Origin of the sequence: Streptomyces sp. NPDC006551, assembly GCF_040611675.1 — a bacterium.
Classification (GTDB): Bacteria; Actinomycetota; Actinomycetes; order Streptomycetales; family Streptomycetaceae; genus Streptomyces.
This window is the reverse complement of the sequence record NZ_JBEXOT010000041.1, coordinates 1-57,065: the sequence shown is the minus strand read 5'-3', so window position 1 is coordinate 57,065 and position 57,065 is coordinate 1. Positions and strand designations below refer to the sequence as shown.

Annotated in this window: 51 protein-coding genes and 1 pseudogene (1 of these 52 running past the window's edge); 27 read left to right on the top strand and 25 right to left on the bottom strand. The window is 70.5% G+C overall.

Annotated elements, in window-relative coordinates; all coding sequences use genetic code 11:
• On the top strand, positions 1-389 hold the end of the coding sequence (locus tag ABZY12_RS27880) for a PQQ-binding-like beta-propeller repeat protein (RefSeq protein ID WP_356895017.1). 2,032 nt of this gene lie to the left of the window's left edge; the window shows 389 of its 2,421 coding nt (coding positions 2,033-2,421); its start codon lies beyond the left edge, outside the window; the stop codon is at positions 387-389.
• A 40-nt stretch (positions 390-429) separates the two neighbouring features.
• Here the strand turns inward: ABZY12_RS27880 and ABZY12_RS27875 are convergent, their stop codons facing one another.
• Positions 430-1,074 carry a hypothetical protein gene (locus ABZY12_RS27875; protein ID WP_356895015.1) on the bottom strand — a complete coding sequence of 215 codons (645 nt, stop codon included), beginning with the start codon at positions 1,072-1,074 and terminating at the stop codon, positions 430-432.
• A gap of 112 nt (positions 1,075-1,186) precedes the next feature.
• On the opposite strand from ABZY12_RS27875, the gene ABZY12_RS27870 reads away from it, so the two are divergent.
• Entirely contained in the window at positions 1,187-1,732 is a 546-nt protein-coding gene (locus ABZY12_RS27870; protein ID WP_356895013.1) for a hypothetical protein, read from the top strand.
• A gap of 3 nt (positions 1,733-1,735) precedes the next feature.
• Here the strand turns inward: ABZY12_RS27870 and ABZY12_RS27865 are convergent, their stop codons facing one another.
• The 3 genes from ABZY12_RS27865 to ABZY12_RS27855 are packed head-to-tail and all read right to left on the bottom strand — an operon-like array spanning position 1,736 to position 4,083.
• Positions 1,736-2,512: an enoyl-CoA hydratase/isomerase family protein gene (locus tag ABZY12_RS27865; RefSeq protein ID WP_356895011.1), complete on the bottom strand. Its 777-nt coding sequence runs from the start codon at positions 2,510-2,512 to the stop codon at positions 1,736-1,738.
• Positions 2,509-2,934 carry an OB-fold domain-containing protein gene (locus ABZY12_RS27860; protein ID WP_356895009.1) on the bottom strand — a complete coding sequence of 142 codons (426 nt, stop codon included), beginning with the start codon at positions 2,932-2,934 and terminating at the stop codon, positions 2,509-2,511. The genes ABZY12_RS27865 and ABZY12_RS27860 overlap by 4 nt, the downstream gene beginning before the upstream one ends.
• 6 nt (positions 2,935-2,940) lie before the next feature.
• A complete protein-coding gene (locus ABZY12_RS27855) occupies positions 2,941-4,083 on the bottom strand; it encodes a lipid-transfer protein (RefSeq protein WP_356895007.1) in 1,143 nt (380 codons plus the stop codon).
• Between the two features lie 94 nt (positions 4,084-4,177).
• Between ABZY12_RS27855 and ABZY12_RS27850 the strand changes: the two genes are divergently transcribed.
• Positions 4,178-5,734: a FadD3 family acyl-CoA ligase gene (locus ABZY12_RS27850; RefSeq protein ID WP_356895005.1), complete on the top strand. Its 1,557-nt coding sequence runs from the start codon at positions 4,178-4,180 to the stop codon at positions 5,732-5,734.
• A gap of 84 nt (positions 5,735-5,818) precedes the next feature.
• On the opposite strand, the gene ABZY12_RS27845 is transcribed toward ABZY12_RS27850, so the two are convergent.
• From ABZY12_RS27845 to ABZY12_RS27835, 3 genes are all read right to left on the bottom strand, one after another.
• A complete protein-coding gene (locus ABZY12_RS27845) occupies positions 5,819-6,109 on the bottom strand; it encodes a hypothetical protein (protein WP_356895003.1) in 291 nt (96 codons plus the stop codon).
• Entirely contained in the window at positions 6,106-6,333 is a 228-nt protein-coding gene (locus tag ABZY12_RS27840) for a hypothetical protein (RefSeq protein ID WP_356895001.1), read from the bottom strand. The genes ABZY12_RS27845 and ABZY12_RS27840 overlap by 4 nt, the downstream gene beginning before the upstream one ends.
• A gap of 85 nt (positions 6,334-6,418) precedes the next feature.
• On the bottom strand, positions 6,419-6,667 hold the full coding sequence (locus tag ABZY12_RS27835) for a hypothetical protein (RefSeq protein WP_356894999.1): 249 nt from the start codon (positions 6,665-6,667) through the stop codon (positions 6,419-6,421).
• A gap of 247 nt (positions 6,668-6,914) precedes the next feature.
• On the opposite strand from ABZY12_RS27835, the gene ABZY12_RS27830 reads away from it, so the two are divergent.
• Positions 6,915-7,673, top strand: coding sequence for a GntR family transcriptional regulator (locus ABZY12_RS27830; protein WP_356894997.1), 759 nt, complete (start codon positions 6,915-6,917; stop codon positions 7,671-7,673).
• Positions 7,674-7,887: 214 nt separating this feature from the next.
• Here ABZY12_RS27830 and ABZY12_RS27825 read toward each other — a convergent pair whose 3' ends face one another.
• Positions 7,888-8,106 carry a hypothetical protein gene (locus ABZY12_RS27825; RefSeq protein WP_356894995.1) on the bottom strand — a complete coding sequence of 73 codons (219 nt, stop codon included), beginning with the start codon at positions 8,104-8,106 and terminating at the stop codon, positions 7,888-7,890.
• A gap of 241 nt (positions 8,107-8,347) precedes the next feature.
• Positions 8,348-11,308, bottom strand: a complete 2,961-nt coding sequence (locus ABZY12_RS27820; RefSeq protein WP_356894993.1) for a BTAD domain-containing putative transcriptional regulator — start codon at positions 11,306-11,308, stop codon at positions 8,348-8,350.
• Positions 11,309-11,482: 174 nt separating this feature from the next.
• On the opposite strand from ABZY12_RS27820, the gene ABZY12_RS27815 reads away from it, so the two are divergent.
• Positions 11,483-12,700, top strand: a complete 1,218-nt coding sequence (locus ABZY12_RS27815) for an amidohydrolase family protein (protein WP_356894991.1) — start codon at positions 11,483-11,485, stop codon at positions 12,698-12,700.
• A gap of 4 nt (positions 12,701-12,704) precedes the next feature.
• On the opposite strand, the gene ABZY12_RS27810 is transcribed toward ABZY12_RS27815, so the two are convergent.
• Positions 12,705-13,115 (bottom strand): PIN domain-containing protein, encoded by a 411-nt coding sequence (locus ABZY12_RS27810; protein WP_356894989.1) that lies wholly within the window; start codon positions 13,113-13,115, stop codon positions 12,705-12,707.
• Positions 13,112-13,333, bottom strand: a complete 222-nt coding sequence (locus ABZY12_RS27805; protein ID WP_356894987.1) for a type II toxin-antitoxin system VapB family antitoxin — start codon at positions 13,331-13,333, stop codon at positions 13,112-13,114. The genes ABZY12_RS27810 and ABZY12_RS27805 overlap by 4 nt, the downstream gene beginning before the upstream one ends.
• Before the next feature lie 179 nt (positions 13,334-13,512).
• Here ABZY12_RS27805 and ABZY12_RS27800 point away from each other — a divergent pair, with 179 nt between their 5' ends.
• From ABZY12_RS27800 to ABZY12_RS27775, 6 genes are all read left to right on the top strand, one after another.
• Positions 13,513-14,430: an LLM class F420-dependent oxidoreductase gene (locus ABZY12_RS27800; RefSeq protein ID WP_356894985.1), complete on the top strand. Its 918-nt coding sequence runs from the start codon at positions 13,513-13,515 to the stop codon at positions 14,428-14,430.
• A gap of 17 nt (positions 14,431-14,447) precedes the next feature.
• Positions 14,448-15,209, top strand: a complete 762-nt coding sequence (locus tag ABZY12_RS27795) for a glucose 1-dehydrogenase (RefSeq protein WP_356894983.1) — start codon at positions 14,448-14,450, stop codon at positions 15,207-15,209.
• 97 nt (positions 15,210-15,306) lie between these two features.
• Positions 15,307-16,431: an LLM class flavin-dependent oxidoreductase gene (locus ABZY12_RS27790; RefSeq protein ID WP_356894981.1), complete on the top strand. Its 1,125-nt coding sequence runs from the start codon at positions 15,307-15,309 to the stop codon at positions 16,429-16,431.
• A gap of 164 nt (positions 16,432-16,595) precedes the next feature.
• Positions 16,596-18,323 carry a D-aminoacylase gene (locus ABZY12_RS27785; protein ID WP_356894979.1) on the top strand — a complete coding sequence of 576 codons (1,728 nt, stop codon included), beginning with the start codon at positions 16,596-16,598 and terminating at the stop codon, positions 18,321-18,323.
• A complete protein-coding gene (locus ABZY12_RS27780) occupies positions 18,320-19,774 on the top strand; it encodes an aldehyde dehydrogenase family protein (RefSeq protein WP_356894977.1) in 1,455 nt (484 codons plus the stop codon). The genes ABZY12_RS27785 and ABZY12_RS27780 overlap by 4 nt, the downstream gene beginning before the upstream one ends.
• 269 nt (positions 19,775-20,043) lie before the next feature.
• Positions 20,044-21,609 carry an APC family permease gene (locus ABZY12_RS27775; RefSeq protein ID WP_356894975.1) on the top strand — a complete coding sequence of 522 codons (1,566 nt, stop codon included), beginning with the start codon at positions 20,044-20,046 and terminating at the stop codon, positions 21,607-21,609.
• A gap of 89 nt (positions 21,610-21,698) precedes the next feature.
• Here the strand turns inward: ABZY12_RS27775 and ABZY12_RS27770 are convergent, their stop codons facing one another.
• Both ABZY12_RS27770 and ABZY12_RS27765 read right to left on the bottom strand, forming a co-directional pair.
• Positions 21,699-22,169, bottom strand: coding sequence for a carboxymuconolactone decarboxylase family protein (locus ABZY12_RS27770; RefSeq protein WP_356894973.1), 471 nt, complete (start codon positions 22,167-22,169; stop codon positions 21,699-21,701).
• Between the two features lie 142 nt (positions 22,170-22,311).
• A complete protein-coding gene (locus ABZY12_RS27765) occupies positions 22,312-23,067 on the bottom strand; it encodes a GNAT family N-acetyltransferase (protein ID WP_356894971.1) in 756 nt (251 codons plus the stop codon).
• A gap of 207 nt (positions 23,068-23,274) precedes the next feature.
• On the opposite strand from ABZY12_RS27765, the gene ABZY12_RS27760 reads away from it, so the two are divergent.
• Entirely contained in the window at positions 23,275-23,808 is a 534-nt protein-coding gene (locus ABZY12_RS27760) for a GNAT family N-acetyltransferase (RefSeq protein WP_356894969.1), read from the top strand.
• Here ABZY12_RS27760 and ABZY12_RS27755 read toward each other — a convergent pair.
• Complete coding sequence (locus ABZY12_RS27755; protein ID WP_356894967.1) at positions 23,789-25,315, bottom strand: CehA/McbA family metallohydrolase; 1,527 nt, start codon at positions 25,313-25,315, stop codon at positions 23,789-23,791. The two genes, ABZY12_RS27760 and ABZY12_RS27755, sit on opposite strands and share 20 nt — an antisense overlap.
• 89 nt (positions 25,316-25,404) lie before the next feature.
• Here ABZY12_RS27755 and ABZY12_RS27750 point away from each other — a divergent pair, with 89 nt between their 5' ends.
• Positions 25,405-26,235, top strand: a complete 831-nt coding sequence (locus ABZY12_RS27750) for an LLM class F420-dependent oxidoreductase (RefSeq protein ID WP_356894965.1) — start codon at positions 25,405-25,407, stop codon at positions 26,233-26,235.
• A gap of 47 nt (positions 26,236-26,282) precedes the next feature.
• On the opposite strand, the gene ABZY12_RS27745 is transcribed toward ABZY12_RS27750, so the two are convergent.
• Genes ABZY12_RS27745 through ABZY12_RS27735 form a run of 3 tightly spaced genes read right to left on the bottom strand, consistent with a single transcriptional unit; the run spans position 26,283 to position 28,986 of the window.
• Positions 26,283-26,792: a hypothetical protein gene (locus tag ABZY12_RS27745; protein WP_356894963.1), complete on the bottom strand. Its 510-nt coding sequence runs from the start codon at positions 26,790-26,792 to the stop codon at positions 26,283-26,285.
• Positions 26,785-28,593 (bottom strand): alpha/beta hydrolase, encoded by a 1,809-nt coding sequence (locus tag ABZY12_RS27740; protein WP_356894961.1) that lies wholly within the window; start codon positions 28,591-28,593, stop codon positions 26,785-26,787. The genes ABZY12_RS27745 and ABZY12_RS27740 overlap by 8 nt, the downstream gene beginning before the upstream one ends.
• 6 nt (positions 28,594-28,599) lie before the next feature.
• Entirely contained in the window at positions 28,600-28,986 is a 387-nt protein-coding gene (locus ABZY12_RS27735; RefSeq protein WP_356894959.1) for a hypothetical protein, read from the bottom strand.
• A 168-nt stretch (positions 28,987-29,154) separates the two neighbouring features.
• Between ABZY12_RS27735 and ABZY12_RS27730 the strand changes: the two genes are divergently transcribed.
• Both ABZY12_RS27730 and ABZY12_RS27725 read left to right on the top strand, forming a co-directional pair.
• Complete coding sequence (locus ABZY12_RS27730; protein WP_356894957.1) at positions 29,155-31,755, top strand: bifunctional FO biosynthesis protein CofGH; 2,601 nt, start codon at positions 29,155-29,157, stop codon at positions 31,753-31,755.
• A gap of 139 nt (positions 31,756-31,894) precedes the next feature.
• On the top strand, positions 31,895-33,013 hold the full coding sequence (locus tag ABZY12_RS27725) for an ADP-ribosylglycohydrolase family protein (protein ID WP_356894955.1): 1,119 nt from the start codon (positions 31,895-31,897) through the stop codon (positions 33,011-33,013).
• Here ABZY12_RS27725 and ABZY12_RS27720 read toward each other — a convergent pair.
• Together ABZY12_RS27720 and ABZY12_RS27715 are read right to left on the bottom strand one after the other, a co-directional pair.
• Entirely contained in the window at positions 32,998-34,563 is a 1,566-nt protein-coding gene (locus ABZY12_RS27720; RefSeq protein WP_356894953.1) for a sodium:solute symporter family protein, read from the bottom strand. The genes ABZY12_RS27725 and ABZY12_RS27720 overlap by 16 nt on opposite strands.
• Before the next feature lie 209 nt (positions 34,564-34,772).
• Positions 34,773-35,555, bottom strand: coding sequence for an SDR family oxidoreductase (locus tag ABZY12_RS27715; protein ID WP_356894951.1), 783 nt, complete (start codon positions 35,553-35,555; stop codon positions 34,773-34,775).
• An 80-nt stretch (positions 35,556-35,635) separates the two neighbouring features.
• Between ABZY12_RS27715 and ABZY12_RS27710 the strand changes: the two genes are divergently transcribed.
• A complete protein-coding gene (locus ABZY12_RS27710) occupies positions 35,636-36,469 on the top strand; it encodes a hypothetical protein (RefSeq protein WP_356894949.1) in 834 nt (277 codons plus the stop codon).
• An 85-nt stretch (positions 36,470-36,554) separates the two neighbouring features.
• Here the strand turns inward: ABZY12_RS27710 and ABZY12_RS27705 are convergent, their stop codons facing one another.
• The 3 genes from ABZY12_RS27705 to ABZY12_RS27695 form a co-directional block, all read right to left on the bottom strand.
• Positions 36,555-36,755, bottom strand: a complete 201-nt coding sequence (locus ABZY12_RS27705; protein ID WP_356894947.1) for a DUF397 domain-containing protein — start codon at positions 36,753-36,755, stop codon at positions 36,555-36,557.
• 202 nt (positions 36,756-36,957) lie between these two features.
• Positions 36,958-37,821, bottom strand: a complete 864-nt coding sequence (locus ABZY12_RS27700) for a helix-turn-helix transcriptional regulator (protein ID WP_356894945.1) — start codon at positions 37,819-37,821, stop codon at positions 36,958-36,960.
• 210 nt (positions 37,822-38,031) lie between these two features.
• Complete coding sequence (locus ABZY12_RS27695; protein ID WP_356894943.1) at positions 38,032-38,754, bottom strand: GPP34 family phosphoprotein; 723 nt, start codon at positions 38,752-38,754, stop codon at positions 38,032-38,034.
• Positions 38,755-38,937: 183 nt separating this feature from the next.
• On the opposite strand from ABZY12_RS27695, the gene ABZY12_RS27690 reads away from it, so the two are divergent.
• The gene (locus ABZY12_RS27690) at positions 38,938-41,256 is read left to right on the top strand and encodes a D-alanyl-D-alanine carboxypeptidase (protein WP_356895031.1); all 2,319 of its coding nucleotides are present in this window, start codon (positions 38,938-38,940) and stop codon (positions 41,254-41,256) included.
• A gap of 92 nt (positions 41,257-41,348) precedes the next feature.
• A complete protein-coding gene (locus ABZY12_RS27685; RefSeq protein ID WP_356894941.1) occupies positions 41,349-43,280 on the top strand; it encodes an MFS transporter in 1,932 nt (643 codons plus the stop codon).
• A gap of 96 nt (positions 43,281-43,376) precedes the next feature.
• Here ABZY12_RS27685 and ABZY12_RS27680 read toward each other — a convergent pair whose 3' ends face one another.
• Complete coding sequence (locus ABZY12_RS27680; protein ID WP_356894939.1) at positions 43,377-45,455, bottom strand: restriction endonuclease; 2,079 nt, start codon at positions 45,453-45,455, stop codon at positions 43,377-43,379.
• 343 nt (positions 45,456-45,798) lie between these two features.
• Between ABZY12_RS27680 and ABZY12_RS27675 the strand changes: the two are divergent.
• The 3 genes and pseudogenes from ABZY12_RS27675 to ABZY12_RS27665 all read left to right on the top strand — a co-directional run.
• A pseudogene (locus ABZY12_RS27675) lies at positions 45,799-45,975 on the top strand (LuxR C-terminal-related transcriptional regulator); the annotation flags it as partial.
• Between the two features lie 46 nt (positions 45,976-46,021).
• Entirely contained in the window at positions 46,022-46,747 is a 726-nt protein-coding gene (locus tag ABZY12_RS27670) for a DUF6333 family protein (RefSeq protein WP_356894937.1), read from the top strand.
• A gap of 173 nt (positions 46,748-46,920) precedes the next feature.
• Positions 46,921-49,371, top strand: a complete 2,451-nt coding sequence (locus ABZY12_RS27665) for a hypothetical protein (protein WP_356894935.1) — start codon at positions 46,921-46,923, stop codon at positions 49,369-49,371.
• Between the two features lie 187 nt (positions 49,372-49,558).
• Here ABZY12_RS27665 and ABZY12_RS27660 read toward each other — a convergent pair whose 3' ends face one another.
• Positions 49,559-49,834, bottom strand: a complete 276-nt coding sequence (locus tag ABZY12_RS27660; RefSeq protein WP_356894933.1) for a hypothetical protein — start codon at positions 49,832-49,834, stop codon at positions 49,559-49,561.
• Positions 49,835-50,757: 923 nt separating this feature from the next.
• The gene (locus ABZY12_RS27655) at positions 50,758-51,729 is read right to left on the bottom strand and encodes a YihY/virulence factor BrkB family protein (RefSeq protein ID WP_356895029.1); all 972 of its coding nucleotides are present in this window, start codon (positions 51,727-51,729) and stop codon (positions 50,758-50,760) included.
• Positions 51,730-52,381: 652 nt separating this feature from the next.
• Here ABZY12_RS27655 and ABZY12_RS27650 point away from each other — a divergent pair.
• From ABZY12_RS27650 to ABZY12_RS27625, 6 genes are all read left to right on the top strand, one after another.
• Positions 52,382-52,555 carry a CsbD family protein gene (locus tag ABZY12_RS27650; protein WP_356894931.1) on the top strand — a complete coding sequence of 58 codons (174 nt, stop codon included), beginning with the start codon at positions 52,382-52,384 and terminating at the stop codon, positions 52,553-52,555.
• A 395-nt stretch (positions 52,556-52,950) separates the two neighbouring features.
• Positions 52,951-53,814, top strand: a complete 864-nt coding sequence (locus ABZY12_RS27645; RefSeq protein ID WP_356894929.1) for a YihY/virulence factor BrkB family protein — start codon at positions 52,951-52,953, stop codon at positions 53,812-53,814.
• Between the two features lie 405 nt (positions 53,815-54,219).
• Entirely contained in the window at positions 54,220-54,438 is a 219-nt protein-coding gene (locus tag ABZY12_RS27640) for a hypothetical protein (RefSeq protein ID WP_356894927.1), read from the top strand.
• A gap of 12 nt (positions 54,439-54,450) precedes the next feature.
• On the top strand, positions 54,451-54,807 hold the full coding sequence (locus ABZY12_RS27635) for a PRC-barrel domain-containing protein (protein ID WP_214981204.1): 357 nt from the start codon (positions 54,451-54,453) through the stop codon (positions 54,805-54,807).
• A 36-nt stretch (positions 54,808-54,843) separates the two neighbouring features.
• Positions 54,844-55,014 (top strand): hypothetical protein, encoded by a 171-nt coding sequence (locus ABZY12_RS27630; protein ID WP_356894925.1) that lies wholly within the window; start codon positions 54,844-54,846, stop codon positions 55,012-55,014.
• Between the two features lie 902 nt (positions 55,015-55,916).
• Positions 55,917-56,771, top strand: a complete 855-nt coding sequence (locus ABZY12_RS27625; protein ID WP_356894924.1) for a helix-turn-helix transcriptional regulator — start codon at positions 55,917-55,919, stop codon at positions 56,769-56,771.
• The last annotated feature ends 294 nt before the right edge of the window (positions 56,772-57,065 follow it).

Genomic DNA, 57,065 nt, shown 5'->3' with positions numbered 1-57,065 from the left:
GGCGGATCGCCACCGAGTCGCGCCAGTCGGTCGAGCCGGTCCTGGTCGTCGACGGCAACGTGCACGTGGGCAGTGGCAGCGCGCTGTACACGCTCGACGCGGTGACGGGTACACCGAAGTGGCGGTTCGCGGCGGGCGGCGAGCTGATCGGGACCCCGGTCGTCGCCGACGGCCGGGTGCACTTCGGCTCGGCGGACCACGTCCTGTACACGCTGGACGCGACGGGCGGCCAGCTGCGCTGGAAGCTCGCCACCGGCGGCGAGATCACCGGTTCGCCGGTGGCGCGGGGCGGGGTCGTGTACGCGTGCAGCAAGGACCGCTGCGTCTACGCGCTGGACGCGGTCAAGGGCACGGCGACGGGACGGGGAGCGGCGGCGCCGCGAGTGTGACCGACCGGGCCGTGGGGCTCCCCATGGGCTCGCTGTGGGCTCAGGGGCGCTGATGCGGCGGTGGTTCGCCGGACTGGTCCGGGTGGTCCGGGTAGTAGGGCCGGTGGCCGGCCCCGCCCTGGTCCCACTGGCCTTCGCCCTGGCCCTGCCGGTCCCAGCCGGGCTGGTCCATCGTCCGTGTCGGTGCGCCCGCGTCAGGGGGGTACACGGGCGCGTCACCCGCGCCGGTCTCGCGCGGCGGCGCGTGATCGTCGACCCGGATCGCGTGCTCGCGGTGGCGGCCCGACATGACCGCCGCGGCGAGCAGGAGCAGCACCCCGCCTCCCAGGGCGTAGAACACCCCGTGGTCGAGCCCCCTGGCGTCGCCGCCGACCGTCAGGCCGTTCTCGGCCTGACCGACCCGCACCATCCACAGGATGGTGAAGCCGAGCACGATCACCCCGGCGAGCGCGACCAGCAGGCGGGACCGGAGCAGCAGGCCGATCAGGGTCACGAGGGCGGCGAAGGCCAACGGCAGCAGGATCGACCCGATGACCTCGGCCCTGGCGTTGGTGATCCCGCCGAACAGGTCGTCGATGCGGTAGTGGCTGCCGTGACGGCCGTCGTACCAGGCACGGAAGGGGCTCCAGACGGCGGCCGTCGCTCCGGCGAGCGCCAGGACGGAGCCGATGACGTTGCGGACCATCGCTCGGCCTCCTTCGGTCCGGCTCTCGGTCTCGACGCTACGCCGGGTGCGGGGGCCCCGCCACGCGGCGCTAGGGTGGCGCGAACACGACAGAAATGACGGGGGAGAAAAGATGGTGCGGCGACGGCTCAGGCTCGCGGCGACGCTCACGGTCGTGGTGCTCGCGCTGACGGGGTTCCAGACGAGCAGCAGCGGCGGCAAGAGCAGCGGCAAGAGCCGGGGCGGCTCGAGCGGGGACAGTGGCGGCGGCTGCTCCAGCTCCAAGAAGAAGAACGACGACTACGACTACGACGACACCGGCTCTGGCTCCGGCGGCGAGTACACCTCGGAGCCGACGGTGACGGCGACCTCCAGCCCCACGTCGGACTTCGAGGTCGTGGTCGTCGACTGCGTGAAGCCCGCCCAGAAGAAGCGCAAGGGCAAGCCCGCCCGCAAGGCGGACACCACGGCGACGCTGGAGATCACCTCGCGCGCGACCGCCACGGAGACCGTGAAGGTCACCTTGCGGTTCAGGGCCCCGGACCAGGTGGTCGACACGGTGGACAAGGTGGTCACCGTCGAGCCCGGCGCGACCACGACCTTCGACGTCGCCATGGCGAAGCCGAAGACCGTGGACAGGGTGGAGGAGTGCGAGGTCTGGCGCGTGGGCAGGCCCTGACCCTCACCGCAGCCGGAAACCGTCCCCCCTCCGGGTGAACAGCTCCACCTGCCGCTCGGCGGGCAGGTTCCCGAGCGCGACGAGGTGCGGCGCGTGGGCGAGGGCCTGGGCGCGGGCGGCCTCCTTGACCGACCACAGAGCCCGGACCGTGCCCTGCACCGCCTCCGTCGGGTACGAGGCGATGACCGTGGCGGCCCGACGGGCGGCGTCCAGCGCGCCGCCGGGCTCCGTCACCTCGGACACCAGCCCCGTCTCGTACGCCCGCCGGGCCGAGATTCGTTCGGCGCTTCCCGTCAACGCCATGCGCGCGACCTCGCCGTACGGCATCCTCTGTGCCATGTGGACGGTCTCGAAGGCGCTGACCATGCCGTAGGTGGTGTGCGGGTCGAAGAAGGTCGCCCCTTCGCCGGCGACGAGGAACTCCGCCTCGCCGAGGAGATAGAACGCCCCGCCGCAGGCCATGCCCTCGACGGCGGCGATCACCGGTTTCCACAGGTCGTTCGCCTTAGGACCGATGGCGAGCAGCGGGTCGTCGATCGTGTACGGGGAGGAGGGCTGCGGGATCCCGGTGGCGGCCGTGCGGTCGATGCCGGTGCAGAAGGCCGTGCCGCCCGCGCCGGTGACGACGATCGCCCGCACCTCGTCCGCGTACCGGAACTCCCGCCACACGGCGCCGAGCCGGCCCGCCATCTCCACGGTGAGCGCGTTGTGCTTCGCGGGCCGGTCGAGGGTGACGACCGCGACCCCGGACTCCTTGTCCGTCTCGACCCGGACGCTCATCCGCGCTCCAGCAGCCAGCGCGGGACGGCCATGCCGTCGATCTCGGTGAAGGCGACCCGGACCGGGGCCCCGATCCGCAGCCGCGCCGGGTCGACCGAGTCGAGCGGGTCGTCCGGGGCGGCGACCACATTGCCGACGAGCCGGATGCGGGGCGCTTCGGCGAGCTCGACGACGACGGCGTTGTACGGGGCCTGGGCGGCGTAGTCGGGCAGGAGTGGCGGGTGGGGCAGGACGTACGACCAAATCTGTCCGCGGCCAGACATCCGGCGCCACTCGCTGTCGAACGACTGGCAGTGCGGGCAGCAGGGCCGGGGCGGGAAGCGCGGTTCGCCGCAGTCGGCACAGCTCTGGATCCGCAGTTCGCCCCGGGCGGCGTACTCCCAGAAGGGGGCGCCGTCCTCGTCGACGACGGGTGTGAGCATGGGGGATCAACTCCTCAGCAGGAGAGCCGATGTGGGGACGCCTTCGCCGGCGGTGACCAGACAGGTGGCGGCGCCGGGGACCTGGGCGGTGGAGGTGCCGCGGAGCTGCTTCACCCCTTCGTTGATGAGGTTGAAGCCGTGGACGTACGCCTCGGAGAGGCCGCCGCCCCCGGTGTTGAGGGGCAGCCGTCCGCCGGTCTCCAGGGCGCCGCCCTCCGTGAACGCGGCCCCCTCGCCCCTCCCGCAGAAGCCGTAGCCCTCCAGGGAGAGGGGGATGAGGGGAGTGAAGGCGTCATAGATCTGCGCGACGTCGACGTCCTCGGGCCCGAAGTCGGCCCGCTTCCACAGGTGTCGGGCGGCCGTCCAGGCGGGGCCGGACAGCGGGTCGTCGTTCCAGTAGTTGACCATGCCGTGGTGCTGGGCGGGCAGGCCCTGGGCCGTGGAGTGGACGTAGACAGGCTTCTGCCGGCAGTCACGCGCCCGCTCGGCGGAGACGATGACGCAGGCCAGCGCCCCGTCGGTCTCCAGGCAGTTGTCGAAGAGGCAGAGGGGTTTGCTGATCCAGCGGGCGGTCATGTACATCTCGCGGGTGAGGGGCCGCTCGTACATGATCGCGGCGGGGTTCTGGTTGGCGCGGTTGCGGCAGGCGAGGGCGACGTTGAAGAGGTGGTCGCGGGTGGCGCCGTACTCGTGCATGTAGCGGCGGGCGAGCATGCCGATCTCGTCGGCGGGGCGCAGGAGTCCGAAGGGCCGGGTCCACTGCCCGGGGGTGGGGAGCTGCGCCCGGGTGTTCTTCCACGGCCGCGGCCCGCTGCCCCGCTTGCGCGACCGCCAGGCGACGCCGACGCCGGCCTGACCGGTGGCTATGGCGGCGGCCAGGTGGCCGACGGTGGCGCACGAGCCGCCGCCGCCGAAGCCCACCTTGCTGAAGAAGGTGACGTCTCCGGCCCCGATGGACTTGGCGATCTCGACCTCGTCGGTCTCCTCCATGGTGTACGAGGCGAAGGCGTCCACCTCGGCCGGTGCGATGCCGGCGTCGTCGAGGGCGGCGAGGATCGCCCGGCAGGCGAGGGCCTTCTCGGACTCGGGGAGTTGTCTGGCGAACGCTGTCTGCCCTATTCCGACGATGGCGGTGGCGTCCTTGAGCACTGCAACCTCCCCGATCGCAAGCGACTGTCGAGCTGCTGACAGCGCGTCAGGCTACAGCTAATCTGACGGATAGTCAGCTCATGGGAGGTGGGAGATGCGCGGCGACCTGGAGTGGGGCTCGATCCCGAGGCTGGTGCGCTCGGCGGCCGAACGGTACGGCGCGGCGGAGGCGGTCGTCGAGGGCCGTACCCGCGTCTCGTACGAGGAGTTGGGCGCACGCGTCGAACGCGCGGCGGCGGCCTGCATGGCGTCCGGCGTCGAGCCGGGCGACCGGGTCGCGATCTGGGCGCCGAACACCCTGGACTGGATCGTCTCGGCGCTCGGCGCGGTGACGGCGGGCGCGGTCCTGGTCCCGTTGAACACCCGCTTCAAGGGCACGGAGGCGGCGTACGTCCTCGCCCGCTCGCGGGCGAGGCTGCTCTTCGTCACCGGCACCTTCCTGGGCACGTCCTACGTCGCGTCGCTGCGGCGGGCCGAGGTGGAACTCCCGTACCTGGAACGGGTGGTGGTGCTGGGTGACACCGCTCCCGACGACTATCTGACCTGGAAGTCCTTCCTGGCGGCGGGCGACGGCGTACCGTCGTCCCAGGTGCGGCGGCGGGCGGACGCGATCGACTCCTCGGCCGCCTCGGACATCATCTACACCTCGGGGACGACGGGCGCCCCGAAGGGAGCGGTGATCACCCACGCGCAGACGCTGCGCTGCTACGGCGTCTGGGCGGACCTCGCCGGCCTGCGGGAGGGCGACCGCTATCTGATCGTGAACCCGTTCTTCCACACCTTCGGATACAAGGCCGGGATCATCGCCTGCCTGATGCGGGGCGCGGTCATGATTCCGCAGCCGGTCTTCAACGTGGACACGGTCCTCGCGAACATCGCGGCCGAACGGATCTCGGTGCTCCCCGGCCCGCCGACCCTGCACCAGTCGCTCCTGGACCACCCGTCCCGCTCCGCGTACGACCTCTCGGCGCTCCGTCTCGTGGTGACGGGCGCCGCGGTGGTCCCGCTCCGGCTGGTCGAGCGCCTGCGCGGCGAGCTGGGCGTCGGCACGGTACTGACGGCGTACGGCCTCTCCGAGGCGAGCGGCATCGTCACCATGTGCCGCCGCGGCGACCCGGCCCAGACGATCGCGACCACCTCGGGCCGTCCGATCCCGGACACGGAGGTCCGTCTGTCGGAGTCGGGCGAGGTCCTGGTCCGCGGCCACCACGTGATGCGCGGCTACTTCGAGGACGAGGAGGAGACGTCCCGGGCCATCGATGCGGACGGCTGGCTCCACACGGGTGACGTGGGTGTCCTGGACGAGGCGGGCAACCTGCGGATCACCGACCGGATCAAGGACATGTTCATCGTCGGCGGCTTCAACGCCTACCCGGCGGAGATCGAGCAACTCCTCGGCCTCCACCCCGACATCGCCGATGTGGCGGTCGTCGGCATCCCGGACCCCCGGCTCGGCGAGGTGGGCAAGGCGTTCGCGGTCCGGCGGGCGGGAGCGCGGGTGACGGGGGACGACCTGATCGCCTGGGCGCGGCGGGAGATGGCGAACTACAAGGTGCCGAGGGAGGTCGAGTTCGTGGGGGAGCTGCCGCGGAACGCGAGCGGGAAGGTGGTGAAGGGGGTGCTGCGGGCTCAGACGAGGGGGGACGGGTAGGGGCGGAGCTCCGGCCGGTGGGGGGCAGGAGGACGACGGCTTGGGTGGCGGCCCGGGCGCAGCCCTGTACACCGATGCATGCCTTCATGGCGTCTCGCCGACGCCGGAGGTGTCGCGACACTCGGCGATGAGAAGGGCGTCCCGCAGGGCGGCGACGAGGTGACCGGCCAGGACGTGCAGTTCCTCGGGTGACGGGCGCTCGCCGGTCAGGGTGTCGTGGGCCCGCTCCAGGATCTGGCGGGCGAGGCCGAGCTGAACGGTCTCGATCTGATCGGCGAGACGGGACAGACGCCCCGTGCCGTCACCGATCAGGTAGCAGGGCTTGCCGTCCGCACCGCTCCAGGGGAGCGGACGCGGGGAGCGGATCGGATTCATGCCGTCTCCAAGGGGTGGATGACACGGGTGTCGAGATCGATGCCGTACGTGGCGGCGAGGAGGGTGATCCGGCGCTGCTGCCGGACAGCCTCCTCCCGCTCGTACGCGGGGAGATAGGGGCGTACGAGGGCGGTGGCGGCGCCGTCGATGGGGGCGTGCCAGGCGCGGACGGCGAGGGCGGGGCGCGTCGGGGGAGGCGGTGGCGGTGGCGGCTCAGGGCGCACGGGAGTGAGGCCGGCACGGTGGCGACCGGTGGGCGTCACCAGTGAGCGGACTCGGGACGCGAGTCGGACGAGCGTGGGAAGCATTTCAACGGGCCTCTTCCAGAGCCGAATTGCCAATGACGAGTTCAGCCCAGACCGCGCAGCCGTCACTGGTCGTGCCGTTGGTGGTGCTGAAGGCCCGGATGATGGCGAGCCCTGGGCCGTGGCTGCAACGGACGGGAAGCTCGACGGGGCCTCGGGCGGTGATGCGGATGCGGTGGTCTGCCGTGGACAGCGTCATCTCGACGAAGACCGGTCGCGTGCCTAGACATGCCACGAACAGCTCGTGCGCCACCAGCGGGGCGTCGCCCTCCGGTATGTGGCTCCTCGTCCAGCACCGAACGCTTCGTGCCTCCTGTGGCACGGCCCCGAAGCATCTGGACCACGAACAGCCCGAAGCGGGCATGGCACCTCCCAGCCGTTATCTGATTACAGATAGCGGTTATCTGTAATCAGAATGCCGATGCGGTTGGCGTCGGTCAAGCCGGGCGGGACATTATGTGTATGCAGATTGGGATGCTCGTTCGGAACGGTGGTGTGGCGTGGCACAGCCCGAGTACCAGCGGATCGCCGCTGACCTGCGGCGTCGTATCTCTTCTGGGGAGTTCGGGCCTGGTGAACGGCTGCCGATCCTCCCCGCGTTGTGCGAGGAGTACGGCGTCTCGGAGGTCACCGTTCGCAACGCGCTTGGGCTGCTGCGCAACGAGGGTGTGATCGAAAGCCGCGCACGTGCGGGTACCCGGGTGCGCCCGCGCCCGCCTGTGCATCGGATGGCGGCGGATCGCTATCGAGCCGCTCCGGGAGCGAAGTCCACGCCGTTCACACGGGATCAGGGCATCGGATGGTCGGAGTACCGGCTCGACAAGCGCTTCGAGAAGGTCCAGGCGGACACGGAAGTGGCGGCGTTGTTCGAGTGTGAGGCGGGCGAACGGCTCCTCGCGCGGCACTTCGTCTTCTACGACAACGACGTGCCGACGCAGCTGAGCACCAGTTACGTGCGGTGGAGCGACGTCGCCGGAACGCCGGTCGCCGATCCCATCCACGAGCCGTGGCCGGGCGGAACTCGGGCGCAGCTGGCCAGCCTGGGGATTACGGTCGCCCGCATCACCGAGTCGTTCACGTGCGGCATGCCCAGCGAGGACGAGGCGGCGGCGCTGCGTATCGGTTCCGGTGTGCCGGTGTTGCGTTATACACGGCGGCACATCGCGGATTCGGGGCGCGTGGTCGAGGTCGCGCATCCCATCGTGCGGCGGGGTGACACGACCGTCGTCGACTTCGTCATCGACCTCGACGCCTCGTAAGGCGAAACCAAGGCCCCGCGCACGGCGAAGGGGCCGGGCGGATGCCCGGCCCCTCCTTCTTGCGTCCGGTCGCTTTCGCGCCGCGCCCTGCCCGCCGGGTCCCCCCAGACCCGTCGGGCGTCCCCCGAGCGTTCGCGCTCCGGCGTCCCGGACCTCCACAGCACCGGCGACTCCCCCGATGGTGCCGCCGGGGCTGCGCCCCGTGGGGAGTGGTCTACTTGGCCGGCTCCGTCGTCACGTGGATGTTCTCGGTCGACGCGGTGCCGCCGTCCTCGCCGCCGCCCGTCACGTGGATGTTCTTGATGCCGATCTTCTCGGCTATCGCGTCGGTGGCCTCGCCGCCGGTGACGTGGATGTTCTTCGTCTCGATGTCGGCCGCCTCGCCGCCGGTGACGTGGATGTTCGTCGGCTTGATGATCTGCTCGTCGCTCATCGCAACTCCTGTTGATGCTTCGATTCAGATGGGTCGGCGAGACCCGTCCGGCTGTTCCCCCGTGGACTGCCGAACGGGCCTCTGCGCAGGGCCGATCACCCTAGTGCGTCGGGGCCATGGCCTCACCGGCGACCCGTCTGCCCCCCGACGCGACGGATCGATGAGTGAGAGCATGCCGGGTGGCGATAAACGAACGATGAACGCCCAGTCCGGGGGCGGGGGAAGACGGTCAGGCCGGCGGTCAGGCGGCCGCGGCCGGTTGCAGCAGCGACCTGACCTCCGCCGCCTCCGGGGAGCCCAGCTTCTCGTGGATGGCCAACGACTCCCGCCAGCAGACCTCGGCCCGGCCGAGCTGCCCTATGCCGTGCAGGGCGCGGCCCAGGACGGTGAGCACGTTGCCGCGACGCCAGTCGCCGCCGACATCCCGGAGGACGGTCAGGGCCATCTCGGCCTGGGAGGCCGCCTGCGCGAACCGTCGGCCGGCGACCTCGACCTCCGCCAGCCGGAAGAGGGTCATGCCCTCCCAGAGGCGTTGGCGGCTGTCCCGGAAGACCTCCAGCGCGGCGGCCAGGCTCTCGGACGCCTCGCTGAGCTGACCGCTCTGGGTCAGTGCCACGCCCATCGCATAGCGGCCGTTCGCCCCCTTCAGGGCGTGGCCCATCCGGTCGTACATGTCGGCGCCCTGCCGCGCCAGGCTGACGGCGCTCGCGGTGCGTCCGGTGACGAGATGGATGCGGGAGAGATTGCACAGGGCACTCGCCTCGCCGGGGCCGTCCTGGCACTCGCGGAAGGCGTCGATGGCGCGGTTGAGGAACTGCTCGCCCTCGGCGTAGCGGTTGCGGTAGACCGCCATCACTCCCAGGGTGTTCGCCGCCCAGCACTGGGGGAGCCGGTCCTCGACGGTCTCGGCGAGCCGCATCGCCTCCCGCGCCTCCTGGTCGGCCTGGTCGAACCGGCCGGAGACGTGGTGGACGTACGCGAGCGTGATCGCCGCGCGCCCCTCGGCCCGGGTGTCGCCCGCCCTGGCCGCCGCGTCGCGGAGGCCCGCGGCCACCGCCTCGTACTCCTTCGAGTTCGCGCCCGACTCCGCCAGGTCCAGCGCCGCCCACAGCAGGTCGACCGCCCGCCGCAACGTCCCCGCGCCCGCCGACTGGCGTACGCGGGCCAGCAGGCAGTTCGCCTCCGCGTACAGCCAGTCCTGGGCCGCGTGGCGGTCCGTGAAGGTCAGGCCCTCGTACTCGGTGGGCTCCAGGTGGTCGACCAGGCGGTCACCCGGCCGCTCGATCGCGTAGACCCGGGAGGCCGTCGACAGATAGAAGTCGAGGAGGCGCGACAGGGCCCGCTCCCGCTCGACCGGGGGCTGTTCGTCCCGCTCCGCGCACGCACGGGCGTAGAGGCGGACCAGGTCGTGGTAGCGGTAGCGGCCCGGGGCCGCCGACTCCAGGAGAGAGGTGTCCACCAGGGCCTCCAGGAGGTCCTCGGTGTCCTGGGCCGGGAGGTCGAGGACGGCCGCCGCCGCCGGGAGGGAGATGTCGGGGCCGTCGGCGAGGCCCAGGAGGCGGAAGGCGCGGGCCTGGGCCGGTTCCAGCTGGCCGTAGCCGAGTTCGAAGGTGGCCTTGACCGCGAGGTCGCCCGCCTGGAGTTCGTCCAGGCGGCGGCGCTCGTCGGCGAGCTTGGCCGCGAGGACGGCGACCGTCCAGGTGCGGCGGGCCGCCAGGCGGGACGCCGCGATGCGGATCGCGAGGGGCAGGAAGCCGCAGGCCGCGACCACGTCGAGGGCCGCCTCGCGCTCCGCCGAGACCCGCTCCACGCCGACGATGCGGGTGAAGAGCTGGAGCGCCTCCTCCGGGGACATCACGTCCAGGTCCACCAGATGCGCCCCGGCCAGGTCCACCATCCGGATTCGACTGGTCACCAGCGCCGCGCAGCCCGCCGTGCCCGGCAGCAGCGGCCGGATCTGGGCCGCGTCCCGGGCGTTGTCGAGGAGCACCAGGATCCGTCGGCCGTCGAGCGTCGAGCGGTAGAGCGCCGCCCGCTCGTCCAGCGAGTCCGGGATCGCGGAGTCGGGGGTGCCCAGGGCGCGCAGGAACGCCCCGAGGACCGTCTCGGGGGCGGCGGCCCGCGCACCCGCGCCCTGGAGGTCGACGTAGAGCTGGCCGTCCGGGAAGTGCGGACGGGCCTCGTGCGCCACGTGCACGGCCAGGGTCGTCTTGCCGACGCCGCCGATGCCGGCGAGCGCCGAGACCGCCATGACGGAGCCCTCGGCGGTCGCGAGCCGGTCGCCTAGCTCCCGTACGAAGGCGGCGCGGCCGGTGAAGTCGGGGACCGTCGCGGGAAGTTGAGCGGGTCGGGAGACGACGGGTGCCGGTGCCGGTTCCTCGACCGGGCGGGCCAGTTCGGCGTCCGCCTGGAGGATCCGCTGCTGGAGCCGGGACAGTTCGGGGCGCGGGTCGACCCCCAGCTCGTCGGCGAGGAGCCGGCGGGTGTCCGCGTACACGGCCAGCGCCTCCGCCTGCCGCCCGCTGCGGTAGAGGGCGAGCATCAGCAGTTCGCGGAGCCGCTCGCGCAGCGGATGGGCGGCGGTGAGCGCCGTCAGTTCGGAGACGGCCTCCGCGTGCGCGCCGGCCTCCAGATCCATGTCCAGTCGGGTTTCGAGCAGTTGGAGGCGCCACTCCTCCAGACGGACCCGCTGCGTCTCGGCGTACGGTCCCGGTACGGAGGCCAGTGCCTCGCCGTCCCACAGCCCGAGCGACTTGTTGATCCGGGCCCGCGCCTCGCCGCGGTCCCCGGCGGCCCGCAGCTTCTCCGCCTCGGCCGCCAGGTCACCGGCGACGTTCAGGTCGAGCGCCGAGTGGTGGGTGCGGACGGCATAGCCGCCGGACTCGCTGACGAGCACCCCGGGCGGCAGGATCTTGCGCAGGCGCGAGGCGTACGTCCGTACCGCCGCCAGCGCCTGCGAGGGCGGGTCGTCGCCCCAGATGGCGTCGATCAGCTCGGCGGCCGTGGCCGTGCGCCCGTCGCGCAGCAGCAGCGCCGCGAGGAGCGCCCGCTGCTGCGGTGACCCGGAGGGGAGCGCTTCTCCGGCCCGCCAGGCGCGCACCGGGCCGAGCACGCCGAAGCGCAGGTCGTGACCGACGTCGTCGGGACCACCTGTCGACGGAGCTCGCTGCTCCGGAACTCGCGGGCCGTTCTCACGGTCCATAGCTCCCCCTGCCGTACCGCTGGTTTCGCCCAAGACAGTCTGCCTTGTCCGGAGGGGGCGCGTCAGCATCGGGTGACTGTCTGCACAAGTCCTGCCACAGGATCCGACAAGATCCGGCAGGATCCGGAGCCCTGATAGCTGACGGGTCGTCAGATCAGCGCTACCGTGAAACGCATGGAGACCTTCCCGAAGATCATCTCGGTGGACGACCACACCGTGGAGCCCCCGCACGTCTGGCGGGACCGGCTCCCGTCCCGGTATCGCGACACCGGGCCCCGGATCGTCCGAGCCCCTCTGAAGGAAATGACCTTCCTCGGGGGCAGGTTCGCGCCCGTCATGGGCGCCAAGGGTGACGACGGGCCGATCGGCGACTGGTGGGTGTACGAGGATCTGCACCGGCCGCTGACCCGGCTCGACACCGCCGTCGGTTACGACCGCGACGAGATCAGGCTCGAAGTGATCACCTACGAGCAGATGCGCCCGGGCTCCTACTCCGTGCCCGACCGGCTCGCCGACATGGACGTCAACCACGTCCAGTCCGCGCTCTGCTTCCCCACCTTCCCGCGCTTCTGCGGGCAGACCTTCACCGAGGCGAGCGACCGCGAGCTCGGGCTCCTCGGTGTGCGCGCCTACAACGACTGGATGGTGGAGGAGTGGTGCGGCCCGGAGGCGCAGGGCCGGCTCATACCGCTCACCCTGATCCCGCTCTGGGACGCCGAGCTCGCCGCCGCCGAGGTCCGCCGCAACGCCGCCCGGGGCGTGCGCGCCGTCGCCTTCTCCGAGATCCCGCCGCACCTCGGACTGCCGTCGGTCCACACCGACTACTGGGACCCGTTCCTGCGGGCCTGCGACGAGACCGGCACGGTCGTCGCCATGCACATCGGCTCCTCCAGCAGGATGCCGTCCACCTCCGCCGACGCCCCGCCCGCCGTCGGCTCCACCATCACGTTCGCCAACTGCTGCTTCTCGATGGTCGACTGGCTGATGAGCGGCAAGTTCGAGCGCTTCCCGAACCTGAGGGTGATGTACGCGGAGGGCCAAATCGGGTGGATCCCCTACATCCTCGAGCGCGCGGACGTGGTGTGGGAGGAGAACCGCGGCTGGGGTGGAGTGGCGGAGAAGGTGCTCCGGCCGCCGTCGGAGCTGTTCGCCGAGCATGTGTACGGGTGCTTCTTCGACGACGCCTTCGGGCTGCGGAACCTCGACGACATCGGGGTGGGCAACGTCCTGTACGAGACGGACTACCCGCACTCCGACTCCACGTGGCCCAAGTCCCGCGAGGTCGGCCAGGCCCAGATGGGGCACCTGGCGCCGGATGTGGTCGAGCGCATCGTGCGGGGAAACGCGATCGAGTTGCTGGGCCTGACGCCGGAGGGGCTCTGGCGCCCATGACCGGTCACCGGACGTCGTGGATGCTGAGCTCGCTCAGGTCGGCCGCGTGGCGGGCGACGGTGCGGTAGTCGACGTCGTCGTGGAGGACGGTCAGCCCGTGATGGGCCGCGGTGGCCGCGATGATCAGATCGACGGCCGAGGCGCTCCTGTGCTCCCCGGCCCTGGCCATCCGATGCTGCACGGAGCTGACCCAGCGTCCCGCGTTCTTGGGTACCGCCACGTCGGGGTAGAGGTCGGTGAACATCTCCGCGATCTCGTCGTACTCGCGGCTGCTTCGAGCGCTGTACAGGAACTCGGCGCGCTGTGGGTAGCAGGAGGCGATCGCCTCGGCGTCGATGGCGTCGTACCAGGCCGACTGGAGCTTGGGGTCGCTGAGCAGCCGGACGAGGCCGGACGTGTCGAGGAGATAGATCACCGACTGTCCTTCTCGGCCTGATGCCGGCGCTCGGCGTCCTCGATCGCCCCCCACTGGCGTGCGCGCTCGAAGTGGCGGCTGATGCGCGCCGCACGCTCCTGCCGGTCGGCGTAGAACCGGAGGGCCAGATTGACGGCCTCCTTCTTGGTCCTGGCCTTGGACAGGGCCATGGCGCGTTGCAGTGCGTCATCGTCGATGTCGATCTGGGTCACAGCCATGCCGCGCCTCCGTGCATGTGGGTGATGTACAAAGAATCGTATGTCACCAACATGAGGGGCGCGACTCCCGAGCTCTCCGCCGGGTGGTCCGCTGCGGCACGACCCTTGCCTGATGTGCCTTCGGCGACGACGATGGGCCCCTATCGCGCTCTGACGGTCCGTCAGTTAAGGGGTCTCCCATGGTCGTCTACGGGATGCAGCTCCCGGTCCAGTCCCAGAGCACCCTCTACGCCGAGCCCTGGGAGGCCGCCGCCGGCCCCGGTGATCTGGTGGAGATCGCGCGCACCGCCGACCGGACCGGGTTCCACTACATCGCCTGCTGCGACCACGTCGCCATCCCGCGCCGGCTCGCCGGGGCGATGAGCACCGTCTGGTACGACCCGGTCGCCACGCTCTCCTTCCTCGCCGCCGCCACCGAGCGCGTCCGGCTGCTCTCCCACGTCGCCGTCGTCGGGCTGCGCCACCCGCTGGTGACCGCCAAGGCGTACGCGACCCTCGACCATCTCTCCGGCGGGCGGCTGATCCTCGGGGTCGGCGCCGGGCACGTGCGGGAGGAGTTCGAGGCGGTCGGGGCGGACTTCGAGGGTCGCGGGGCGCTCCTCGACGAGACGATCGACGCGCTCGGAGCGGCGCTCGGACCGGAGGAGTATCCCGAGTTCGGCGGCGCGCGGTTCGCGTTCAAGGACCTGGGGCAGCGGCCCCGGCCCGCCCAGGAGCGGGTCCCGGTGTGGGTCGGCGGCTCCTCGCCGGCCGCCGTGCGCCGGGCGGCGCTGCGGGGCGACGGCTGGCTGCCCCAGGGCGACCCCCGGGAGCGGCTGCCCGCGCTGATCACTCGACTGAGGCGGCTGCGCGAGGAGGCCGGGATCGTCCGTCCGCTCACCGTCGGGGCGATCGTCGAGCCGCTGTACATCGGCACCCCTGCCTGGGAGGTCGGCCGGCGGACGCTGACCGGCGCACCGGAGGGCGTCGCCGCCTCGCTGCGCGCCTACGCGGAGATGGGCGTGCACCAGATCCAGGTCCGGTTCCGGTCCCGGAGCCGTACCGAACTCACCGACCAGATGGCGGCGTTCGCCGCCGAGGTGGCTCCGCACCTCTAGCGAAGAGGAGTACGGACATGGGCAAGCTGGACGGGCGGGTCGTCGTCATCACGGGCGCGGCGCGCGGACAGGGCGAGCAGGAGGCGCGGCTCTTCGCCGCCGAAGGGGCCCGGGTCGTGCTCGGGGACGTACTCGACGATTCCGGCGAGGCGCTGGCCAAGGAGCTGGGGGAGGAGCGGGCCGCGTACGTCCGCCTCGACGTGACGAAGGAGGAGGACTGGGCGGGGGCGGTCGCCGTCGCCACGCAGCGGTTCGGGCGGATCGACGGACTGGTGAACAACGCCGGCATCCTCCGCTTCAACGAGCTGGTCTCCACGCCGCTGGACGAGTTCCAGGCGATCGTCTCGGTCAACCAGGTCGGGTGCTTCCTGGGGATACGGACGGTCGCACCGGAGATCGAGGCGGCGGGTGGCGGGACGATCGTCAACACGGCCTCGTACACGGGCCTGACGGGCATGGCGGGGGTCGGCGCCTACGCCGCCACCAAGCACGCGGTCCTCGGGCTCACCCGGGTCGCGGCCCTGGAGCTGGCGGCCAAGGGGATTCGCGTCAACGCGGTCTGCCCGGGGGCGATCGACACCCCCATGAGCAACCCGGAGGGCGTCGACCCGGCGGCCACGGCCGAGCTGTACCGGAATCTCGTGCCGCTGGGCCGGATCGGGCGGCCGGAGGAGGTGGCGGCGCTCGCGCTCTTCCTGACCGGGGACGACTCCGCGTACATCACCGGCCAGCCGTTCGTGATCGACGGCGGCTGGCTGGCCGGGGTCAGCCTCTTCTGACGTGCCGTCAGCTATTGACGCACCCGCGCGGCGGTGCGAAAGTCGGGCACATCGAGAATCTGACGGTACGTCAGAAACAAGAGGACGGTGAACCCCCTTGGAATTCGGGATCTTCGTACAGGGATACGTCGGCAAGCGCGCCGAGACCGATCCCGAGGCCGAGCACAAGGCGCTGATGGAGGAGACCGAGTACGTCATCCAGGCGGACAGGTCCGGGTTCAAGTACGCCTGGGCCTCCGAGCACCACTTCCTGGAGGAGTACTCGCACCTCTCGGCGAACGACGTCTACCTCGGCTACCTCGCCCACGCCACCGACCGCATCCACCTCGGCTCCGGCATCTTCAACCCGCTGGCCCCCGTCAACCACCCGGTGAAGGTCGCCGAGAAGGTCGCCATGCTCGACCACCTCTCCGGCGGGCGCTTCGAGTTCGGCTCGGGGCGAGGGGCCGGCTCCCACGAGATCCTCGGATTCATGCCGGGCATCACCGACATGAACCACACCAAGGAGATCTGGGAGGAGACGATCGCCGAGTTCCCCAAGATGTGGCTCCAGGACGAGTACGTCGGCTTCCAGGGCAAGCACTGGTCGCTGCCGCCGCGCAAGGTCCTGCCCAAGCCGTACGGGAAGTCCCACCCGGCGATGTGGTACGCGGCCGGGTCGCCGTCCTCGTACGCCATGGCCGGCAAGAAGGGGCTCGGCGTCCTCGGCTTCAGCGTGCAGAAGGTCTCCGACATGGAGTGGGTCGTCGAGTCGTACAAGACGGCGATCAAGGAGGCGAAGGCGGTCGGGGACTTCGTCAACGACAACGTGATGGTGACCTCGACGGCGATCTGCGCCGAGACCCACGAGAAGGCGGTCGAGATCGCGGTCGGGGGCGGGCTCAACTACCTGCAGTCGCTGCTCTTCCGCTACCACGACACCTTCCCCCGGCCCGAGGGGATCCCGGAGTGGCCGGAGCTGCTGCCCGAGTACAGCGCCGAGATCATCGAACTGCTCATCGCGGAGGAGCTGATGATCTGCGGCGACCCGGAGGAGGTCACCCGCCAGTGCAAGCGCTGGGAACAGGCGGGGGCGGACCAGCTGTCGTTCGGTCTGCCGATCGGCGTCTCGTACGAGGACACGATGAACACGATCAAGCTGATCGGTGAGCACGTGATCCCGAAGATCGACACGGACCCGGTCCACCGCACGACCCGCTTCCGTCGGGGCGCGGGGGCCTGACGGGGCCGGCGCCGCACGGGGGTGAAGCCCCGGACCCCCGCACAGCTCGGGGTGGCGTCTTCCCGGATCGCCGTCCCGTGTCCGCCCCGGTCCGGGGGCGGGGCAGCCGCGGCCGGCTGTCACGTCCCCGGCCGGGGCACGTCCACGCGCAGAAAGGGACCGTCATGCTCGATCACCTGATCAAGGGCGCCACCGTCGTGGACGGGACGGGCGCCCCCGGCCACGTCGCCGACGTCGGCATACGCGACGGGCGGATCGTCTTCGCCGACCCGGGCGCGACCGCTCGTACCTCCGAGGACGCCACCGGCCTCGTCCTCAGCCCCGGCTTCGTCGACCCCCACACCCACTACGACGCCCAGCTCTTCTGGGACCCCTTCGCCACCCCCTCCATGAACCACGGCGTCACCACCGTCGCCGGCGGCAACTGCGGCTTCACCCTCGCGCCGCTCCACCCCGACCGGCCCGAGGACGCCGACTACACCCGCCGCATGATGTCCAAGGTCGAGGGCATGTCCCTCAAGGCCCTGGAGGAAGGCGTCGACTGGAGCTGGTCGTCCTTCGGCGAGTACCTCGACGCCCTGGAGGGGCGCATCGCCGTCAACGCCGGGTTCATGGTGGGGCACTGCGCCCTGCGCCGTTACGTGATGGGGGCAGAGGCGGTCGGCGGGCAGCCCACCCCCGAGCAACTGGACCGGATGCTCGACCTGCTCCACGGCGCCCTGGACGCCGGCGCCTGGGGCCTGTCCACCACCCAGTCCTCCACCCACTCCGACGGCGACGGCGCTCCCGTCGCCTCCCGGCACGCCACCCCCGCCGAGCTGATCGCCCTCTCCCGGGCCGTCGGCGAGCACGAGGGCACCCAGCTGGAGGCGATCCTCGCCGGCTGCCTCGACCAGTTCTCCGACGCCGAGATCGACCTCTTCGTCGAGATGACGGCCGCCGCCGGCCGGCCCCTGAACTGGAACGTCCTCACCATCGACGCCACCGTCCCCGAACGCGTTCCGCGCCAGCTCGTCGCGTCCGAACGCGCCCGCGAGTCCGGCGGCCGGATCGTCGCCCTCACGATGCCGATCCTGACCCCCATGAACATGTCGCTCGGCACCTTCTGCGCCCTCAACCTCATCCCCGGCTGGGGGGAGATCCTCTCCCTGCCCGTGCCCGATCGGATCGCGAAGCTGCGCGACCCGAACGCACGGGCCGAGATGCTGCGCCGCGCCGACTCCAAGGAGGCCGGCGTCTTCCGCCGCCTGGCGGACTTCGGCCGGTACGTCATCGGCGACACGTACTCCGAGGAGAACCGGGGGCTCACCGGACGGGTCGTCCGCGACATCGCCGCCCAGCGCGGCCAGGACCCCTTCCAGTGCCTGGTCGAGATCTGCGCCAACGACGATCTGCGGACCGTCCTGTGGCCCATGCCCACCGACAACGACCCGGCCTCCTGGGCGCTGCGCCGCGAGACCTGGGAGCACGAGGACGTGCTGCTGGGCGGCTCCGACGCCGGCGCCCATCTGGACCGCATGTGCGGCGCGCCGTACACCACCCGCTTCCTCGGCGACTGTCTGCGCGGCCGGAAGCTCGTCCCCCTCGAACAGGCGGTGCGGATGCTCACCGACGACCCGGCCCGGCTCTTCGGGCTGCGGGAGCGCGGGCGGATAGCGGAGGGCTTCCACGCCGATCTGGTCCTCTTCGACCCCGAGCGGATCGATGCCGGCCCGGCGACCCTGGTGCACGATCTGCCCGGGGACAGCCCGCGGCTCGACTCGCGGGCGATCGGTGTCGTCTCCGTCCGCGTCAACGGCGTGGAGACGATCCGCGACGACGAGGTGACCGGCGCGATCCCGGGCCGGGTGCTGCGTTCGGGGCGCGACACCAGGACGGTGAGCACCCGGTGAGGACCGAGCGGCTGTTCATCGCCGGGGAGTGGGTGGAGCCCGAGGGCGGGCACTACGAGGTGGTCAACCCTGCCACCGAGCAGGTCGTCGGCCTCGCGCCGGAGGCCTCCCGCGCCCAGGTGTACGAGGCGGCCGCCGCGGCCCGTGCGGCCTTCGGCACCTGGTCCCGTACGCGGCCGGAGGAGCGGGCCGCGATCCTCGACCGAGCCGCCGACCTGATGGCCCGGGACGCCGAGGAGAACGTCGCGCTCGCGCAGGCCGAGACCGGCGCCACGACGGGCACCGCGCGGGGCATGCAGGTCGCCGTCGGCGCGGCCCGCTTCCGGCGGTACGCGCGCGGCGCCCTGGAGCCGGTCGAGCAGGCGCTGCCCCCGCAGATCAACGAGGCCGGCCCCATGGGGAGGGCCGGGGTCTTCGGAGCGGTCGCGGTGCGGCGCCCGGTGGGGGTGGTCACCTGTGTCACCTCGTACAACAACCCCTGGGCCAATCCGGCGGGCAAGATCGCTCCGGCGCTCGCCATGGGGAACACGGTCGTGGTGAAGCCCGCGCCGCAGGACCCGCTCTCCGTGTACGCGATGACGCGGGCGCTGGCGGAGGCGGGGGTCCCGGCCGGGGTCGTCAACGTCGTCACCGGCGCGAGCACCGCCGTCGGCGAGGCGGCCGTCGACTCGCCGGACGTCGACATGGTCTCCTTCACCGGCTCGACGGCCGTCGGGCAGGCGATCGGCGCGGTCTGCGGCCGGGAGCTGAAGCGGCAGCTGATGGAGCTGGGCGGGAAGGGCGCGGCGCTGGTCTTCGACGACGCCGACCTCGACTCCGCGGTGACGGGGATCGGCACGACCTTCGCCTTCTACAGCGGGCAGATCTGTACGGCCCCGACGCGGGTGCTCGCCCAGCGCGGGATCTACCGGCGGTTGACCGAGAAGCTCACCGGCTACCTCGCGTACATGAAGGTCGGCGATCCGGCGGCGCCGGGCACGGTGGTCGGCCCGGTGATCTCGGCGGCCCACCGCGACCGGGTGGAGGCGTACATCGAGCTGGGGCGGAAGGAGGGCGCCCGGGTCGTGGCGGGCGGCGAGCGCCCGGACCTCGCGAAGGGGTTCTACGTCGCCCCCACGCTCCTCGCGGACTGCACCAACGACATGCGGGTCGTACGCGAGGAGATCTTCGGCCCGGTCGTCGTGGTCGTCCCCTTCGACGACGAGGAGGAGGGGATCGCGCTGGCGAACGACAGCGACTACGGACTCCTCGACTACGTGTGGTCCGGGGACGTGGCCCGCGCCTTCCGTGTCGCGGCGCGGCTGCGGGCCGGCGGCGTCGGGGTGAACACCGTCGGGCGGAACATGGAGGCGCCGTTCGGCGGGTTCAAGAAGAGCGGTGTGGGACGCGACGTCGGCTCGTACGCTCTGCACGCCTACAGCGAGACGCAGGCGGTGGTCTGGCCCGGTTGATCACCGGACGTGACCTTCGGGAGTCCTCCGGAAGATGGCTGGAAAACAAGCACGGGAAATTTTCGGAACGGACATTTAGGGCTCTGCTGCGGTTCCCGCATATCGGACATCCTCCGGCGTGCCAACCAATCGGTCGGTGCGCCGAATCGTCGATCTTTCAATCATTGGCGACTGTCCGTTTTGTGCCTCACAATGTAAGGTGAAGATCGGTGGGTCGAGTGGATTGCGATCTTCCGGATGTGGAAACCGCAGCACTTAACGTCCTGTTCATGACTCAGGTGAACGCACGGCCCATGGCCGGAGACACGGTAAGGGGCGTCGACGCCCCGGACGACACCCACGGCGTGCGCACGAAGGGACTCGGCGGGAACTCCGTCGGGCTGATGGGCGGCGCCGTCATCGGCATCTCGACCGTCGCCCCCGTCTACTGTCTGACTTCCACCCTCGGCCCCACGGTCGGCGAGGTCGGACTCCAGATGCCCGCGATCTTCCTCGCGGGCTTCCTCCCGATGCTCCTCGTCGCCTTCGCCTACCGCGAGCTGAACCGGGCACTCCCCGACTGCGGTACCTCCTTCACCTGGTCCGTGAAGGCCTTCGGGCCGAAGATCGGCTGGATGTGCGGTTGGGGCCTGCTGGTCGCCACCATCGTCGTCCTGTCCAACCTCGCCGGCGTCGCCACCTCCTTCTTCTGGCTCACCGCGGGCGAGATCACCGGCAGTGAGAGCGTCGCCGCCCTCGACGACAACAAGGCCGCGCACATCCTCACCACGCTGGTCTTCATCGGCATCGCCACGGCGATCAGCTACCGCGGCATCACCGCCACGAAGTGGGTCCAGTACGCCCTCGTCGGCCTGCAGCTCACCGTCATCGTGATCTTCGCCTTCATGGCGATCAGCAAGGCGGACCAGGTCACCGGGTCGCTCGACTTCTCGCTCACCTGGCTGAACCCCTTCGGCGTCGAGTCCTTCTCGGCCTTCACCGCCGGTCTCTCCCTGTCGATCTTCATCTACTGGGGCTGGGACGCCTGCCTGTCCATCAATGAGGAGAGCACCGGCAGCGCCCGCACCCCCGGCCGCTCCGCGTTCCTCGCCATGGTCGTCATCGTCGCCTCCTACCTGCTGGTCGCCATCGCCGTGCAGATGTACGCGGGCATCGGCGAGGAGGGCACCGGCCTCGGCAACCCGGACACCTCCGACAACGTCTTCGCCGTCCTCGCCGGCCCGGTCATGGGCTCGGGCCTCGGTGTCCTGCTCTTCGTCGCCGTCCTCGCCTCGGCCGCCGCCAGCCTCCAGACCACCTTCATCCCGGTCGCCCGCACCGCGCTCGCCATGAGCACGTACGAGGCGCTGCCCGCGGCCTTCGCCCGGGTGAACCCGCGCTTCAAGACGCCGGGCCGCGCCACCGTCTGGGCGGGTGTCGCCACGGGCGTGTTCTACGCGGTGATGAGCCTGGTCAGCGAGAACGTGCTGGTCGACACGATCTACGCGCTCGGTCTGATGATCTGCTTCTACTACTCGATCACGGCCTTCGCCTGCGTCTGGTTCTTCCGCAAGGAGCTGACCGGCTCGTTCGCCAACCTGATGGTCAAGGGCGTCTTCCCCGGCGTCGGCGGCCTCATGCTGACCGCCGTCTTCGGCAAGACGCTGTACGACATGTGGGACCCGGCCTACGGCAGCGGCTCCTCGGTCCTCGGCGTCGGCTCGGTCTTCGTGATCGGCGTCGGACTGCTGCTGCTCGGCGCGGTGATCATGCTGGTGATGCAGCGCAAGAGCCCCGCGTTCTTCCGGGGCGAGGTGCTGACGAAGGAGACGCCTTCGCTGGTCGTCGCCGACTGATCAGCACCGATCACACCTGAGTCGCAGTACGGAAGGTGGCGGGACCGGACGGGGTCCCGCCACCTTCTCGTGCGTCCGACGCGTGCGGGCTACCAGGTGGCGACGCCGGCGGGCTGCCTCGTGGTGACGTTGACCCGGTTGAAGAGGTTGGTGATGCCGACCATCAGCACGATCGCGGCGAGCTGCTTCTCGTCGTAGTGGTCGGCGGCCGCGTTCCAGATCTCGTCCGGCACGGCGTCCGAGGTGTCCGCGATCCGGGTCGCCGCCTCCGCCAGCGCCAGGGCGGCCCGCTCCTCGGCGGAGAAGTACGGCGCCTCGCGCCAGGCGGCGACCGCGAACAGCTGCTCGTCGCTCACACCCGCCTTCCGCGCGCTCTTGACCCCGTAGTCGACGCAGAAGCCGCAGCCGTTGATCTGGCTGGCCCGCAGGTGCACCAGCTCCAGGGTGGACTCCGGGACGCCTCCCTGACGGGTGACCTTGAGCAGGTCCTGGATGGCCGGCAATGCCCCCGGCAGGAGGGCGGCGGGGTTGGTGAGCCGGGCCTTGAGTTCGTGCTGCATGGTGGTCGCTCCTCAGCGGTCGGTGCGGCCGTTTCCGTCGGCCTCACCGCATTGACGGAGCGCGTGACGGCGATGTGACACGTCCGGAGAAATCTTTCTCCCGGCTTGCCGATCCCGAGTTCCGAGCTCCCGGAAGGGCGGGTCAGGAGGCGGGTTCGGCGATCAGGGCCGTCCCCGCCGTACGGAAGCCCAGCCGGCCGTAGAGACGGGCCACGTCGCCGTCCGTGGCCGTCAGGAAGACCGTCTCCACGCCCCGCGCCCGGGCGTCCGCGACCAGAGCGGCGGTCACCGCGAGGCCCAGACCGCGGCGGCGCGCGGCCGGCAGGGTGCCGACCCCGACGACCTCCGAGACCGCGCCGACCGGCTGGTGCTGACCCGCGCACAGCGCCGTGCCGTCCGCGTCCAGGGCGGCGGCGAGGTGTGTGAGCCCCGCCGTGATCCGGGCGGCGAGCTGTGCGGCCGCCTCCGGCGAGGGCGCGACGCCGAAGGCCGCGTACGGGACGGCGGCCGCGCTCGGCAGGACCGGATCGTCGGCGCCGACCATCCGTACGATGACACCCTCGGGCGCGGGGGCCGGCACGCCCTCGCCGTCGAGCACCATCAGCGGGTGCTCGCGCACCACGAGCCCGCTCTTCTCGACGGCGGCCCGCAGCCCCGGCGTCGTCTCCGCCACCCACTCGAACGCCTCGGGCAGCCCCAGCTCCCGCTGCCGTGCCCGTACCCGGTCCACGTCGGCGGCCGTCACCACCCCGCCGTACCCGAGCGTGGGCCGCGCGTAGTACGGCCAGCCCTCCCCGTCCCGTACGAAGAGGGTCAGGGGTCCGTACTCCTCCGCGCGGGCGGCGGAGCGCGGGACGGCGTCGTAATAGGTCTCGAGTCGCGTCAGCATGAAGATCATCCAAACACCCGACCCCGCCGGAGCGCCGCGGATTTCCCGCATCCACGGGATGTCCGCCTCCACGCGCGCGCTCGTGCCGCGCCCTGCCCGCGTTCGAGTCCGGCTCAAGGCACCCGGGCCGGCCTGCCGGGCATGACCGCGACCTTCCCGGGGGCCCCGGCCGCCCCTGACGCGGACGAGCCCGCACGTCTCCGGCAGGATGGCCCCATGACCGAGATCCGTACGCCCCGCCTCATCCTCCGCCGCTGGACCGACGACGACCTCGTCCCGATGGCCGAGATCAACGCGGATCCGGAGGTCATGCGCTGGATCGGGGACGGCTCCGTCCGGGATCTGGAGCAGACCGCCGAGGACATCGAGCGGTGGGAGGAGGAGTGGGACGAGGAGGGCTTCGGGCTCTTCGCCGTCGAGCTCATCGGCTCCGGCGAGCTGATCGGCTTCGCCGGCCTGTCCGTGCCCGAATTCCTCCCGGAGGTGCTCCCCGCCGTCGAGATCGGCTGGCGGCTCGGACGGCCGTTCTGGGGCCAGGGGTACGCCTCCGAGGCCGCCCACGCGGCGCTGGAGTTCGCTCTCCAGGACCGTGGCCTCGACCGGGTGGTCAGCATCGCCCACATCAGCAACACGGCATCCGAGAACGTCATGCGCAAGCTCGGCATGACCCCGGAGCGCGACGTCAACCACCCGGTCTTCGGGGTCCCGCTGCGCGTGTACGCCATCGACCTCACCGAGTACCAGGGCTGACCTGGGGCCCCTGTCCGTCGGACGGGCCTTGGACGGCCTCCAGGAACACCGGGTTGGTGAAGGCCACGAGGGCCCCGGGCAGCGGCGGCAGCGTCGCCGGGTGGCGCACCTCCGCCCGTACGTAGGTGGCGTACGCGGCCGTCGTCCCCCACTCCACCGCCCCCTCCCCGGCCGTCGGGAGCACCGCCGTGCGCAGGACGCCCTGGTCGGTGACGAAGCGGACCGTACGGCCCGGGGCGCCGGTCACCGACAGCCGTACCGTCACCGGCTCGTCCGCCGCCACCCGCAGCCGCTCGCCGATGCCCGCCGTACGCCCCCGGCCGTCCGTCACCGTGAAGTCCAGGGACACCGACGACGACTCGGCGACGTAGCAGCGGCCCGCGCGCAGGCCCGCCAGGATCGCCTCCCGGCTCAGCCCGTCCGCGAGGACCACGGTCTGCGGGGTGCCGACCCGGTCCGGGTCCCGGTGCGCGTCGCTGTTGCCCATGGCGGGCGTCCAGCGACCCCGGACGAGCGCCGCGTCCCACGCGGCCAGCGACACCTCGTCGTCCGGGGCGTAGGGCCCGTTCCACACCTCGACCGCGTCCGCGTCGCCGAGGCCGGACTTCCAGCCGCAGCCGACACAGGTGGCGTACGGGTGGGCCGGGACGACCAGGCCGCCCGCCCGGCGGATCTCCCGCGCGAACCGGCCGAAACGGTTCTCCCGCGCCCGGTAGCGCCAGTCCACGAAGGTGCCCGGATCGGTGCCCAGGGCGAGGACGTGGCCGTTGCGCGTGGTGATCTCCTCGCCCAGGAGGATCAGCAGGTCGTCCCCGGCGAGCTCCGCCCACGCCCCGTGGCCGGCATGGGTGTTGTGCTCCGTGGCCGTCAGGAAGTCGAGCCCGGCGGCGCGCGCGAGGGCGGCCACCTCGGCCGGGGTGCGCCGCCCGTCCGAGTACACGGTGTGCAGATGGCTGTCGCCCCGGTACCAGGCCCGGCCGCGCCCCCGCGCCCGCTCCGGCGGATACACCGGCCGGGGCGTGGGCGCCGAGGCGCCGAACCGCAGCGTGACCGTCACGGTGTACGTCAGCCCCCGCGGCGCCACCGTGTACGGCGCGAGCACCACGAACCACCTGCCGGGTCTCACCGGCCCGGCCACGTAGCCGGGGGTGGCCGCGTCGGACCGGACGAAGAACTCCGTCCGCGCCCCGCCCGACCAGCCGCGGAAGCCCTCGCCGCCCAGTTCGGTGCCGCGCTGGTCGAAGAGCCCGATGTCGAGCGCGTTGCCCTGGGTGCCGGCGGGGACCGCGGGCCTGTCGTACGCGTAGGAGACGTGGATCTCGCGCACCCCGCGCGGGACCTCCACGGGCAGGTACACATAGTCGGGGGAGCCGGGCGGCAGCGTGCCGCGGACGGTCTCGGTGCGGTCGCCGCCACCGGGGTCGGCGTGCGCGAAGCTCACGCCTCCCGACGTGAAGGCGGACGCGGCGGAGGTCGCGAGGAGCGTTCGTCTGGTCGGTTCGCTCATGTCCGGCACTCTCACAGGAAGCCGTGAACGCCGCTCCAACGCAAGGCACGGCTCTCGGAAATCCGCGCCGTACGCCCTACCTTGGCCGGATGCGGATCTCGACCACGATCTTCCTGACCGACGAGACCATCACCCCGGTGCGGCTCGCGCGCGAGCTGGAGCGGCGCGGCTTCGCGGGGCTCTATCTCCCCGAGCACACCCACATCCCCGTCGAGCGGACGACTCCGTACCCGGCGGGCGGCGAACTGCCCCCGGAGTACGGCCGTACCCTCGACCCCTTCGTCGCCCTCGGTCAGGCCGCCGCCGTCACCGAACGGCTCGCGCTGGGCACCGGCGTCACGCTGGTCGCCCAGCACGACCCCATCGACCTGGCCAAGGGGATCGCCACCCTCGACCATCTGTCGGGCGGCCGCTTCACCCTCGGCGTCGGCTTCGGCTGGAACCGGGAGGAGGCCGCCGACCACGGCGTGGAGTGGGCGACGCGGCGCGAACTCACCGAGGAGCGGATGCGGCTGATGCGGGCGCTGTGGGCTCCCGAACCGACAGCGTACGAAGGCGGGTTCGGGGTGTCGGTACGGGCCTCCTACGCCTACCCCAAGCCGGCGGGCGGCGCCCCGCGCACCCTCCTCGGCGGCGCGGCCGGGCCGAAGCTCTTCGCGCAGATCGCCGCGTACGCGGACGGCTGGATGCCGATCGGCGGCCGCGGCCTGTCGGAGTCCGTGCCGCTCCTGCGTGAGACCTGGGAGAAGGCGGGCCGTGACCCGCGGGCACTCCAGGTGGTGCCGTACGCGGTCCGCCCGAACCCGGGGAAGCTGGCGCACTACGAGGAGCTGGGGTGCGAGGAGGTGGTGCTCCAGCTGCCGCCGGGGGAGGAGGCGGAGGTTCTCGGGGTCCTGGACGACTTCGCGCGGTACCTCTGAGCCGGCCCCGCCCGTCACGTCACCCCAGCGGGGGCTCCAACTCCTCGTCAGGCGGGCTGGAAGCAGCGGGAGACGACGGTGACGGCGATCAACGCCTTCGTCTTGGCCGTCGGGTGCTTGCGGTTGTCCATGAGCTGGAGCTCCACCGCGTAGTCGCCGTCGGGCGCGTCGGCCCGCAGGGTGGGCGTCCTCGCGGCGCTCCCGTCCGGACCGTCCTGGGTGACCTTCCAGCCCTTCGCGGGCAGGGTGGTGCGCATGCGGTCGTAGGCCTGCTCCAGCTCTTCGTACGGAAGGTCGTAGATGCTCCACGGGTGGTCCATCCGCTCCACCTTGCCCTCGGGCTCGTAGCCCTCGCACGGCAGCGGCAGGGGAGGCCCGTCGGTCACCTTCCCCTTCAGAGCGATCATGTCCAGGACCTGGCTGGACGTGCGCTGCGCCCCCTCCCGCATCTGCGCGCTGTCGCGCACCTCGGCGGTCTTCTTCTCCATGCTCGAACATCCCGTCAGCAGCGCGCACGCCAGCAGGGCGGGCACGGTCCATGTGAGTCGCTTAGTCACGGGTCACCTTGTCGTACACGCCGGCGATGACCGCCGCCTGATTGTTGACACTGGTCTGGTCGGTCCAGAAGTCGCCGTGGTCCTTCGCCCCGCTCTTCATGATGGTGCCGCCGAAGTCCTCGTCCGTGGGGATGTTGCCGCCCTCACCGTGCCCGACGAGCCGGCCGCCGTGACGCACGACGATGTCGTCGAAGCCGCCGCCCATCGCCCAGACGTGGTCCTTGCCCACCTTCAGATCGCTCGCGTGCTCCACCTGCATGCCGGGGCTGCCCACCGCGATGATGTCATCCGCGATCGGGCCGCTCTCCAGCTTGGTGGCCATGCCCACCACGGTGGAACCGTAGCTGTGGCCCATGAGCGTGGTGTGGGACTTGTCCGCGCCGCCCTGGACGGTCTCCAGGCCGCCCATGAAATGGCGCAGGGTCGGGGCGCCGGCGTCGCCGTACTTGTTGACCGTGGCCTCGGGAATGTTGTTCGGCGCGTTGTAGTCGAACCACGTGATGGTCGAGAAGGAGGCGCTCGGGTCCAGTTTCCTGGCGTTGCCGTACAGGACGTCGGTGCGCTCGAGATCGCCCTCGATCTCCTCCAGCTTCGTCGTCGTTCCCGGCACGTACACCGACGTGTGGTCCGCCGTGTCCGGGTTGCCGACCGCCAGGATCACCCGCCCGTCGTCCTTCTCGCCGTCGAACTTCAGCAGGTACCCCTCCGGCATGCCGGGCCGCGGTTCCAGGCGGCTCTCGATCGCGTTCAGGCCGTCCAGCTTGTCCTTGAGATCGTCCCTGCGGCCCTCGTACGTGTTGTGCCAGTCCAGCCACTCCTGGCTGTAGACCATTCCGCCGCGCGCGCCGTGGGAGACCAGCTTGGGCTTCGGCTCGGGTGGCATGCCGGCGAGTTCGACCTCGTACCTCGCCTTGGTCTCCGTGAAGACCACGCGGTTCAGGTCGTCGCGGAAGGCGGAGGGGAGGCCGTCGAGGGCGCCGATGGAGGCGGGGTAGAGGGTGGCGTACTCCTCGCGCTGCTCCTGCGTGAGGCCGTTCCACCACTCGACGTTCTCCTTCGGCGACTTGCCGTGCGGGATCTTGTCGTCGTCCAGGTACGTGCCCGCCGCCTTCTGCATCGCCTGGGTGTCGGAGGCGGCGTCCGCGAGGGTCTTGTTGTCGACCTTGAGGCCGGGCTCGGCCTTGAGCTTGGCCAGGACGTCGTTGTAGCGGCCGTCGATCTCGGCGGCCTCCCGGACGGCGGCGGCGATCGAGTTGGCGACGGCCTGCGCCTTGGCCTGGTTCGGGTTGCCGCCGCCGAGGCCCGGGAACTGGCCGGGGGGATCGAGGAGCGGCGAGTTCGGATACCGCTGGAGCGGCGGTCCTGTGGGGGAGAGGAAGCCGAACTGCGAGCCCTGGGCCGTGCCGCCCGGGATCGGCTTCTTGTCGAGGAGGTTCTCGCCACCGGCCGGGTACTCCACGGAGCCGTCGGCAAGGACGGTGAATTTGAGGTTCTCGGCGTCCTCCAGGGCCTGCTTCAGCTTCCTCTGCGGGGCGGCGAGCTCCGAGGCGAGACCGTTGAGCGCGGTCCGGACGAGTCCGCATTCGGTGTGCAGGTACTGGTAGTTACGGGAGAGCTGGTCGAGGTCGGCGATGGCGGCCTTGGCCGTGTCACCCTCCTGGGTGCCCCTGATCTTGCCGACCATCTCGTTGTCGACGCGGCCTTTGTCGACGTTGGCGCGGGAGCTGACCTTGCCCCAGCCGTCCGCCGCGTCCGTGAACTCGGAGAGCTTGACGTCACGCAGTTGCTGCCAGGTGGGCACGGCGGATCAGTTCTCCTTCTTCTGGGCGGGAACGGGCGACTCGGCCGCGATCTTCCGCTGCGTGTCGACCTCGCGCTCGCCGAAGTCGCGTCCGGCGCTCCTGAGAGCCGGTTCGAGCCGGCCGCACTCGTCGCGTACGGCGGTGAGCCGGGTCCTCCACGTCTCCAGGACGGTCGTGAGCGTGGAGCCGGAGGCGAATCCGGTGGTTGCGCTCGCCACCCCCTCGTTCGCTGTCGTCAGATCGGTCAGCGAGGACGACGTTGAGGTGCGCAGCTCGCCCGCGACATTGCCGGACCTGGTCCAGGGACCCACGTCGGCCTTCAGGTCCGGCTCGCCGCCACCGCCACCGCCTTTGCCGCCACCGCTGTCGGGCGGGACGGACGCCAGCGACATGCGGGCATCGGTATCGCCCGTTCCGAAAAGTTCGTCCCATTTGGCGTTGAGCGCCACCAGCGTCCCCCGAAGATGTGAGCACAGAGCGAGAAGTCATCCTAGGGAGCCGCGGATGGGCGGGACTGAGTACGCGTACTCAATGCCGCGGTCCGCTCTTATGCTCGGGGGATGACGGATCACCAGGCAGAACGGCCCGGCCAGGCGGGGCGGCCCACCGGGAACGCCATGCGCCGCGCCCTCAAGCGGGCGCGGGACGGTGTGGCGCTCGACGTCGCCGAGGCCGCCGTGCTGCTCCAGGCCCGGGGCGGCGACCTGGACGACCTGGCCGCCTCCGCGGCGCGCGTGCGGGACGCCGGGCTCGCGGCCGCCGGGCGGCCCGGAACCATCACGTACTCGAAGAGCGTGTTCATCCCGCTCACCCGGCTGTGCCGGGACAAGTGCCACTACTGCACCTTCGTCACCGTCCCCGGCAAGCTGCGCCGCGCGGGACACGGGATGTTCATGTCCCCCGACGAGGTCCTCGACATCGCCCGCCGCGGCGCCGAACTCGGCTGCAAGGAAGCCCTCATCACCCTCGGCGACAAGCCGGAGGACCGCTGGCCCGAGGCGCGCGAGTGGCTGGACGCGCACGGCTACGACGACACCCTCGCCTACGTACGGGCCATGGCGATCCGCGTCCTGGAGGAGACCGGGCTGCTGCCCCACCTCAACCCGGGCGTGCTGTCCTGGACCGACTTCCAGCGGCTCAAGCCCGTCGCCCCCTCCATGGGCATGATGCTGGAGACCACCGCCACCCGTCTGTGGAGCGAACCGGGCGGCCCCCACCACGGCTCCCCCGACAAGGAACCGGCCGTCCGGCTCCGCGTCCTGGAGGACGCCGGGCGCTCCTCCGTGCCCTTCACCAGCGGACTGCTCATCGGCATCGGCGAGACGTACGAGGAGCGGGCCGAGTCGCTCTTCGCGCTGCGCAAGGTCTCCCGCGCCTACCACTCCCTCCAGGAGCTGATCATCCAGAACTTCCGCGCCAAGCCGGACACGGCGATGCGCGGGATGCCGGACGCCGAGCTGGACGACCTGGTCGCCACGATCGCCGTCGCCCGCCACATCATGGGCCCGAGCGCCTGCCTCCAGGCACCGCCCAACCTCGTCGACGAGGAGTACGGCCGGCTCATCGGCGCCGGCATCGACGACTGGGGCGGGGTCTCACCGCTCACCATCGACCATGTGAACCCCGAGCGGCCCTGGCCCCAGATCGACACCCTGGCCGAGAAGTCCCGCGCCGCGGGCTTCGAGCTGCGCGAACGCCTCTGCGTCTACCCCGAGTTCGTCGGCCGCGGCGAGCCCTGGCTCGACCCGCGGCTCCTGCCGCACGTCCGCGCCCTCGCCGACCCGGAGACGGGCCTGGCGAACCCGGACGCGCCGGTGCGCGGACTGCCCTGGCAGGAGCCGGACGAGGCGTTCACCGCCACCGGCCGCACCGACCTGCACCGCACCATCGACACCACCGGCCGCACGCACGACCGCCGGGACGACTTCGACGAGGTGTACGGCGACTGGGAGGCGCTGCGCGAGGCGGCGGCACCCGGCATGATCCCGCAGCGCATCGACACCGACGTACGGGCCGCGCTCGCGACCGCCGCCGACGACCCGACGAGGCTCACCGACGACCAGGCCCTGGCCCTGCTCCACGCCGACGGCCCGGCGCTCGACGCGCTGACCCGGATCGCGGACGACGTCCGCCGGGCGGCGGTCGGTGACGACGTCACGTACGTCGTCACACGGAACATCAACTTCACCAACGTCTGCTACACCGGCTGCCGCTTCTGCGCCTTCGCCCAGCGGCGCACGGACGCCGACGCCTACACCCTCTCCCTCGACCAGGTCGCCGACCGGGCCCAGCAGGCGTGGGAGCTCGGCGCGGTCGAGGTGTGCATGCAGGGCGGTATCCACCCCGACCTGCCGGGCACGGCCTACTTCGACATCGCGCGGGCGGTGAAGGAGCGGGTCCCCGGCATGCACGTGCACGCCTTCTCCCCGATGGAGGTCGTCAACGGCGCGACCCGGACGGGGATGTCGATCCGCGAGTGGCTGACGGCGGCCAAGGAGGCCGGTCTCGACTCGATCCCCGGGACGGCGGCCGAGATCCTCGACGACGAGGTGCGCTGGGTCCTCACCAAGGGCAAGCTGCCGACCGCCACCTGGATCGAGGTCGTCACGACCGCCCACGAGCTGGGCATCCGATCCTCGTCCACGATGATGTACGGACACGTGGACCAGCCCCGCCACTGGCTCGGGCACTTCCGGACCCTGGCCCGTATCCAGCGGGAGACGGGAGGCTTCACCGAGTTCGTCACGCTCCCGTTCATCCACACCAACGCGCCCGTCTACCTCGCCGGCATCGCCCGCCCGGGGCCGACGGTCCGCGACAACCGCGCGGTCACCGCCATGGCCCGGCTCCTGCTCCATCCGTACATCACCAACATCCAGACCAGCTGGGTGAAGCTCGGCGCGGACGGCGCGGCGGAGATGCTCCGCTCGGGCGCCAACGACCTGGGCGGCACCCTGATGGAGGAGACCATCTCCCGGATGGCGGGTTCCCGCTACGGCTCCTACCGCTCGATCAGGGATCTCGTCGCCATCGCGGACGCGGCCGGCCGGCCCTCCCGCCCCCGGACGACGCTGTACGGCGAGGTCCCGGAGGAGCGCGTGCGCGCCGCGCGGGCGTCCGACGGACACCTCCCGGAACTGCTTCCGGTCCTCCCAGAGTGAGTCAAACCCGGCCTGAAGGGCGTGGGATCACATAACGTTCCGGCTCCCGAACGCCCGTGCTCGGTCGATTACAGTGCTGCGGCAGAGCAAACCTGCGTCAGTCCTGCGTCAGACCTGCGTCACCGGGAGAGGGCACGTCGTGACCACAACCGCCGCGGCCGTGTGGGGCCGTGCCGAACAGCAGGACTTCCGGGCCCGGGTGCGCGGCTGTCTCCTCGGCGGTGCCGTCGGTGACGCCTTCGGCGCGGGTGTGTCGGGCCTTTCCCTGGCGGAGATCAGGACCGTCCACGGGCCGGACGGGCTCACCGAGCCCGTCCCGGCGTACGGCAGACGCGGGGCCGTCACCGCCGCCACGCAGATGACCCTGTTCACCGTCGACGGGCTCATCCGCGCGCAGGTCCGCCGTGACACCGGCGCCTGGCACCCGCCCACGGACGTCCACCGGGCCCATCTGCGCTGGGCGGCCACCCAGCGCGACTGGGGCCCCGACGAGCGGCGCAAGGACAACGGCTGGCTGGCCCGCGAGGAGTGGCTCTACGCCCGCCGCGACCCGGCCCGTGCCTGTCTGACCGGGTTCGGCGACGAGGTCCTCGGCACCCTGGACCGGCCGAAGAACCCGGGTGCGACCGATTCCGGCGCACTGGTCCGCTCGGCGCCTTTCGGGCTCCTGGTCGGGTGGGAGCCGCAGCTGGTGTGCCAGCTGGCGGTGGAGTGCGCGGCGCAGACGCACGGCGACCCGGCCGCGTATCTCGCGGCCGGCGCCTTCGCCGTCGTCGTGCACGGCCTCGCGCGCGGCGAGAGCCTCGACGGCTCGGTGCAGCGGGCCCTCGCGCAGCTCGTGCCGCGCCCTGGCCACGAGCCGGTCACCACGGCCCTCCAGCAGGCCCTCGGAGCCGTACGCCAGGGGATGCCGAACGCGGCCAGGGTCACCGCGCTCGGCGCGGACGAGGACCGGGCCGAGAACCTCCTCGCCGTCGCCGTCTACTGCGCCCTCGTCGGCGAGGACATGCGGCACGGCCTGCGGCTCGCGGTCAACCACGACGGGCTCTCGGCGGCCACCGGGGCGCTCACGGGCGCGCTGCTCGGCACCCTGCACGGCGAGACGGCCCTCCCGCCGGCCTGGCTGGCCGAACTGGAGGGCCGTGCGACGGTCCTGGAGCTCGCGGACGACTTCGCGATGGAGATGACGCAGGGCGCCGCCCTGCACAGCCCCTCGGAGTCCTCGCCGGGCTGGCTGGCCCGCTACCCGAGGGGCTGATCGGCGCGGTCGCCGCCGGTCTGCGCGGGGACGGCCGCGGCCGCGCCCGAGGAGCCGCCCGCGGGGCTGCCGTCGTCCGAGTGGAGCTTGTCGAGGAGGGCGTCCCGCTCCGGGGTGTCCTCCGGCCTGAGGAAGCCGATGAGGACGTACAGGACGAGGGAGGTGGCGAGCGGCGACACGATCTGGATCTGCAGCTCGAGGCCGTCCAGGCCGTAGTTGGTGAGCCAGAAGGTGAACAGACCGGCCGCCCAGGAGACCAGTGCCGCCGTCGGCCCCGACTTCCGGAACGCGCGCAGCAGCCCCAGCATGAAGGGGATCGCGATCGGCCCCATGAGGCCGGCCACCCACTTGATCACGATGGTGATGATGTCCTTGAAGGTGGGGGAGTTGACCTGGGTGGCGACCGCCATGGACAGGGCGAGGAACGCGATCGTCGACCAGCGCGCCGCGAGCAGCCCCGCCCGGTGCGACCAGGTGCGCGCGGCCTTGCTCATCACGGGCGCGATGTCCCGGGTGAAGACGGCCGCGATGGCGTTGGCGTCGGAGGAGCACATGGCCATGGTGTGCGAGAAGAAGCCGACGATGACCAGTCCGAGCAGTCCGTGCGGCAGCAGCTGCTCGGTCATCAGGGCGTACGAGTCGGAGGCGTCGGGCTTCTTCGGGTCGACGAGCAGCGGCGCGACCCACATGGGGAAGAAGAGGACCAGCGGCCAGACGAACCACAGGACCGCCGAGAGCCGCCCGGAGCGGGTGGCCTCGCGGGCGGTCGGGGTCGCCATGTACCGCTGGGCCTGGTTCCACATGCCGCCGCTGTACTCGAAGGTCTTGATGAAGAGGTACGCGAGGAGGAAGGTCATCGTGTACGGGCCCGCGGTCGGCGCGGTGTGACCCTGCAGCTCGGGCCGGTCCCAGACCGTCCACAGCGCGCTGAAGCCGCCCAGCTCCGCCAGGACGGCGACGAGCATGGCGATGCCGGCGAAGAACTGGATGATGAACTGGCCCAGCTCGGTGAGCGCGTCGGCCCACAGCCCGCCGACGGTGCAGTAGATGCCGGTGATCACGCCGGTGATGAGGATGCCCTGGTTGAGGGAGATCCCGGTGAAGACGGAGAGCAGGGTGGCGATGGCGGCCCACTTGGCGCCCACGTCGACGATCTTCAGCAGCACGCCGGACCATGCGAGGGCCTGCTGGGTGGGCAGGTTGTAGCGGTTCTTCAGGTACTCCAGCGGGGAGGCCACATGGAGGCGCGAACGCAGTCGGTTGAGGCGGGGCGCGAAGAGGTGGGCACCGATGGCGATGCCGATCGCGATGGGGAAGGACCAGGTGACGTAGGAGGTGACACCGTAGGTGAACGCGATGCCCGCGTAGCCGGTGAACATCACGGCGCTGTAGCCCGACATGTGGTGCGAGATGCCGGAGAGCCACCAGGGCATCTTGCCGCCGGCGGTGAAGAAGTCCGAGACGTTGTCCACGCGCTTGTGGGACCAGACGCCGATCGCGACCATCACGCCGAAGTAGCCGATGAGCACGGCCCAGTCGAGACTGTTCATTGAGCCCCCTCCAGGGGATCCGGTCCGCCTTGTGAACGCCGTTCATGGTGTGGCGAGTTGAGCGGCCACGACAACGCACTGGAGGGTCAAGAGCGAGTAAAATCGTTCGAGTTGTTGACCTGCGTTCATATTCATGAATACAGATGGGGTCAAAAGGGCCGCACGGCGATCCGTTCGCCGTGCGGCCGGTGTGACGGTCGACGTGCCGGCTACCGCATCAGCTCTCCCGCGTTGACGAGCAGCGACTGCCCCGTGATGGCCCGTGCCCGGTCCGAGGCGAGGAAGGCCGCGGCCTCCGCCACGTCTCCGTCGGTGGCCGGCTCCGGCAGCGCCATCCGCTCCGTGAGCCGGGCGAGCACCTCGGCCTCCGCCACGCCCTCCGTCTGCGCCGTGAACCGTACGTACGCCTGGACCGGCGGGCCCCACATCCAGCCCGGCAGCACGGTGTTGACCCGGATCCGGTGCGGCCCGAACTCCCGCGCCATGGAGTACATCGCCGACGTCAGCGCCCCCTTCGAGGCCGCGTACGCCGCCTGCCGGACCTGCGAAGGCGCTGCCACCGCCGACTGCGTACCGATCAGGACGACGGAGCCGCCCCGCTCCTTGAGTGCGGGCAGACAGGCCCGGGTCATCCGCAGGGTGCCGAGGAGGTTGACGTCCAGGACGTCCTGCCAGGTGGCGAAGTCGGCGTCCTCGACGCCGCCGAAGTGGCTGTCCCAGGCCGCCACGTGCACGACCGCGTCGACCGCCCCGAACCGCTCGACCGCGAGCGCGGCCAAGGCCTCGCACCGCGCCTCGTCGGTGATGTCGGTGGGCAGGAAAGCGGTACGGCGCCCCTCCGGGTCGATCTCGGCCGCCGTCCTGGCGAGATGGGCCTCGGTCCGCGCCCCGAGCACCGCGTTGCCCCCGTCCCGCACCACCGTCTCGGCGACCCGATGGCCCAGCCCGGCACCGACGCCCGACACGATCACCGTCTTGCCCTGGAGCAGCATCCGGGTGCCTCCCGACTCTGGCCATTCATCTGACGGCCCGTCAGAGTAGGGGGCTCCATCCGACATGGGAAGGGCCGGGAATGAGCGAGGAGACACGTAGCGAGACGTACGGGGAGCTGGCCGCCGTGGGGCCCTACGGAGTGCGGCCCGGCCATGCCCTGATCACCCTGGTCGAACCGCACCCGGGCCACGAGTACGCCTACAACCGCTGGTACGAGGACGACCACTACTACGCGGGCGCGATGGCGATGCCCTGGATGTTCGCGGGCCGGCGCTGGGTCGCCACCCGGGCCCTCCAGGAGCTGCGCTCCCCGGAGAAGTCGGCGATCGCCCAGCCGGTGACGGCCGGCTGCTATCTCTCCACGTACTGGATCACCGATGGCCGCTACGACGAGCACATGAAATGGACCGTCGCCATCAACAAGCGCCTCAACCGCGACGCCCGTGTCCACCACCACCGCACGCACGTGTTCACGGCCTTCCAGGACCATGAGGGAACCGTCTACCGGGACGGGGCGGCCGGGCCGCGCGATGTCCACGCCCTCGACCACCCCTACCGCGGCCTCGTGCTCCAGGTGATCGACACCGAGGGGCCGCGACACCGGACGGAGCTGCTCGAACGGCTGCGCTCACGCGAGCTGCCGCGACGCCTGGCCGGCTCCCCCGCGGCGATGGTGACGGTCTTCCGGCCGACGCCGCTGCCCGGGGACCGGATGACGTACGTGAAGCAGGTCGAGGGGATCGACACCCGGCTGACGCTGCTGTGGTTCCTGGAGCGCGACCCGCGAGACGGCTGGCACGAACACTTCGGGGACCTGGGCACGCTCCCCGGGGACCTCGGCCGGGTGGAGCTGGTGGCGCCCTTCATCCCCACGGTGCCGGGAACGGACCGGTACGTCGACGACCTGCGATGAGGCCGACATGCCGAGCCCCCTCGGCCAGGACGGCGGACCGGTCGAGAGGGCTGCTGCGCGGTGCTCTCGCGCGTCGCGCGCGGTTCTAGAGAGTCCCGGTGCTCACTTCGCTCACGAAGGCGTTCCAGGAACCCGGCCCGAAAGCGAGGGACGGACCCTCGGGAGCCTTGGAGTCACGCACCGCGATCGCGGCCACGACGGGGGACTTTACTTCCACGCAGGCCCCGTTCCCGCCGGAATAGGAGGACTTGGTCCAGGTGTCCGTAGCGCCCTGAATAATCGCCATGATGTCAGCTCCGGTTCTGCCGGTAGTGTGTCGCGCCAACCTTCTTGCTGGCGTGATCGACGCTACTCGCCGGTCCCCCCGCGTGGGGCGGGCGTTCACTCGACCGGATGGCATATTCCAAGCGGACTTCCGCCGGAACAAGGCCGGGGTGTACCGTACCGGCCTCTTCCTCGACGTCCCGGCCGTATGGCCGTATTCACCCTTAATTTCCGGCGGCGTACTCCTTGGCGATGTCCGAGATGAACTCCCGGGTCTGCTCCACATTCAGCGCCTGTGCGCGCAAGTGCTCGTACATCACGCTGTACTTCGCGACATCCTGCGCCTTCTCCAGATAAAGGTCACTGGTCACACCCTCGATGTAGACGACGCTGGAGTCGGATGTGTCCGGGAATTCCAGGATCGCGTAATGCCCGCTGATACCCGGATGAGCACCCATGTCGAACGGCAGGACCTGCACGGTGACATGCGGCAGATGCGACTGCTCCACGAGATGCTCCAGCTGCTCGATCATCAGCTGCCTGTTGCCGACGATCCGGCGCAGCGCACCCTCGTCGATGACCGCCCACAGCCGCAGCGGACGCTCGTCGTCCTTGATCCGCTCCTGGCGGCGGGTGCGGACGGTGACCCGCTTGTCGATGTCGGCGGGCGTGGACTCCGGCAGCGCGCCGCTGATGACGGCCTCGGCATAGCCATGGGTCTGCAACAGGCCCGGGATGATCTGCGGCTCGTACACCCGCAGACTCTCCGCGTCCGTCTCCAGGCCGATGTAGACGCTGTACGGGATGTCGCCGAAGGCATGCCACCATCCCTGCTGGCGCGAGTCCTTGGCCATCTGCATCAGCGACTCGACGACCCGCTCGTCCTCGACCTCGTACACGCCGCAGAGATCGCGGACATCGCGCTGGCTGATGGAGCGACGGCCGTTCTCGAGGCGGCTGATCTTGGACTGGGATACCAGGAGACGCTCGGCCACCTGCTCGGCCGTCATGTTCTTCTGCTCCCGGAGCCGGCGCAACTCCTGGCCCAATCGGCGTCGCCTGACGGTGGGATTGACGTTGGACGCCACGGAAACTGCACCTCCGGCTGTCGGCTGCGTAGCTGTGAGTATCTACTGCTTGGCAGACTGCCACCAAAGATGCGGTGTGCGCTGGGAAATGGCGACAACGCACGTGTGCGGGGCGGTCGTGAGGACCGCCCCGCACACGTCTGTGCGGCTCCCGGATCGGGTCGGTGTCGCGCGGTGTCGCCAGGTGCGGCCCGGTGCTCCCCGAGTCGCTCAGTGCACGGCCGCGCGGGCCATGCTGCCGCGGCGGGGCTGCTCGGGGACGCCCGCCGGACGCCCGCCTCCCGTCGCGGTGTTACGGCGCGGCTGTGCCGCCACACCGTTCTGGACGTCCATCACGGCGTGCGCCACGAGGCCGCCCATGGGGTCGTGCCGGATCAGATCGCGCAGCCGGGACCGCGACGACCGTCCTTCGTTCCCCGGGTAGAGGTGCTTGCCGAGACCGACCGCGTGGGCCAGCGCGGCGAGCGCCGCGGTCCGCGGGTCCGGCGGTACGCCGGTGCGGATCGCACTGTCCAGCCGGGCCCTGATGTCCCGGCTGATCGCCGTCTCCGTCGCCTGGTAGCGAGTCGTCGGCAGCACCCCGCACATCTGGCCCTCCACGGCATGCACCATGCCGCATCGCTCCAGATGAGCGAGATAGATCTGACGCAGCCCCAGTCGGGGCCCGCCGATCCAGTGGACCGCCCGGACCGGGCTGCCACGCCTGCGCAGCAGCTCCAGTGCGGAGTCCAGAGTCGGATCTCCGGTCGGCCGTGGCATCACCACGGCGATACGATCCCCGTCAGGGGCTATCCGTCCTGCCAGAGCCAGCTCCACTAGCTGTGCTCCGGCGAGGCCGAGGTCGAGCGACTGCGGCTGCGCTGTGGTACCCGTGGCCGGGTCCAGAGCGAGCAGCAGAAGCTCCTCCGGAATTGTTCTGCGGCTCCTGCCCATCCATGCCTCCCCGCGTGGATGAGTCACAGGGTGACCCCTCTCACATTCATCTGTCGAGAGTGCCTGGGTGGTTCGTACGGGAACCGGCAGGTATGTCGTTCTCGTCTAGCACGGGGGCCAAGGGGTTCACACAGGACACTGGTACATGGTTCGGACGTACGCATGACGCATGGAGGAGGCACGGTGGCGGGCGAGTCCCCCGAAGAGGCGGAGCAGCAGGAGTCTTCGCAGGAGGCGACTCCGGGCGGCGGCGGTCGGGATCCGCGGCTGTCGGTGCTCCGTGAGTCGGCGTCCTCATCGGCGTCGTCTTCAGCGTCGTCGGCAGGCTCGGGCGCGGTCCAGGTGGACCAGCCGACGGCCGTCTTCAAGTCGCTCGCTCCGCGCGCGCCGGAGGACGACACCCCGGCCGACCCGGCGGCGGAGGGTGAGGGCGACCGCCTGCGGGCGGCGGTGGCGGCGTGGGTCGCCACCGGTGACCAGCCGTCGGAGACGGCCGAGGGCACCGACGCGGACTCCGAGTCGGACACCGAGTCCGCGAGCCCGGTGAGCGGCGACGGCGAGGACTCCGCCCCGGCCGAGTCGGCGGAAGCTTCCGCCGAGCCCGAGGCCGCCGAGAGCACCGACGCGGAGCCGGCGAAGGCGGACGGCGACGGCGAGTCCTGGTTCGCGGCGCGGAAGGCGACCGAGACCGAGGCGGAGGGCTCCCGGGCGGACGTGACCGAGCAGGGCGGCACCCAGGCGGACGTGACCGAGGCGGAGCGCCCCACGGAGGACGAGTCCGACTCCGAGGATGAGGCGGCCCAGGCGGACCCGCCTGCCCCGGCGACGCCTGCCGCCGAGGCACCCGCCGCCGACGAGCCGGCCGCCGACGAGCCGGTCGATGCGCCCGCCGTCGACCAGCCCACCGCCGTGTTCAAGGCCGTGCGGCCGCCTGTCGTGGACCAGCCGACGACCGCGCTGAAGATCCCGCCGACACCGCCGGCGAAGGCCGCCGAGTCCGACGCCGAGCGCACGAGCCAGTTCATCCCGCTGCGCCGCGACCTCCCCGAAGCCCCGGCGCCGAAGGCCACGCCCCAGCCGCGGCCCAAGGCACAGCCGCAGCCGCAGCCCCAGGCGAAGCCGTCGACCGCCCCCGTACCTCCCGCGGCCCCCGCGGCCCCCGCGACGCCCGCCTCCCTCACGGAGGCCGAGCGCACCAAGCAGCAGCCCATGCCGCCGCTGCCCCCGCTGGACCTGCTCGCGGAGCTGACGAACACCCCGCCCCCGCCGCCGACGCCCCTGCGCACCGCCGTCCGGCGCGTGCGGATCTGGACGCCGCTGGTCGTTCTCCTGTTGATCGTCTTTGCGGTCGTACAGTTCGTGCGGCCGCTCCCCACCCCTGCCCTCACCCTCTCCGCCGCCCCCACGTTCACCTTCGAGGGCGGCGAGATGACCATGCCGTGGCCCACCGAGGGCCAGGGCGCCGCCGAGGTCGAGGGCGTCGGGTCGCTGGGGACGTACGGAGTCCAGAAGCCCGCTCCGATCGCCAGTGTCGCCAAGACGATGACGGCGTACGTGATCCTCCGCGACCACCCGATCAAGGGGAACCAGACCGGTCCCGAGATCACGGTCGACCGGAAGGCCGGCGAGCAGGCCAAGGCCAAGGACGAGTCGACGGCGCAGATCAAGGAGGGGCAGCAGTACACGGAGAAGGAGCTGCTCCAGCTCCTCATGATCCCGTCCGGGAACAACGTGGCCCGGCTGCTGGCCCGCTGGGACGCCGGTACGGAGGCCGCCTTCGTCGAGAAGATGAACGCCGCCGCCAAGGACCTCGGCATGACCGACTCGGTCTACACCGACCCGTCCGGTCTGCAGTCGACCACGGTCTCCACCCCGCTCGACCAGCTGAAGCTGGCGAAGGCGGTCATGCAGTACGACGTGTTCCGGGAGATCGTGGACATGCCGAACCTCACCGTGGACGGCATCCCGGGCCGGATCGAGAACAACAACAACATCCTGCTCAAGCCCGGTGTCCGGGGCATCAAGACCGGCTCCTCGACCCCGGCCGGCGGCAACCTGCTCTGGGCCGCGTACACCGTCGTCGACGGCAAGGAGCGCCGCATCCTCGGTGTGGTGATGGGCGCGAAGGACGCCGCCCTGCTGAACGACAAGCTCCAGCTGGCGATCGACTACAGCCTCAAGCTGATCCAGCATGCACAGAAGGACGTGACCTCCGCCGCCGTCGTCCGCAAGGGCCAGGTCGTCGGCTACGTCGACGACGGCCTCGGCGGACGGACCCCGGTCGTCGCGACCAAGGAGCTCAAGGCCATCGGCTGGCCGGGCCTGAAGGTGGGACTGGCCCTGACGGACGGCGGCAAGGCCGTTCCGCACGCCGGCAAGGCGGGCGACGTCGTCGGCCAGGTGTCGATCGGTACGGGCGCCGGCAAGGTCAGCGCTCCCGTCGCCCTCCAGACGGACCTGGTGGAGCCTGGCTTCGACAAGAAGCTGACGCGCCTCGGCTGACGCGTGACGGGCGTCCCGGCCCTCCGGGGCGCCCAGCTGTTAGCGTTCCGAGGAACGAGATCGCGCGACGGGCAGTACGGGAAAGGGCCGCAGTGACCACCGCCGAGCCGACACGCGCCGACGAGGAGGCGCAGTCGCGTCCCCCCGTGCCCGTGGGCGGCACCGGCGGAACGCCGGAGGAAACCGCCGCCGGACGCCCGGGAGCGGGAGCGGGGGCGCTCGGGCCCTCGGACGAAGCGGTCCCGCCGCGAATAAGGCTTCCGGCCCCCCGGCCACCCACGGGCTCGACGGCCTCCAAGCCGCGCCCCGCGCGCCGCAGGCGCCGCTACACCGTGATGATCGCCACCGGCGTCGCCGCGCTCACCCACGTCCTGTGGTTCTTCCTGTTCGCGAACAGTGGCGGCGACCTCGCCGCCCAGGACGCCTGGGCCGAGTTCGTCGGCCGGCACCCGGACTCCGCGTACAACCTCGCCTGGTACGGGGGGATGCACCCGGTCTCGTACAGCGTGATCTCGCCGTACGTGATGTCGATGCTCGGCGTCCGTACGACGATGATGATCGCCGGGACCGTCTCGGCCGGTCTGACGGCGCTGATCCTGGTGCGGGTGCGGGCGGTCCGCAATCCGCTGGCGTGCGCGCTGGCCGGGGTCTTCGCCTTCCTGTGCAACGCGCTGTCGGGGCGGGTGACGTTCGGGCTCGGCATGATGTTCGCGCTGGGCGCGGTCGCGGCCGTCTTCTGCTGGCCGTACCGCTGGCGGCGCCGACGCTGGGCCAAGGCCGCCGTCGCCGCGCCGCTCGCCGGTCTCGCGACCGCGTGCTCCCCGGTCGCCGGCCTCTTCCTCGGCGTCGCGGCGGCGGCGCTCTTCCTGAACAAACGGCGCCCCGGCGCGTACGCCCTCGGCCTCGCCCCCGTCGTGGTCGTGGCGTTGTCGTCCTGGCTGTTCCCCTTCTCCGGTACGCAGCCGATGTCGCTGGCGTCGACGTCGCTGCCGTTCCTCTTCGGGGTGCTGGTCTTCCTGCTCGTACCGCGTGAGTGGCGCACGGTCCGCACCGGTGCGGCCGTCTACTCCGCGGGCACGCTGCTGACCTGGATGATCGACTCCCAGATCGGGTCGAACGTCTCGCGGCTCGTGATGGTCTTCGCGGGGGTCGTCCTCCTCGCCGCCCTGCCGTACGCCGCCCCGCGCTCCCGCCGCTGGTACGCGCTGGTGCTCGCCTTCGCGGGTCTGAACCTCTGGATCGGGTTCAAGGGCGTCGACGACATCATCCGCACCGCGCCCGACGCGTCCTGGGCGCGGGAGGTCGCGCCGCTGATCAACCAGTTGCAGGTACGGGGAGCGGAGAAGGCGCGGGTGGAGGTCGTCCCGGCCTCCAGCCACCGCGAGTCCTCTGCCCTCACCCCGTACATCAACCTGGCCCGGGGCTGGAACCGCCAGGCGGACATGGAGCGCAACCCGCTCTTCTACGACGACACCCTCAACGCCGCGAACTACGAGGACTGGCTCGACCGCTGGGCGGTGCACTACGTGGTGCTGCCGACCGGGAAGCCCGACTCCGGCGCGGAGCGGGAGGCGGAGCTGGTCGAGGGCGGACTGCCGTATCTGAAGCAGGTCTGGTCCGACGCGAACTGGCGGCTGTACGAGGTCGAGAACCCGACCCCGCTGGCGGCCCCGCCGGCCGAGGTGCGCCGGGCGGCCGCCGAGGAGGTCGTGATCCGTCTCGACGCCCCGGGCAGGGTCCTGATCCGGGTGCCGTACTCCCCGTGGCTGGCCCTCCTGGACGAGAACGGCGGCAAGATCGAACCGCCGGAGGAGACGGAGGCGTCGAAGCGGGCCCGCGAGGAAGCGGAGACGGACCTCCCGAAGGTCTTCCGCAACGAGCACGGCTGCCTGCTGAAGGCGGAGGCCGACGCGGAGGGCGACGAGTGGACCGAACTGGTGGCCCCGAAGCCGGGCGTCTACCGCCTGGCGGCCCCCTACAAGCTCTTCCCCCGAGGCACGACCTGCCCGGACGAACTCCGCTGATCCGGCCGCACGGCTACGGCGAGGCGGAGCCGGATGACAGAAGGCCGCCTACCGGATCGGTAGACGGCCTTTCCGCTCGTGCCCCCGGCAGGGGCGCTACTCCACGTCGATGCCGTACTCCAGGACCAGCTCCTCCAGGCCGCCCCGGTACCCCTTGCCTCCGGTGACGAAATCCCAGTCCCCGTTGGCGCGCCGACGGAAGGACCCCAGCACGAGGGCGGTCTCGCCGCGGCGGCCGTCGGATACCTCCAGCTGGTCGAGCGGGGATCCTTCGGCGTCCAGCAGCCGAATGCCGGCGTCGGCGAACCCGGACAGGTCGGCCGCGGGGTTGGCGACGGGATCGACCGCGGCGATCACGACGAGGCGGTCGGCGCGCACCGGCAGGGCGTCGAAGGAGACCTGGATGGCGGCTCTGTCCGGCGCGGCGGGGACGAGGGTGCGGACCGTGCCGTCAGGCGTCCGGGGATTGTTGAAGAAGACGAAGTGGTCGTCGTCCAGCACCCGGTTGCCGTGGCAGACGAGCGCGCACACGTCCAGGGCGACATCGCCCGACCAGTACATGCCCAGCACGTTGTGATCGTCCGGGCTGGTCTCACTGTCCGGTGCCGTCCGCTGCGCCGGCACCTGGCGTTCGCCGCTGCCCAGCCGCCCACGCAGTCCGTGGCGGTGCAGCAGGTCGACCAGCTCGGAGCCCGCCACCAGTTCCAGCGGCTTGCCGTTGGCGAAGGTGTGCGAGCCGGGCCCGAAGCCGGACGTCGTGACCAGCACACCCTTGTTGGCACCGACGTCCTGAACGGTGCCGTACAAGTCGCGGACGGCCGTCGGCGGCACGGTGTTGCGGTAGCGCTTGACCTGTACGACGATCTTGCCGCCCCGAATCGGAGCCGGGTCCAGCGCATCGACGTCCACGCCGCCGTCGTTGGAGCGCTGCGTGGTCACCGCCTGCATGCCCATGGCCCGGAACAGGTCGGCGACCAGCGCCTCGAAGGCGAGGGGATCCATCTCGTACAGATCCGGCTCTTCGTCGCCTCCATGGGTGACCACGCCGTTGCCGACGTCTTCGGGAACCCGGCCGGGCCGCACGGGCGCGTACTGATCGGGGCGCGAGGACAGCTGACCCCGGAGGCCGTCCACCAGGCAGGTGACGGCGTTCACCTGTTCCAGATGCAGTGCGGCGAACGTCGGACGCGCGGCCATGACCGTGCCGAGGAACATGGTCGCCCGTCTGCCGGTCGTCGGGTCGTGATCGTCCACGAACCCGTTCAACGCGACCGATTCCAGTGCGCCGAACTCATCGGCCGCGAAAAGATCACGCAGAACCAGCAGGAGACACTGCGCGAGGACGTCCCGGTACAGGGCGCGGCGCTGCGTGACCGGTCGGGGCGACTCCTTCTCCTGATCCGCGTTGATCATGTAGCGCACCGACTTCGCCTCAGGGACGACGTCGTACGTGGGCAGCTCCCAGTTCAGTACCAACTGGCGAGCGTCGGAGTCGTACGCCGCGGACACCTGACGGGGCAGGTCCTCCGGCCATCCGGTCGAGGCGTAGAGGGCGGCGGAGAAGTACTCGACCACAGCCTCGGGATCTCCGCCGCGAAGCCCTGCCGTCATCTCCGCGACGCCGGCGTTGTGCCGTCGGATCTCCTCCAACTGCGCCTCGGCCCACTGCTGGTACTGCTGCCGGTAGGCGGCCAACTGCCGCTGTCGCTGTGCTTCCGCGGCCTGGGCGGCCTGCCAGTCGCGCTCGAATCTGGACCGGGCTTCCGCCTGCGCCTGGGCTCGGCGTGTGGCGAGCCAACCACCCTGCGGCTGATAGTGGTTCGGGTCCGGCATGGGGACAGGGTGCGCGAGCTGTCCGGGGGAGAACGCCTCGACCTGCTCAGGCCGGGTCAGTGCGGCCGCTCTGAACGCCGGAGCCCGGCACCCTGCCGCCAACAGGCCCTGCAGCGACGCGACCCGCGCGTCGAGCTCCTCCGTGCGCCGCCGGGCCTCCGCCTCGCGCTGCTCCCGGTACGCCGCCTTCTGCTCACGGTAACTGCGTGCCAGCTCCCGCTGGTGGGCGCGTTGTCGCCTCTCCTGATCCCGCTGATACCTGGCTTGCGCCTCAAGTTGACGTTGCTGTTGGCGCTGCGCTTCAGCCCAGACACCGACCAACCCATTGGAGCGACGGCTCATGCTCTACAGGCCCTCCCCACCAGCGACTCGGCGTGCGTGCACCGACCCCTGGCCCCGTAACCGGCTGTGATGAGGCGACTTTAGTCGGCAACCGACCGCACGCCCATGCTCTTGCCGCAGAGCGAGTCATACCCGGGTCTGACCTCCCGGTTCGGCTCCTGGTCCGACGCCCCGCGGGGACGGCGGCGGCATCGTCGTCAGCATGACGAACGAACCCGACGACATCCCTCGCCACCCCGGTCACCACGATCGGTGCCCGACTGCGTGGAGCGCTGCCTGTGGAGCCGTGGGAGTCCACCGGCTGCCCCGGACGTTGGGTGGGCGGCACCGCCATGGTGCTCGGCACCTCCATCTGAGCCTGGCCACGGTCAAGACCCACATCGGACGCTCGCTCGCGAAGCTGCATGCCCGCGACCGCGCCCAGCTCGTGATCGTCGCCTACGAGACCGGCGTCGTGGGCGACCGCGGGGGCGCGGCGGATCCGCCGATGGGCGGGCGCTCGCGCACGCGGGACGGGTAGAGCGCAACCACCCCGGGGAGAACGGCAACCCGTTACGGTGACGGGCATGTCTGACACCGACCACTGGACCGTCCCGTCCGACCGCATGACCCGTGGCAGCGGCACCCGCTATGAACTGACCGTCCTGCGTCCGCCGTTCACCGTGGAGGCCGCCGACCTCCCGCCCAACGACCCGGCGCGGGCCGCGGAGTTCGCTCGCTCCCTGGACACGATCGACGACGTGATCGAGGACCTCGGCCCCCGTAAGCAGAGCGACACGGCCACCGTCGCCACGAGAGCCGATCTGGACCTCGTGCGGGCGGGAGCGTGGGGGAACCTCCTGTCGATCTCCGATCCGGCGTTCGCGGACGACGGCAACGACATGCCGCTTCTGGCGGAGGCCACGCGTCTGCGAGAGCGCTTCCCCGACGCACGGATCGTGGGCCGGGTGGAGGTGCACTGCGGCGCCGAGCACACCGAAGACCTCGTGTGGCTGCCGGACGGCACGATGTTCCACGCCTGCGGCTGGCCCGGTGACGAACCGTTCGTCGTGACCGGCGACCCGCAGGCGGTGATGGACGCCCTCGGGATCACGACCGAAGCCCTCGAAGACCTCGACGTGTACTTCGACCTGGACGACGAACCGAACCAGAACGACTGGGGCGCCCTCGCCACGGCCTGCCTCGCCGGCGCGGACCCGTGGGGGAGGGCCGACCTGGACGCCTCCTCACTGCGGGTGCGGCACAGCGAGCACGCCACCAGTCACATGGAAGCCCTGTACTTCAGCGACTGATGGTGATTCAACTTCCCTACTGAAGCGATTAGTTGACGCGCCGAGCACGGCCCAATCCGTTTCCCGCCCGTCGGTGAATGGGTCTAGGGTGAACGGGCGACGCGTACACGTCACGGGGGCCTCACGCGTCGCCCCGTATCCCCTCAGGCCCCACACATGAGGGAAGATCACAGTTGAACAGAACACTGCGCATACCCAAGCGGTGGAGTCTGGCAGGCCGTGTCCTGGCCGTGCTCGGAATCGCCTCGGCGGTCACCGTGACCGGTCTGCCCGGCATCGAGACCGACACCGCCACTGCCGCGGGGCCCGCCGTCGCGGCCAGGATCAAGCCCGGCGCGAAGCGCTGCGACGTGAAGAACCTCGGCAAGGCGTACCCGAGCACGCCGACCAACTCGGGGTTCCCCAACGACCCCACCGGCTCCAACTTCTCCGCCTGGCAGGGCAACCCGAAGAACTTCAACTACGAACTGCCCGGCAAGGCGTACGACGGGGTGAAACCGCCGACGGCCGCCGACAAGACCAAGGCCCTGTCGAAGGCCCCGAACAACACGGAGAAGAACTACAAGGAGTGGCAGAAGATCGCGGACAAGTCCGGTGACCCGGAGGACCGCAAGTTCGAGATCTACGCCCGGTACTTCCACAACACGGAGGGCCTGAGCTTCGACCACTGGTTCGAGCACCGGTTCATCCGCAACCAGACCAACAATCACAAGGGCTCGGCGTTCGAACGTCAGCTCGTCCGTGACTTCCGCCTGGTCGGGCCGGACTGGCTGTGCGAGGTCACCGTCGAGCTCATCGACGCGCAGGGCAACGTCGTCGACTCACGCCGGTACGACGCGTACAACCAGAAGACCAAGGAGTTCAACGAGTTCAAGTCGAACTCGGAGCTGACGAACAAGCAGCTCGGTAAGGACCGGAAGATCGCCCGGTTCATGCCGGACCACACGTTCCGGTTCACCGGCGCGAAGCCGTTCAGCGAGGGCCAGCGCAAGAAGATCGACAATCTGAATCGGTACGTCAACGGCCTACGGCCCGGCAAGACGAACCAGGTCCGCGGTAACCAGCGGCTCTACAACCCCGTTCCGCGGACCAAGCCCATCCGCGGATACTCCGACTACCAGCGGTGGTTCGCTCCGGGCTGCCAGGGCGGCCAGGGCAGGGCCCAGCTCGCCGCCGCGTCCACGTGCGGCACGCGCGGCTCGCTGAACGACCGCATCAACGGCTCCGGGAAGACCCTGGAAGAGGCCAAGAGGATCCAGGCCGACGCCCGCCGACTCGACACCCGGGGCACCCTCCCGCGCGGCGGCCCGGGCGGCGTCGACTTCACCACCCTGGAACTGCGGTACGTCGGCGGCCTGGGCAAGGGCAAGGGCATGCAGTACTCCATGCGTGCCGACCAGATGCCCAACCCGGACGAGAACCCCGGCTTCGGTGGCGAGGCGCGCATGCAGCTCTCCTCCGACGCTCTGTTCACCTGGCTCGCGCTCACTCCGGAGAAGTTCTGGGTCAACCTCAACCCGGACCAGCCGGACAAGATCATGGACGCCAAGTTCGGCAAGACCGACGCCGGCCGGGTCCTGCTCGAGGCCGACTACCTGATGAAGGAGGACTTCGCCGAAGCCCTCAACCCGAAGAAGCACGCCGGCGGCAAGCGGTACTGGGACACCGCCCCCCGCCAGAACGGCCTTCCGTGCTTCCCCGGCGTCCGGTTCTGGGCCGAGCCCAAGCCCGCCCAGGTCCGCGAGCAGGACGGCGGAATCTACATCCTCGACGCACCCCTGAAGGTGTCCGCCGAGTGGCTCGACATCGAGTGGGAAGCGCCGGGCAGCACGGAGTGCAAGGGCCTGACCGATGCCGAGAAGAAGTCGATGGAAGCGAGCGTCCGCGTCAACATCGTTCCCCTGATGGAGGAGCGGGTCAACAACGACAAGCGCTACGCCGATCTGCGCGCCGTCTACACCGCGCGCGTCGCGGCCGAGTACATCCGCCAGCAGGACGCCAAGGCGGCGACCGACTTCCGCGGGATCATCAACTCCAACGACGTCACCGCGTGGCCGCTGCGCGCCCCGCACGACAAGTGGACCCGGGAAGACGTGTACCAGAAGTACATGAAGTCGCTGCGCGAGGGCATCGAGTGGTTCGAGCTGGAGTACGGCGGCAAGGTCTTCAACCAGGGCGTCGGCGGTGTGGACTTCTCCAAGCAGCCGAAGCGGAACATCACGCAGACCCGGTTCAACGTCGAGCACCGCACCCTGGACACCACGACGAAGACGTCTCTGCAGTCGGATGACGTGTCCTACCGGGACACCGACACCCTCTACCTCGGCGGCAGCGGCGACCTCGAGTCCGGCGGCGAGGACCCGGGTCCGAACCCCACTCCGACCCCGACGGACGGCCCCAAGCCGACCGACCCGCCGTCGACCCCGGCCCCGGACCCGTCCACCCCGGGCGGCGACGGGAAGCCGACCCCGCCGGCGAACAAGCCGGACCCGGACGGCGGCCTCGCCGACACCGGTTCCAACACTCCGATCGGCCTGATCTCCGGCCTCGCCGCGGCGGTCCTCGCCGCCGGCGCGACCCTGACGTGGTGGATGCGCCGCAGGCGCCAGGACGCCACCGGCTAGACCGGCGGCGATTCGCACGCTGAACCGAAGGGGCCGGATCCCCTTCCTTGATGTCAGCTGTGGATGTCAAAGGACCCCTACCAAGATCGGTAGGGGTCCTTTTCCCTTGTGCCCCCGGCAGGATTCGAACCTGCGACACCCGCTTCAGGAGGGCGGGAGGGTGGTGGGGGCTCCCCTCGTTGTGCCCCTATACAGCTTCTCGCTCCCCGAGAATGTCGTGCACGCTCGCCGTGAGAGTGCCGTCCTGTTGCTCGTAGTGGGAGAGGGCGAGGCCGAGGCCGAAGAAGGTGGGGGCCCACTCGCCGACGAAGATTCCCCACCGGTCGGCGCGGGCGACACCAGCGCCGGGCTCGGCGTTGAGGCTGGTTGCCCAGGTGGCGATGGACAGGCCTATGGACACGAAGGCGGCCATGTAGGCGTGTTCGCTACGGACGCCTTTCTGGTGCAGCATTTGGATGATCATGAGGTACTCCCTATCGAGTCACGGACGTTCTGTGGCCAAGTGCGGGCAGCGTCTCGCCGGCTCGGCCCCGTTCCGCATACGCGTCGACGCCGCTCGACCCGAGCCACGCTGGTACGGGGCGTTCATGGGGATGCGACGTCAGCCGGTCCCGCTCGCCCTTGTTGACGTCAGGCGCTGATGTCCGCCGGGAAGGCAGGTTTGACGCGTCTGACTCAAGGAGCGGCGGCCAGGACGACTTTGATGGTGGTGCGACGCATAGGTCCTCCTGGCACAACCCATGAACGGGGTCTTATATCTATCTCGCAAGACGCCGAAGCGCCGCGCAACTCCGGAGGGCACGACAGCTCCCCTGAAGCGGAGCAGAGCCCATTTCCTCAGGGACCGCCTCACTCCGGGGGCACTAGGCCGAATGGGTGACTGAATCATGCCGACCTGCGTGATCGGCTGCCCCAGCCGATCACGCCAACCCACCACCCTCCCCAGCTCCCGTCCGGTCCGCCGTCGGCCGCGTCTGCTCGGCTTTGCCTGGGGCGATGGCGCTCGGGATGGGAGCCCACGACGCTCGCCACACTCCGGCCGGCACTCGCGAACGGCGCCCCTCCCATCCGGGGTCTGAGCGCCCCCGCCGGAGGCATGTCGATGACAGTTGGAACCGGCGGCCGTGGGGGCTCGACTCATGCCCTTGGGCCTGGGCTGCCCGCTTCAGTCGAGCGATGGGCGTGCGGCCCGTGAGGGCTTCGTCCGCGGCCTCGGGCTCCGGAGCCGCCACCCAGTAGCCGCCCGGCCGGTTACGCATCGCCCTGCATCACCACCGGCCTCGTCTCCTGACGGTCGACGTTCTCGTGACGGCAGTGGAGCCCGCCAGGACCGACCAGCTTGACCGCACGACAAGCACGGAATCGGCGGCTTCGACCGCGCTCGGGTTACGGGTCGCGCGCTGGAGGCGCCGTGCGGCGCGGTGCTGCTGGTGCGCCGCTGTCGGCCGACGCCCGCTGTGGTGCGTCGTCGGCTGCTGGGCTGATCCCGGGCTCCGGGCCCTCCTCGGCTCCTTCGCCGGACCGCACCGCCGTCGCTGTCGCTGTCCAGGCGGCGCAGTACAGCAGCAGCCTGGACATGAGGTTGATCCACAGCACGACCGCGACCGGCACAGCGAAGGCGCCGTACATGCTCTTGCCCGCGACGCCCTGCAGATAGCCGGTCAGCAACCACTTGAGCAGTTCGAAGCCGACAGCACCGATCAGGCCGGCGACCACGACCGCGCGCCGGGCGGGATGCACGCGCGCCAGCCGGGTGAGCAGGTAGACAAGCAGCAGGAAGTCGACGAGCAGGGCGATGGCCAGGCCTGCGAAGAACAGCAGCGCCCGTCCCGCCTCGCCCTCGATTCCGACCTTGTCGGCGGCCCAGCCAACCGCGATGTTCGCGAAGACCGAACTGCCGATCGCGACGAGCCCGACCGCGCCGAGACCGACCAGCACCGCGGTGTCCTTGATCTTGAGCAGGATCGGATTTCCCGGGTCCTGCTCTTTCTCCCACACCGCGCGCAGGCACCCGCGCAGGGCGCCGACCCAGTTGATGCCGATCACGAGCAGCAGCGCGCCCGCGATGAGCCCGACGGTCCCGGCGTGCGCGACGAGGCGCTCCAGGTCCAGCAGGTCGGAAAGGCCTGGCGCCTGGTCGGCGATCTTGTCCCGGAGTTTCCCGAGCTGGTCCTCGCTCAGCAGCTTGGCACCGATCGCCGCGCCCACGGTGATCAACGGAAAGAGTGCGACGAAACTCGTGAAGGTGATCGCGGCGGCGAGCCGGGCCCAGTGCACCTCGGCCAACCGCTCGTACGCGCGCCACACGTGCGTACGCATCAGCCGTGCGATCACAGGCAGCCGTGTCAGCCATTCCATGAAGAACACCCACTCTCAGCTTACCCACGCCGGGAGAAGAGGCATTGAGCGGCGACGCCCCCCGCCGCCCTCCGCAGCGAGGCCGATGCCCTGCACGTGTGGCCCGAGGGTCTGGCCGCTGGTCAGGGCCGGGAGCGGTGAGCACCAAAGGAGTGTTGCGTGAGGCGCACTTCAATCGATCCAACACTTGCCTGGTTAGTGCAATTTGTGCGATTTGAAATCCTGGAGTGTCGCACACCAAGGGACAGCCCCCGTAGCGGTGCCTCTCGTTCGCCCCGGATCCGGCTGCCGGTGTGAGCTGTCCATGAGGGGAGGATTCGATGTCGACAATCGTCATCATCGTGGCCTGTCGTGGTCGTCCTGGCTCTGATCACGCTGGTCCTGTGGACCATGGCCCGGCGCCGGCACCTGCGCGAGCGTTTCGGGCCGGAACGCGAGCCCGCCCGCGCGGACCATGCGAATGCCCGGGGGAACGACTCACCCACGATGATCGCACTCGAGCCCCGGACAGCGGTCGCCGCAGCAGACCGCACTTCGGGCACCGATCCACCCCCAGTAGGCGTGCGGCCGCACGCGCAGATCGCCGGCCGGTCGGCGCCACGGTATTCCTGCCACCGAACCCCACCAGACAACTCACCCAGGGTGGCCGTCCATGAGTATCGCGAAGAAGATCGCGCACAAGGCCGAAGCGATGAAAGGCGGCGCCAAGAAGACAACCGGCCGCACCACCGGCAGCCGGCGCCTGCAGGCCGAAGGCCGTGGAGGCCAGATCAAGGGCAACATCAAGCAGGCCGGAGCAAAGATCAAGGACGCCTTCAAGCACTGACCACTCCGCCCCGTCGACCCGACCTCGCCGAGATACGTGCCGATGCTGCCAGTTGTTGATCTTGTAGCCCTGGAAGGTGAGGGGGTTGGCTGTCCGGCGGAGTAGTGGATACGTTCTGCGGTACGAACAGACGCAGGTACGCCGGTATCTCCAGGCAGATCGCGTATCGGCGAGCGGGGCGTGCCGCCCGGGGTGACGTACGAACGGCTCGCCGGGGAACCTTGCCAACAGGAGCCGGACGACGGCACATGGCACGAAGGGGAGGCGCCCGCCTGATGAGCAGCTCGCCTACGCCTGCGCCTCAGCCGGGAGGTGCCGATCGCGCACCGCTGCCCCGCTCCAAAACAGAGCGCCCTGCTCACCACTTGCAGACACGCCGGGCAACCACACCGCCCTTGCCGCCCCCGACGTACGCGCGCGACCTGCCGGGCTGGCAGCACATCGGTACCGCGCTCCGCCGGACCCCCGCCGCGGTGTGGAACGACAACGTGACCGACTTCGCTGCCGCCCTCACCTATTACGCGGTGCTCGCGCTCTTCCCGACGTTCCTCGTCACGGTCTCACTGCTGGGAATCGTCGGCGCCTCGACCACCGACAACCTGATCAGCAACATGATCGCTGTCGTGCCGGCCGAGTCCCGCCCCGTCATGCAGAGCACGTTGCAGGGCATGGCGGAGCAGCACACAGCTGCTTGGACGCTGGCCGTCTTCGGCACGATCGGCGCCCTGTGGTCCGCCTCCAGCTATCTGGGGGTCTTCCGCCGAGCCCTGCACGTCATGCACGGCGTCGAGGACCTGCGCCCGGCGTGGAGGACGGCACCACGGCTGGTGATGACCGCCTTGGTGCTGCTGATGCTTCTGGTTTCCAGTGCCCTGGTGCTCATTCTGACCGGCGAAGCGGCCCACACCGTCGGCCGGCTCGTAGGCATGGGCAGCATGGCCGGCACCGCATGGAACGCGCTGAAATGGCCGCTCCTGCTCTGCCTGGTCGCCATCTTGGTGCTGGTGCTGTTCCGCTCGGGCCCGGCCGGGACACGCGGAGTGCGGCAGAGGCTTGTGGGAGACGCTCTGGCAGTGGCCCTGTGGCTCGTCGCCTCCGCCAGCTTCGCCCTCTACGTCTCGCACGTCGGCACTTACAACCGGCTGTACGGGTCGCTCGCCGGGATCATCGTCTTCCTGGTGTGGCTGTGGTTGTCCAACCTGGCCCTTCTCACCGGCGCCCAGTTCAACGCCGAAGTGGCCAAACTCCGCCGTCAGTGACCAACAGGGCATAAGCTGCCCAGCCCCTCGTCCCGGTCGTCCCGCCCCTCCATTCCCTCGCACCCAGACACCCCCACAGGCAAAGCGACGACCAGTAGGTGGTGATGCTGGAGCCGCCCGGGCCGCCGGACCGCTGCCGCCGGTCGATGAACGATCAGGGCTGTCGGACGTCGCCTCGGACGCGCCAGGCTCCAGGCGGTGCGGACGGAGTGGCAGGACGCGCCGACGGCGGACCGCTCCTTCGAGCTGGGCGGGTGCACCGATCCGAACTGCCACGGGGTCCACTGACCCCCGGGGTCCGGCGGCGTCACCTTCCCGTCTGCGGCCGGTGTACGGGTCGGTGCCGGGCGCGGCAGCGTGCGGACGGGGCGTTGGGGGAACCGGTTTCGGGGCACCCTTCACGGGGTGAGCGAGAACGACCGGAACAGGCAGGACGCCGAGAGCCCGGCCGCCGCGGCGACGCGGCCGCAGGATGTGGGCAGGCTGCTGTGTGACCAGCTCGCCGAAGCAATCACCGCGATCCGTGTCCCAGGGGGCCATCCTGATAGGGCTGAAGCCTGCCCGTGCCGCGAGGGCGAGGGTGGCGAGGCTGTGCTGACCGAACCGGACGACAGAGCAGAGTGAGAAGGACAGACCATGATCCATGCAGCCGATATCCGCGAGTGGCGCAACCACAGCGTCGTCGACCCCAAGGGCCGCAAGATCGGCGTGCTCGAAGCCATCTACGTGGACACCACCACCGACGAACCGGCCATGGCCACGGTCCGTATCGGACTTCCCACCCGTCATCAGCTGGCTTTCGTGCCCCTCGACGAGGCGATCCTGGGACCGGACTACGTCAAGGTCTCCTACGACAAGGCGCTGGTGAAGAAGGCGCCCACCGTCGGCATGGACGACATCCTGCCCGCCGAGGCCGAGGAAGCGATCTTCCAGCACTACGACCTGACCTACCAGCCGGGCGCGGGCGGCGAGAGGCAACTCGCGCGCCGCTGACCGCCCCGAACTCATCCCGAAGGAGGTGTTCGTGTCATGGCTCTGTTCCTGTTTCTCGTTCTGGTCGCCGTCGTGCTGGGAATCATCGGCGTGGTGGTGGAAGGACTGTTCTACCTGCTGATCATCGGCATCGTGGTCCTCGGGGCTGCTGTGATCTTCATCGCGGTGCGCTGGTCCCGGCGCTCCGGCCGCCGCCCCATCCGATAACGCCAGATAGCCCAGGATCCCAACTGCCACGGCGTTCACCGACCCTCGCCCGCGGCGGCGTGACCTCCCCGCCCGTGGGCGCGTTGGACAAGCGACACGTACACCCCTTCCGGCTTCTTGCCGGAACTCGTGTGGTGAAGGCCCCTGTTCCCGCCCGACATCAGGGGTCGTCGGCGTGCGTCGGCGTGTCGTCAGCATCGACCAGGTGTCGGCGGTCTCTCCCAGCCGTCGCCGAAGAACGTCCGAAGTACTGATGTGCAGTTCAATGTTCCCAGGATGTTCCCATTGCGCACTAAAGGCCTTCCAAGGTGGTTCCCTGGAAGACCTTTACTGCGCTGACCTGCACTTTTGTGGTGCCCCCGGCAGGATTCGAACCTGCGATACCCGCTTTAGCAGAGCGGGAGGGCGTACTTGGGCCTGACCTGCGCGTTGTGGTGCTGGCCGATCGCCGAGCAGGCTCCCTAGATGGCCCTCGTTCCCCGTGAGTCCCCGCACGATCTGGCACAGATGTGGCACGGGGACTTCTTCGTCCCGAAGCAACTCGGGTGGGAGCTCCGCCTTGGGCCGGCGTGTCTCTCACCTGCGCTGATAGTCCGTAGACGTTCGCGCTCGTCCGCCGCTGTTCGTAGGTGTTGTCACGCAGTTAGACACTCACTCATGCCGTCCGCTCTAAGGGCTGTCCCGCAAATGATCTATGACGCTGGTGGTTGGAATCCGATGGCGCGACGCGGCTTCGGAGTGCGGAGTATTGCTCAGGACAGGGGGGCAGTGACCGGCAAATTACATGGTCACAATCCGTTTGTGCCGCTGCCAAATCGACGGCACGGCACGTGATCAACAGGCGGTGCGCCATGGCAACCTGCTGGCGCACGCAGTGGCTCAAAGCTGGAGGTAGACCGCCCGTGGCGTCGGACAACAACCCCACCGCCAGGGGACGCCGACTGGGAGCGGAGCTGCGCCGGCTTCGTAAGGAGAGCGGCCTGACGGGCACGCAGGTAGCGGCGCATCTGCTGGTCTCCCAGGCCAAGGTCAGTCATATGGAGACCGGCCGCCGTGCCGTCAGCCCCCGCGATGTGCGCGACCTGTGCAGGCTCTACGGCGTCACCGACCAGCATGTCGTCGACTCCCTGATGACCTTGGCCAGGGAATCGGGCCGACCGGGCTGGTGGCACTCCTACGGCGACATCCCCCACACCGTCTATGTGGACCTGGAGGCGGATGCCGCCTCCATTCATGCCTACGAGTCGATGGTGATCCCCGGACTTTTGCAGACGCCCACCTACGCGGCCGCGGTCATCGAGGAGACGATCCCGCTCGTCACCGTCGAACAAGCCGCCGCGCGTCTGAAGGTGCGGCTTCGCCGTCAGCACCGGATCTACGACCCCGCCCGCCGATTGCAGCTGTGGGTCGTCCTGGACGAATCAGTCCTGTGGCGCGTCGTCGGCAGCCGGGAGGTCATGCGCGAGCAACTGGAGCACCTGCACGCGCTGAGCACGGAACCGCACATCACTGTGCAGATCCTCCCGCACACGGCGGGCGCTCACCCGGGCCTCTCGGGGCAGTTCTCCCTCCTGCGGTTCCCCGACAGCCGTGAACCAGTGGTGTACCTGGAGAGGTTGACCAGCGGCCTCTGCCTGGAAAGGCCGACCGACGTGCAGCAGCACAGCCTGGTGTACGCGCACCTCCAGACCCAGGCCCTCAGCCCGGACCACACCCGCCACCTCATCACCGACACCATCAAGCGCTACACATCATGAGCACCGGGACAGCGAACAGACCTGCGGTGACGTCAACCACACGGAAACCGGTGCGGCCGCCCGCGCACACTGAGACGGGGCCTGGGAGCTCCTTCGCCACCCGCCCACCACACGCGGTGATCATTTGCGGGACAATCCTTTAGCCGTGAGTGGCTGGCCGGGGCCCCCGACCTGGGCCTGTTCGCTCATGAGCCCGAGCCTAAGGGCTGTCCCGTTAATGATCTTTGACGCCTCGGGCGTGGTGGGCCGCCGTGCGGCCCGCTGGCCTATCCGGCGAGGGCGAGGTTGTGCATC

Bases quoted from the DNA above. Each gene is read 5' to 3' on its own strand.
- ABZY12_RS27875 (WP_356895015.1), bottom strand. From the start codon at position 1,074: ATGGTCCGCAACGTCATCGGCTCCGTCCTGGCGCTCGCCGGAGCGACG.
- ABZY12_RS27870 (WP_356895013.1), top strand. From the start codon at position 1,187: ATGGTGCGGCGACGGCTCAGGCTCGCGGCGACGCTCACGGTCGTGGTG.
- ABZY12_RS27865 (WP_356895011.1), bottom strand. From the start codon at position 2,512: ATGAGCGTCCGGGTCGAGACGGACAAGGAGTCCGGGGTCGCGGTCGTC.
- ABZY12_RS27860 (WP_356895009.1), bottom strand. From the start codon at position 2,934: ATGCTCACACCCGTCGTCGACGAGGACGGCGCCCCCTTCTGGGAGTAC.
- ABZY12_RS27850 (WP_356895005.1), top strand. From the start codon at position 4,178: ATGCGCGGCGACCTGGAGTGGGGCTCGATCCCGAGGCTGGTGCGCTCG.
- ABZY12_RS27845 (WP_356895003.1), bottom strand. From the start codon at position 6,109: ATGAATCCGATCCGCTCCCCGCGTCCGCTCCCCTGGAGCGGTGCGGAC.
- ABZY12_RS27825 (WP_356894995.1), bottom strand. From the start codon at position 8,106: ATGAGCGACGAGCAGATCATCAAGCCGACGAACATCCACGTCACCGGC.
- ABZY12_RS27820 (WP_356894993.1), bottom strand. From the start codon at position 11,308: ATGGACCGTGAGAACGGCCCGCGAGTTCCGGAGCAGCGAGCTCCGTCG.
- ABZY12_RS27815 (WP_356894991.1), top strand. From the start codon at position 11,483: ATGGAGACCTTCCCGAAGATCATCTCGGTGGACGACCACACCGTGGAG.
- ABZY12_RS27805 (WP_356894987.1), bottom strand. From the start codon at position 13,333: ATGGCTGTGACCCAGATCGACATCGACGATGACGCACTGCAACGCGCC.
- ABZY12_RS27800 (WP_356894985.1), top strand. From the start codon at position 13,513: ATGGTCGTCTACGGGATGCAGCTCCCGGTCCAGTCCCAGAGCACCCTC.
- ABZY12_RS27795 (WP_356894983.1), top strand. From the start codon at position 14,448: ATGGGCAAGCTGGACGGGCGGGTCGTCGTCATCACGGGCGCGGCGCGC.
- ABZY12_RS27785 (WP_356894979.1), top strand. From the start codon at position 16,596: ATGCTCGATCACCTGATCAAGGGCGCCACCGTCGTGGACGGGACGGGC.
- ABZY12_RS27775 (WP_356894975.1), top strand. From the start codon at position 20,044: ATGACTCAGGTGAACGCACGGCCCATGGCCGGAGACACGGTAAGGGGC.
- ABZY12_RS27770 (WP_356894973.1), bottom strand. From the start codon at position 22,169: ATGCAGCACGAACTCAAGGCCCGGCTCACCAACCCCGCCGCCCTCCTG.
- ABZY12_RS27765 (WP_356894971.1), bottom strand. From the start codon at position 23,067: ATGATCTTCATGCTGACGCGACTCGAGACCTATTACGACGCCGTCCCG.
- ABZY12_RS27760 (WP_356894969.1), top strand. From the start codon at position 23,275: ATGACCGAGATCCGTACGCCCCGCCTCATCCTCCGCCGCTGGACCGAC.
- ABZY12_RS27755 (WP_356894967.1), bottom strand. From the start codon at position 25,315: ATGAGCGAACCGACCAGACGAACGCTCCTCGCGACCTCCGCCGCGTCC.
- ABZY12_RS27750 (WP_356894965.1), top strand. From the start codon at position 25,405: ATGCGGATCTCGACCACGATCTTCCTGACCGACGAGACCATCACCCCG.
- ABZY12_RS27735 (WP_356894959.1), bottom strand. From the start codon at position 28,986: ATGTCGCTGGCGTCCGTCCCGCCCGACAGCGGTGGCGGCAAAGGCGGT.
- ABZY12_RS27730 (WP_356894957.1), top strand. From the start codon at position 29,155: ATGACGGATCACCAGGCAGAACGGCCCGGCCAGGCGGGGCGGCCCACC.
- ABZY12_RS27720 (WP_356894953.1), bottom strand. From the start codon at position 34,563: ATGAACAGTCTCGACTGGGCCGTGCTCATCGGCTACTTCGGCGTGATG.
- ABZY12_RS27715 (WP_356894951.1), bottom strand. From the start codon at position 35,555: ATGCTGCTCCAGGGCAAGACGGTGATCGTGTCGGGCGTCGGTGCCGGG.
- ABZY12_RS27710 (WP_356894949.1), top strand. From the start codon at position 35,636: ATGAGCGAGGAGACACGTAGCGAGACGTACGGGGAGCTGGCCGCCGTG.
- ABZY12_RS27705 (WP_356894947.1), bottom strand. From the start codon at position 36,755: ATGGCGATTATTCAGGGCGCTACGGACACCTGGACCAAGTCCTCCTAT.
- ABZY12_RS27695 (WP_356894943.1), bottom strand. From the start codon at position 38,754: ATGGGCAGGAGCCGCAGAACAATTCCGGAGGAGCTTCTGCTGCTCGCT.
- ABZY12_RS27680 (WP_356894939.1), bottom strand. From the start codon at position 45,455: ATGAGCCGTCGCTCCAATGGGTTGGTCGGTGTCTGGGCTGAAGCGCAG.
- ABZY12_RS27670 (WP_356894937.1), top strand. From the start codon at position 46,022: ATGTCTGACACCGACCACTGGACCGTCCCGTCCGACCGCATGACCCGT.
- ABZY12_RS27660 (WP_356894933.1), bottom strand. From the start codon at position 49,834: ATGATCATCCAAATGCTGCACCAGAAAGGCGTCCGTAGCGAACACGCC.
- ABZY12_RS27655 (WP_356895029.1), bottom strand. From the start codon at position 51,729: ATGGAATGGCTGACACGGCTGCCTGTGATCGCACGGCTGATGCGTACG.
- ABZY12_RS27650 (WP_356894931.1), top strand. From the start codon at position 52,382: ATGAGTATCGCGAAGAAGATCGCGCACAAGGCCGAAGCGATGAAAGGC.
- ABZY12_RS27635 (WP_214981204.1), top strand. From the start codon at position 54,451: ATGATCCATGCAGCCGATATCCGCGAGTGGCGCAACCACAGCGTCGTC.
- ABZY12_RS27630 (WP_356894925.1), top strand. From the start codon at position 54,844: ATGGCTCTGTTCCTGTTTCTCGTTCTGGTCGCCGTCGTGCTGGGAATC.